This is a genomic window from Streptomyces viridifaciens, from assembly GCF_001888885.2.
GTDB lineage: Bacteria > Actinomycetota > Actinomycetes > Streptomycetales > Streptomycetaceae > Kitasatospora > Kitasatospora aureofaciens.
In genome coordinates, this window is sequence record NZ_CP090841.1 from 1566094 (window position 1) to 1622205 (window position 56112).

Below are 56112 nucleotides of genomic sequence, written 5' to 3' on the forward strand. Positions count from 1 at the left end.
AGCCGCCGCCCCTCCCGGAGCATGGCGTACGTCTTCCCCACCCCCGGCGCCGCCCCCAGGAACACCCGCAGCTTCCCGGTCACCGCCGCCTGGCCACCTCCTCCGCTCCCACGTCCATGCTCCGTCCTTCGGGGTCGACCGGCCCTACCCGACATGGACACGGGGACGTCGGGAGCGGTCCGGCTCCGCTTCCCGCAGCACCTCGCGGGTGACCGGGGCGACCTCGCCCTGTCCGAACAGGAAGAAGCGCAGGAAGTGGCCGACCGGGCCGCCTTCGGTCCACTCGAAGTAGATGTGCGGGATCTGCCCGGTGCGGTCCCGGATCGTCAGCAGCAGGGCCGCCAGGGCGTTCGAGACGCTGGTGCTCTCCAGCGACAGCACCCGGTAGCGGTCGTGGAGCACCTCCCCGCGCACGGTGAGCACCGACTCGAACTCGGACGGGTCCCGGACCGTCACCTCGACGAAGACCAGGTCGAGGTCGGCCGGGATGTCGTGGTGCGCCCGGATCTCCCGCTTCTTCTCCTGGTACTCCGCCAGGTCCCGGCTGTTCGGCTCGTTGGCGATCAGCCGCATCGGCCGGTGGGTGTAGTCGCGGACGAACCGTTCGGCGGCCTCGTCCAGTACCACGGCTGTGACCCGCAGCTCGAAGGCCCGCTTGAGCCGGGACAGGAACGAGACCAGGACGATCCCGCCGATGAAGCAGGCGCCGATCTTCACACCGTCCGGGCGTTCGGCGATGTTCGCGCCCGTCGTGTACAGGAAGACCGCCGCGATCACGGCGAAGCCGATGGTCCAGCCGCGCTGCCGGGCCCTGTGGGCGGCGATGGTGACGGCGATGGCGGCCGAGGAGATCAGCACCAGCACACCGGTCGCGTAAGCGCCGCTCTGGGCATCCACGTTCGCGTCGAACAACCACGTCACCAGGAACCCGATCAGCGTCAGCACGATCACCATCGGCCGCACCGCCCGCGCCCACTGCGGCGCCATGCCGTAGCGCGGCAGGTAGCGGGGCAGCAGGTTGAGCATGCCGGCCATCGCCGAGGCGCCGGCGAACCACAGGATCGCGATCGTCGACAGGTCGTAGACGCTGCCGAAGGCGCCACCCAGGTTCTGGTGGGCGAGGTACGCGAGCGCCCGGCCGTTGGCCTGCCCGCCCGCCTCGAACGCGGCCTTGGGGATCAGCACCGTGGTGATGAAGCTCGTCGTGATCAGGAACGCGCTCATGATCACGGCGGCGGTGGTGAGCAGCTTGCGGGCGCCCCGGATCCGGCCGACCGGCTTCTCCTCGGTGTCCTCCGGGTCGCCCTCGATGTGCGGCATCACGGCGACGCCGGTCTCGAAGCCGGACAGGCCCAGCGCCAGCTTCGGGAAGACGATCAGCGCGACGCCGATCATGGCGAACGCGTTGCCGTGCTCGGTCGTGAGCGCGTCGGACCAGTCCGTCACCACGTGCGGGGCCTTCAGCACGTGCCAGATCCCGTTCACCACCACGACGACGTTGAGCGCCAGGTACACCCCGACCAGGACCACCGCCAGGCCGATCGCCTCGCTGAAGCCCTTCAGGAAGACGGCGCCGAGCAACGCGACCAGCAGCAGGGTGATCAGCATCTGCCTGCCGGACAGCGCACTGTGCAGGCTCGGGTTCTCCACCAGGTGCGCGGTCGCGTCCGCTGCCGACAGGGTGATGGTGATCATGAAGTCCGTCGCCGCGAACCCCAGCAGCGCCAGCACGAACAGCTTCCCCTGCCAGAACGACAGCAGCCGCTCCAGCATCGCGATCGACCCCTCACCGTGCGGACTCTCCTGCGCCACCCGCCGGTACACCGGCAGCGCGCCGAACAGCGTCACGATCACCAGCACGATGGTCGCCACCGGCGACAGCAGCCCGGCCGCGAGCGCCGCGATACCGGGCTGGTAGCCGAGCGTGGAGAAGTAGTCCAGACCGGTCAGGCACATCACCCGCCACCACCGCTGGCCCTTGTGCTCGACCGGCGCCTCCGCATGCGGCCCCGGATACTGCTTGGCCATGTCGGACAGGCCCTCCAGCAGCCACGCCCGGAACCCCGTCCGCCGCGCCGACGCAGCCGCACCCGACGAACTCACCCTGCGCCCCTGTCCTCGTCCCCGAACCCGGCGCCACCGAGGAGGCGGCAGGGCGAAAGGCTAAGCGAACAACCGCTCCACCCCCGGTATCCGCTCGCCCGATATCGCCCCATTGGTCCAACGCAATCCGGGGCCCGGTGCTCGGCCGGCGCGGTGCAAGCTGCTACTACGACCCCGGCTACCGCGAGGGCTTCGCCCTGGAGGGCCGGGCGCGCCGTCCGCTACGTCCGGTGGTCAGCAGGCTGTCCGGCTCCGGGACCAACCCTGCCGGGTGAACCGGTCAGCCCTGGACGCCGTCGAAGGCGACCGCGAGGTGACGAGGCCCGCGCAGCAGTGGGTTCGGCCGGTAGGGCGGGGGGTCTTCGACGAGCCGGGGGTTGGCCAGCCGACGAGCCAGCTCGGTCAGCGCGATCTGGGCCTCCAGCCGGGCGAGGGGGGATCCGAAGCAGTTGTGGATCCCGCCGAGGAAGCTGAGGTGCTGGTTGTCCCTGCGATCGGGGTCGAAGCGGTCGGGGTCGTCGAAGCGGCGCGGGTCCCGGTTGGCCGATGCCAGGCCGAGCCAGACGGTCGAGCCTCTGGGGATGACGGTGCCCTTGACCTCGATGTCGGCCAGGGCGACGCGTGGGAGCGCCAGATGGACGGGGGGCTCGTAGCGCAGCAGTTCCTCGACCATCGGGACCGCGACCTCGGGTTCCTTGACGAGCCGTTCGAGGTGTTCGGGATACCGGAGCAGGGTGAGCATCCCGTTGGTGATGAGGTTGACCGTGGTCTCGTGGCCGGCGATCAGGAGAAGTACGGAGGTGCTCGCGAGTTCGACCATCGACATCTGCCCGTCCGGGCCGTGGTCGGTGGCGAGCGCCGAGAGCAGGTCGTCACCGGGGCTGCGGCGGTGCTCTTCGGCGAGTCCGGCCAGGTACCGGCCGAGCTCGGTCCTGGCCCGCGTCCCGGCGCGCTGCCGCTCCTGGAGGTCCGCGCTCGGGGAGGGGTCCGCGGCGCCGACCATCGCGTCGGCCCAGACGTGGAACCGGGACTCGTCCTCTCGGGGGACGCCGAGCAGTCGGCAGATCACGGTGACCGGGAAGGGGTAGGAGAAGTCGTCCACGATGTCGACGTGGTCCTTGCCCTGGAAGCCGTCGATCAGGCCGGAGACGATCCGGTGCAGTTCGCCCCCCATCTCGTGAACCCGCCTCGGGGTGTGCGGCGGGCCGAACGGACGCATCGCCATGCGTCGCAGCCGGTCGTGCTCGGGCGGGTCGGTTCTGATCATGGAGGGTGGAAGGCCCGCCTCCTCCTCCGCCTGGAGCCCCCCACCGTCCCGCGCGACGAGGTTGCGTTGATCCGAGCTGATCCGCGGGTCGTGCAGCAGGCTGCTGATCTCGTAGTAGCCGCCGACCAGGTACGACCCGTCGTCCTGGCGGGCCACGGGTGTCTTGCGGAGTTCGGCGTAGAGCGGGTACGGGTTGGCGCGGTTGGCGTAGTCGGTGATCTGCTGGAGCAAGGTGCCCGGCGTCATGGAACGGTCTCCTGAGGTGTGGGCGGGCGGTCAGGCGCGTGCGGGGGTGAACTGGACGCGGCGTTCGCTGGGGTCGTGGCCGGTGAGGGTCACGGTCGCGCCGTGGCTGGGCAGGGAGGGGTCCTGGAACCCCGCCGGGACCGGTCGCATCCCGCCCGGCTGCCGGTCGACGGTGGCGTAGTCCGGTGGGAAGGGTGCGCGCACCTCGATCTGCTCCCGGTAGAAGTCCAGCCACTTCGCCTGGTCGAAGGTGACGGCGGCGACGATGCGGCCCTGGAAGCCGTAGACGGCGACGAACCGGCGCTCGGCGAGCGAGCCCTGGGTGATGACGATCTCGTCCCCCATGTTGGGCACCCCGACGGACTTGATGTTGACGCCGAACTGGGAGGACCAGAAGGTCGGCACCCACAGGTGGGCCCGGCGGTCCGGGCCGACGTTGATCATGTTGTGCGCGGCGACCCCGGCCTGCTCGACCGCGTTGCCCCAGTGCTCCAGTGAGAGGAACTGGTACCCGAACAGCGGGTGGGGCGAGCGCGCGACGTCTCCGGCGACGAACACGTCATCGGTGACGATGCCCTGGACATCGAGGGCACGGCAGCCCGCGTCACAGGCGATCCCCCGGGGCCCGGCGGCCAGGCCCGATCCGGCCAGCCACTCGGTGTTCCGGGTGGCACCGAGCGCGATCACCGCGACCTCGACGTCCAGCGAGGTCCCGTCGGACAGGTGGGCGCGCTCGAGCCGGCCGCCGGAGTCGCCCTCCAGTGCCGTCACCATGACGCCCGTGCGCAGGTCCACGCCGTGCTGGCGCTGCAGGTCCGCGGCGACCGCACCGACCACCCCGCCGAGGGCGCCCACCAGCGGCGCCGCCCCGCGTTCGGCAACCGTGACCTCCAGACCCCGCTCGCGACAGGCCGAGGCGATCTCGGAGCCGGTGAACCCGGCACCTACCACCAGCACCCGACTCGGCCTCGCCGACAGCCGCCGCTCCAGCCGGGCCGCGTCCTCGCTGGTGCGCACCGTGAAGACCCCGTCGAGGGCCGCTTCCGCCGCGTTGAACCAGGGCCGGGCCCGCACGCCGGTCGCGATGAGCAGGCGGTCGTAGTCGATCTCCTCGCCGTCCGCCAGGCGTAGCCGCTTCGCCGCCAGGTCCAGCCCGGTGGCGGCCGTACCGAGCCGCCACTGCGCGTTGACGCTGTTGCGCTGCGGCAGGGTGGTGGCGTCGGCGCGCGCCCGGCCGAGCAGGACCTGCTTGGACAGCGGGGGCCGGTCGTACGGGAGGTCGGGCTCGTCCCCGACCAGCGTGAGCGACCCGCTGAACCCGCCCGTGCGCAGCGCCTCGGCAGCCCGCAGTCCGGCCAGCGAGGCGCCGACGACGACGATCCGCCCGTCGCGCCGGAACGCCTGGACGACTTCGCCCACGGAGACCGCCATCTCAGGCCCCCACCGGCGTGACCCGAGCCTCGTCCGCCTCGACCAGGATCGCCTGGACGGGACAAGCGGCCGCGGCCCGTCGCACCTGCTCGCGGTGCGCCTCGGTGAAGGCGGGGTCGTAGAGAAGCGCTTCCTCGCCATGCATCTCGAACACGTCCGGTGCCAGGAACGCGCATTGCGCGTAGCCCTGACACCGGTTGAGATCGACGACAATCCTCATCCGCAGACCCTGCCCTTCCAACCACACCGTGACGACCCGATCGCACATCGCTACCCCCAGTAGTGAGGCATTCCTCCCCTGGGTGCATCGCGAGCCGACCGGACGGAGGACGGCCGTCACTCGCGTCGGCGGCCGAGCGGCCCCGTTCGGGCGGACTCGAAGGACTTCGGCCGTCACTGCCCCCGGCTAACGATGTGCGATCTTGAACTTGGAAGCGCCTTCACAGCTCCGGTAGAAGGCCGCGGGTCCGCTGACGCCGGAGTTGTCGGAATGGCTCTGCTTCCCCGAGCCGTTGAGGAACGTGCCACTGAAGTAGAGCGATTCCAGCGAGGCGCCATCAAACGCGGCGACCACCGCCTGGCCGCCGCGTTTGATGGCGCCTGCGGTGGTGAGGTCGCCCGACCGCAAACACCTGCGCCGCCCACCAAGCCCCGCGCGGACGAGCGGACCTGCTGGACCCCGAAGGAGGCGGCGGTTCCTGCGGCACAACGCGGAACAGTACGCCGACCGGCTGGCCGGCCTCGGCTGAGGAGCCGGCCCCAGCCTGGCACTGCCAGTGGTAGGCAGGCCGGAGGTAGGCACAGCCGGGTTCTGGCTGGTCAGCGCCGGTCGTACCAGGCTGGGACCATGACAACCGATACCGCCGTCGCGACGGCTCCGTCAGCCTCGGTCCGCATGACCGGCCGCCAGCTCACCGTCCTGGTGGTGCTGCTGGCCTCCCAGTTCATGATGGCGGCCGACTTCTCGATCCTGAACGTGACGCTGCCCCGGGTCGGTGTGGACCTCGGCTTCACGGCCGGGAACCTGCAGTGGATCACCACGATGTTCGCGCTCTGCGCGGCCGGCTGCACCCTGGTCTTCGGCCGGGTCGGCGACTACCTCGGTCGGCGCCGGATCTTCGTCGCCGGCATGGTGGTGCTCGCGGTCGCCTCGCTGATCGGCGGCATCGCCACCTCCCCGGCGCTGCTGCTGGTCGCCCGTACGCTCCAGGGCCTGGCCACCGCGGCCATCACCCCGGCCGCGATGGCGCTGCTGACCACCGCCTTCACCGAGCCCGCGATGCGCACCAAGGCGCTCGGGCTGAACGGCGTCATGATGAGCTCCGGCTTCACCGTCGGCTCGATCCTCGGCGGCGTCCTCACCGCACTGCTCTCCTGGCGCTGGGCCTTCTTCATCAACATCCCGGTCGCCGTGGCCGCCGTGATCGTGGTCCCGATCGTCGTCGAGGAGAGCCGCGCCGAGACCCGCGACCGCCTCGACCTGCCGGGCGCCCTGCTGATCACCGCCGGCCTGTTCTCCGGCATCTTCGGCATCACCCGGGCCGCCGAGTCCGGCCTGGACGCCCTCGCGACCGGCACCCTGGTGGCCGGGGCCGTGCTGCTCGCCGTGTTCTGGGTGGTCGAGGGCCGTACCGAGGGCGCCCTGGTACCGGTGCGGATCCTGCGTCTGCCGGACATCGCCCTGAGCAACCTCGGTGCGCTGTTCATCTTCGGCGGCGAGACCGCGATGATCTTCTTCACCGGCCTGTACGTGCAGAACGTGCTTGACTTCTCCTCGCTGGCAGCCGGACTGGTCCTGCTCGGGGTCGGCGCCGGCCAGATCCTCGGCGGCACCATCGGCCCGAAGATCGTCGGCAAGGTCTCTCCGCGCATCCTGCTGGGCACCGCGCTGGCGGGCCAGGGCGCGTTCATGCTGCCGATGGTGTGGATGACGAACGACTCGGTCTGGCTCGTCCCCGTGGTCGTCGCGCAGTTCGTCAACGGCGTCTTCTCGATGCTGGCGATGCTCTCCTTCATGGTGATCGCCACCTCGGCCGTCGACTCCTCGATGCAGGGCATGGCCACCGGCATGGCCACCCAGGCGCAGCAGGTCGGCATCGCCATCGGCATCCCGCTGCTGAGCGCGGTGTTCGCCGCGAGCATCGGCGACGGGGGCGGCGCGGCCGACGAGCTGTCGGGCATCCACCTCGCGCTGACCGTGGACGCCGGGCTGCTCATGGTGGCCGGCCTGCTGCTGTGGGCGGCGCTGGGGGGCCGGCGCAGCGCGCCGACCGCCGACTGATCCAGCCAGGCGAACCCCTGACCCCTGTTCAGCCCCGTGTGACACTAGGAGCGTGGAAAAACCAGTGAACACCGACCTGGGTAGCTACCTCAAGCGGATGCGCGAGCGGGTCCAGCCGGAGGAGATCGGGCTGGCGGTGCGCGGTGCGCGCCGGGTGCCCGGCCTGCGGCGCGAGGAGGTGGCGGCGCTCGCCGGGGTGAGCCCCACGTACTACACGCGGCTGGAGCAGTCCCAGACCGCACACGCCTCGCCGGCCATCCTGGTCGCGATCGCACGCGCCCTGGACCTCAGCCCGGACGAGGAGGAGTACCTGCTGAAGGTGGGCACTCCGGTGACCGAGCGGGAGCTGCCGGCCCGCCGGGTCGACCAGATCAGCCCGTACACCCGGATGCTGGTCGACTCTCTCGGGAACGCGGCGGTGGCGGTGCTCAACTACCGCTGCGACATCCTCGGCTGGAACTCGCTCTACCACCGACTGTTCGCTCCGCACCTCGACTTCGACGCGCCGAAGAACGCGACGGTGCGGCCGAACGTGATCCGCCTGAACTTCCTCGACGACAACGTCCGCGGCCTGTACGTGGACTGGCCGCTGGAGGCCCGGTCGAACGTCTCGTACCTGCGGTTCATCGCCGGGAACCACCGGCACGACCCGCAGTTGGCCGAGCTGATCGGCGAACTGAGCATCAGGAGCGAGGAGTTCTCCAAGCTCTGGATCAGCCACCGAGTCGCGAACTGCACCGTCGGCACGAAGACCTTCGACCACCCGAGCGTCGGTGAGTTCGAGTTGATGTACCAGTCCGCCGACCTGGGCGACGGGAACATCCTGAAGTTCTACCACGCTGAGCCGGACAGTCCGCACGACGCGGCACTACGCCTGCTCGCGGTGGACCTCGACCCGGTCCGCCGGTTCTGACGGGTCGGCACCGGCCGACCGGGGCCGACGAGCAAGCCGCCCGGCAGCGGACTCCCGCTGCCGGGCGGCTTCTTCGTCGGGACCGTCGGACCGAGGTCCGCGGGCCCCGGCGACGGCCTCAGACGACCTGGAGGGCCGTCACTCCCCAGGTGAACCCGGAGCCGGCCGTGGCGAGCAGCACGAGGTCGCCCGACTCCAGCCGGCCGGCCCGTTCCAGGTCCTCCAGGGCGAGCAGCGGATCGGCGCCGCCGAGGTGGCCCTCGACCTCGTAGTTGAAGACGCTGCGCTCGTGCGGCAGCCCGAGCGTGTCCAAGAGCTTGACCTGGGTGTTCCGGTTGCCGTGGGTGACCAACAGGTAGGCCACGTCAGCCAGGCCGCGGCCGACGGCGGTGAGCACCTGCTCGGTCAGGGCGGTGAAGTTGGTGATGAACGCCTCGCCGAGGCCCTCGCCGCCCTCCCGGCGGAACACCTTCACCTCGTTCTCCCGGACCTCGCCGTAGTAGAGGTCGACGAAGGTCGGGTCGGTGCGGTTGGCCGAGGCCAGCACCTCGTAGCGCGGCTTCTCGGCCGAGACGAGAACGGCCGCGGCGCCGTCGGCGAAGTTGAAGAGCTCGACCAGGCCGCCCGGGCGGTCGACCAGTTCGCTGAGCCGGTCGGCCACGACGACCAGCGCGTAGCGGCAGGCCCCGGCCTTGACCTGGTCGTCGGCGATCCGGATCGCGGTGGGCGCGGCGTTGCAGAAGTTGGACACCTCGTAGCAGTGCGCCTGGAGAATGCCGAGCTCTTGGGCGATCTTCGCGGCCGGCGACCAGAACGGGGTCCCCCACTCGCTGGAGCCCGCGTAGATCACCAGGCCGATGTCCTCGGGGGACACCCCGTTACGGGCGAGGACCTTGGCGGCGGCGTCCCGCCCGAGGCTCCACGAGCTCTCGCCCGGTCCGAGCGCCGAGAGCCGGCCCGCGGGCAGGATCTCGTTCACCTTGTCCTGGTCGCAGCCGGACTCACGGGCGAGCTGCTCGGCGGTGACCTTGCCGCTGCCGGTGGCGAGGGCGAAGTCTGTGATCCCCATGGTGGTCTCCGAATCGGTGTCGTGCTGGGCGGGCGGGGCGTGGCGGTGCCCCCGTGCGGCCAGCCACTGTTTCGGGCCGGAGCGCACGGGGGCAGGACAGGTGCCCGGGACCCGGCCGACGGGGGGGAGGCCGGGCCCCGGGGGTCCAGGGGGTGGGGGTTCGGCGGTCAGACGTACTCGACGACCGCGTGGGGGACGTACGGGGCTTCCAGCCGGGCCACTTCGGCGTCGTCGAGCTCGATGTCGAGCGCGGCGGCCGCGTCCGGCAGGTGGTGCGGCGCGGTGGCGCCGATGACCGGGGCGGTGACGGCGGGCTGCCGCAGCAGCCAGGCCAGCGCGATCCGGGCGCGCGGGACTCCGCGTTCGGCGGCGATCTCGGCGACCGCCCGGGCGACGCGCCGGTCGGCCTCCTCGGTCGGCCCGTAGAACCGCTCCTGGATCGGGTCGCCGGCCGTCCGGGCGGACTGGGCGTCCCAGTCCCGGGTCAGCAGGCCCCGGGCCAGCGGCGACCACGGGGTGACGCCGACGCCCTCCGCGAGGCAGTACGGGATCATCTCCCGCTCCTCCTCGCGGTTGAGCAGGTTGTAGTGGTTCTGCATGCTGACGAACCGCGTCCACCCGTGCAGGTCGGCGGTGTACTGGGCCTTGACGAACTGCCAGGTGTGCATGGACGACGCGCCGAGGTAGCGGACCTTGCCCGCGGTGACGGCGTCGTGCAGGGCCGCCATGGTCTCCTCGATCGGGGTCCCGTAGTCCCAGCGGTGGATGATGTACAGGTCGATGTAGTCGGTGCCGAGCCGGCGCAGGCTCGCGTCCAGCTCACGCATGACGGCGCCGCGGGACAGGCCGCCGGAGAGCGGCCCCGGGCCCATCGCCTCGTACACCTTGGTCGCGATGACGACGTCCTCGCGCCGGGTCAGCTTCTTCAGGGCGCGGCCCAGGTACTCCTCGCTGGTACCCAGCGAGTAGATGTTGGCCGTGTCGAAGAAGTTGACGCCGAGGTCGAGGGCCTGGGCGATGAACGGCAGGCTCTCCTCCTCCGGCAGTGACCAGGGGTGGGTGCCCCGGCCGGGCTCGCCGTAGCTCATGCATCCGAGCGCCAGCCGGGACACCTTGAGGCCGGACGAGCCCAGCCGTGCGTACTTCACGTCGCTTCTCCTCGTGCGTGGCGGCCGGTCACTTGACTTCGGTCAGGCGGCCCCAGGAGGCGATGTCCTGGTCGAGAGGGATCTCCAGGCTGGCCAGGAACATCGCGGTCATCGCGCTGTGGCCGGCCAGGTGGGTAACCTCGGCGACCTCGTTCTGCGAGTAGTGCTCGCGCAGGCCCCAGAACGCGTCGTGGCCGGCCTTGTGCTGCAGGATGCAGTCGTCGACGTAGCGGACCAGGGCGGCGCGGGACGGCGGCATCTCCTCGAACCGGCCCTCCTCGATGTCCTCGATCTCGGTGTCGGTCAGTCCGGCCTTGACGGCCAGGGGGTAGTGCAGCAGGCGCTCGAACTCGCTGTCGCGCAGTTTCGCCACCCGCAGCACGATCACCTCGCGGTCCAGCAGGCTCAGCAGGCCGACGGTGAACGAACCGCCCAGGGCGAGGTGCGGACCGGCGGAGCCCTTGGTGAGCAGCAGCGCACGGGTCAGGTTGGACTGGAACTTCTCGTACACCTCGCGCTGCTCGGCGGTCATGTCGGCGACGTTGGTGAGGGTCACGCGGTCGGTCATCTCGGTTCTCTTCTTTCGGTGTTGCGGTGCGGACGGCCGTTCGGGCCGTTCGGGTTTCTCCGGGTCGTTCAGCTGGTCACGAGGGCCCGGGCCGGGCTCGGCAGGAGGCGCTCGTCCAGCGCCCGGTCGACCGCGCGGACGGCGGCCTCGGGCTCGCGGTCGTCGAGCTCGACGACTCTGTCCAGGTGGCCGTCCGGACGGACCACGAGCGCGCACGGTGTCGCGCCCAACTTGGCCAGTACGGGGCCCGGCGGGCGGCCGCCCAGGTCGGTGACCCGGGCGCGGTCGACGGCCTCGCCCAGCCGCTCGACCAGCTGGACCCACCGGTCGTAGCGGTACTCCAGGCCGGGCCAGAGCAGGACGGTGTAGCGGTCGACGGCGAGGACCGGTGCGGCGGCGCAGGCCCGCCAACCGAGCGGCAGCCGCTCGCCGGGGACGAGGCCGCGGCGCTTGGGCCGCGGGCCGTAGTGGGTGTCGACCTGGGCCAGCTTCGGTGCCAGGACGCGCTCCAGGAGCTGGGTGGCCGATCCGAACCGGTAGGCGATGTCCCGGCCGATGACCTGGTACGGCTTGCTGTACAGGCCGATCCGGGCCAGCCGGGTGGACAGCCCGGCCACCGTCTCGACGGCGGGCCGGCGCTCCCGGTCGTAACTGGCCAGCAGACCGGGCCGGTAGTCGCCGCGCAGCACGCCCGCGAGCTTCCACCCGAGGTTCACGGCGTCCTGGATGCCGGTGTTGACGCCCTGGGCGCCGGAGGGGCTCATGGCGTGGGCGGCGTCCCCGACCAGGAACACCCGGCCGCGCTGGTAGGTGCTCGCCGACCGGACGTGCGCGGTGAAGACCCCGCTGAACTTCATCTCTCCGAGCCGCCGCTCCCCGGGAACCCGCTCGGACAGCAGCCGCTCGAAGAACGCCCGGTCCGGCTCGCCCTGGTAGCCGTCCGGCACGCTGGCACCCACCCGGAAGATCCCGCCGCCGAGCGGGGCGAGCACCATGTTGCCGGTGCGGGTGAGGTAGTAGGCCGCCTCGCTGCTGGTGGTCTCGCCGACCAGCTCGGCGTCGGTGATCGCCAGCCGGGTGCGCATCGTACGACCGGCGAACTCGAAGCCGAACGCCGGGCGGACGGTGCTGTTGTAGCCGTCGGCACCGACCACGTAGTCGTACGACCGGGAGGTCGACGCGCCGTCGGGCCCGCGCAGGACGCAGTGGACGGTGTCCTCGGACTGCGTGCCCTCGACGAAGGCGTGGTCGTAGCGGATCGTGCCGCCGAGGGCTTCGAGGTGCTCCTCCAGCACGGCCTCGGTGCGCCACTGTGGGATGGTGATGGCGAACGGGTAGCCGACGCCGCGCAGCCGGTCGAACCGGACCAGGCCGACCATCTTCTTGTTGGAGTAGTAGTTCATCTGGTCGAAGTAGTGGCCTGCCGCCACCAGCTTCTCCCCGACGCCCACCCGGTCGAGCAGCTCCAGGATCCTCGGCCAGAGGATGGTGGCACGCGAATGCGGGCTCTGCCGGCGGGCGTTGGAAATCACATCGGCCTGGACGCCGTGGCGCAGCAGCTCGGAGGCCAGGACCATGCCAACCGGCCCGGCGCCCACCACGAGCACACGCGGCTGTCCGTGCTCCTCGGCCACCGCTCAGCCGCCGATCTCGGCCAGCCGGTGCACCCTGGCCGGGGTGCGGAAGGCACCGTCGACCGCGGCGAGGAACGCTCGGGTGTACTCCTGCTTCATGTGCAGGTCGATGGCCTCCTGGTCGGCCCAGTCCTCGACCAGGACGACCGTGTGCTCCTCGGCCTCCGACCGGAAGACGTCGAAGCGCAGCGCGCCCTCCTCGCGGCGGGTGTGCCGGGCCAGTTCCTGGAACGCGGCCAGGGTCGGCGCGAGCCGCTCGGGGACGAGGTCGAAGGTGACGACGATCTGGATGGTCATGCCGGGGTCCTTTCGTTAGGGGTCGGCGAGGACGCCGCGACGGGCCCGTCCTCGCATTCGTGCGGGGCGACGTCCCAACGCCACCCCTCGATCTGGAGCTCGCCGTCCGGGGAGAGGACGGCGTCGAGGCCGACCGCTCTGCAGTGGAAGCCGATCGCCCCGCCGCACACCCAGCCCGTCCGCCACCAGATCCAGCTCAACGAGTGCGCCGAGGTGAACGGTGCCGCGGCCTGGCAGCAACAGGGCTACGTCAGTTCGTTCCACACCCCTGCCATCCAGGACACCTTCACCTTCACCGACGCTGCCGCCGCCCAGGACTCCTACCACGCGGTGCTCACCGCGATGGACGGCTGCCAGGCCACGTCCGCGGCCCGGCAGACCGCTTCGAAGATCACCCCGGACGCGCAGGTGACCCGGACCGCGACCACCGCGGACGGCATCGCCTACGCCCGCCAGTGGACCGGGGTGGCTCCGATATCCGCCGCCGGCCGCCAGACCAACCACGTCTACGTCGTCCAGCGCGGCACCGTGCTGACGGTCCTCCAGTACGCGGTGCCCGCCAACACGACCGGTGCCACCCCTCAGACGCCCGATGACGACCAGAAGCAACTGACGCTCATCGAAGCTGAGTTGACGACCGCTGCCGGCAGCTGATCAAGCGGTCACACCACCCTCTCCGTACAGGCATGACACCAACTCACACCCCGAGGAAGTGCTTCCCCATGTCCCGCTCCTCCCGCCGCTCGCTCCGCACTGCCGCCGCCCTGGTCGCCGCGGCTGCCGCCGCCTCCCTGTTCACCGCGGCCCCGCAGGCACAGGCCACCTCCAGCATGGGCGGTCAGATCACCCGCAGCGAGGTCCTGGCCCGCGCTCAGTACTGGGTGGACAACCACGTCCCGTACAACCAGGGCGGCTACGCCCCGGACCCGCAGGGCTCCACCTACCGCGAGGACTGTTCCGGGTACGTGTCGATGGCCTGGCACCTGAACTCCAGCCTGGTCACCTCGACCCTGCCGAGCGGCTCCACCCACGAGAACTTCTCCGACCTCAAGTCCGGCGACATCCTCGACTACACCGCCGAGCACACCTTCCTGTTCGCCAACTGGACCAACCAGTCCAACGGTGACTTCACCTACTACGCCGAGAGCAACCCCAACGACCCCACGCACGGCCCGAATTCAGCCAACATCAACAGCTCCAGCCTGGAGGGCTGGCCGACCAGCTACTACGGCGCCTACCGCTACAACAACATCGTCGACGACGCGGCCCCGCGGCCGGCGCGGGTGGCGGCCGGTGACTTCAACGGTGACGGCAAGCTGGACGTGGTCGGCGTCGACGCGAACAGCAACATGCAGTACTACCCCGGCAACGGCGCGGGCTCCGTCAGCGGACCGGGCACCCCGATGCTCGGCACCACCGGCTTGTGGGCCAACTTCAAGGCCGTCGCCGCAGGCGACTTCACCGGCACCGGCCACACCGGCGTCGCCGGCATCGACGCCAACAACAACATGATGTTCTACACGGGCGACGGCGCCGGCCACCTCAGCGGCGGCATCAACATGATGCCCGGCACCAACGGCCTCTGGGCCAACTTCAAGGCCATCACCGCCGGCGACTTCACCGGCACCGGCCACCTCGGCATCGCCGGCATCGACGCCAACAACAACATGATGTTCTACCCCGGCGACGGCGCCGGCCACCTCGGCACCGGCATCCCCATGCTGGGGACGAGCGGACTGTGGGCGGGTTTCAAGGCCATCACCGCAGGCGACTTCACCGGCACCGGCAAGCTCGGCATCGCCGGCATCGACGCCAACAACAACCTCAGGTTCTACCCCGGCGACGGCGCCGGCCACGTCAGCGGCGGCACCCAGATGCTCCCCGGCAACGGCCTCTGGGCCGGCTTCTAATCCGCCGGTCGGCCCCGCGCATCCAGCTCAATGATGCGCGGGGCCTTGTGAACGCTGAAGCAGCCCTGTCCGGGCGCGTACCCGCGACTGGGCGTCGCTACCCCCGACCGAACCATCAGGCCCCTGGCCGGACCGTCTCACCCCTCGCACCGATCCGACGCGCCACGCGAGGCGGCCTGCAGGCGGGCACGATGGAGAGGTGGACAGCTACCCGTCGCCCGTCGCCCGTCCCACCGCCACCGGTGCCGGCGTGCTCGATCTCCCGCCGACGGCCCGCACCGCCGTGGCCTGGCTCCCGCCCGCCGAACTGTGGCCCGCGATCCAGGCGGTCCGCGAGGTCCACGACCGGCAGATCCGCCGCTGGCCGCCGCACGTCAACGTGCTCTTCGGCTTCGTCCCGGAGGACGCGTTCCCGGCCGCCGCACCCCTGCTCGCCGAGGCGGCCGCCGAGATCCGGCCGTTCGCGGCGCGGCTGTCGGGCGTCCACAGCTTCCGCCACCGGCACGACTCCACCGTCTGGCTCGACCCCGCCGCCACCGGTACCGGCCCCTGGGTACGCCTCCACCGCGCCTTCTCCGCCCGCTTCCCGCACTGCCGGACCCACGGCGACCGCTTCACCCCGCACCTCTCGCTCGGCCGCACCCGCGACCCCCGGCACCTCGCCCCCGACCTCGCCGCCCGCCTCGGCAGCACCACCGCCCGCGTCGACGAACTTTCCCTGCTCTCCCGCCGGGCCGGCGGCCCGATGTGCGTCCGCGCCACCGTCGCCCTCGGCACCGGCACCGTCCACTGGCTCCCCCACCCCGACGCCGACCCGCCGTGGCCGTTCGCCTGACCTCACCGATCCAGGTCACCCCCGAGCGGCCCGGCGGGTCCGAGAAGACCGCCTACCAGCTCCGATGCCGACCGCGGCCCAGCGACGACGGGCCCACCTCGATCGGGTGAGGCAGCCGCCCAGGCGGGTCCGCACCGCGAGCCGCAGGTCAGGGCCCCGGAAAGCCATGTCGAACGCACTACCACCCTCGCCAAGCCCACCAACAGCGGTTAACCAACGTCACCGCCAACAGGGGTTGGGCTACGGTGCTGCCGGGTGACTGCGCCGCGATCGTGGCGCTGGTCGAGGGCGACACGGCTGGCGGCGGGGGCGGCGTGCGGGCCGGCAGATGCGCGATCATCTCGGCTGGCCGACCAGTGGTGCGCGGGAGCAGGCCGCTCGGGTCCGCTCCAAGCGGCTGGTGGAGCATGGGTGGTTGAGCGAGGAGCGGCCGGGGCTGTTCAAGCCAAGGCCGGGGCGGGCCAGTCGCCGGGTGGCGGGGGTCGCGGCCCACCAGGCCATCGCCTCGGCTCTATCGATCCGGGTCTCGTAGTCCCGGGCCAGGCGACGGGCCCGGATCAGACGGGAGAAGCTACGTTCGACCACCCAACGGCGCGGTAGAACGCCATCAGGGGTCGTAGAAACACTTGTCGCCACGGCAAGGGCACGCAGCAGGCCAGGACACCATTCCGCCTGCTTGTGGGTACGGAGTGAGCGCGGGGGTTCACCGTCTGCTGACGCCGGTCGGGAGACCATGAGCATGGCTGTTCGCACGACCCGCGTTGGAAGTGATCACCATGCACTCCGCAGCCCACACCGGACACGTCTACCACCGGTGCGGCTGCCGCGACCAGGGTGGCAGGCTGCGGTCCGAGCCGGCGCAGGAGACTCGGCGCGGGTTTCCGAGAGGCGCGCCAGCCGCTGCCTTGACGGCTGAGAGGGTGAGGCGGCTTGGCCGGGTGATCGCTGATCAATGCCAACTCCGCTATGGACCAACGAGTTGGCGGTCCCGCTGTGGGGCTGTTCCGGGTCGTGCCGACCTCGGGCGAGCTCCGCCGACGGACGTACAGTCGGTGTTCGAGTCCGTGTCCCACGGTCCCGCCGCGCGGCAGCCGGCGGCTCGACCGGCCGCCGTTAGTGGGTGGCGACTGCGGGCCCCGCGTCCAGTTGGTGTGCCCACGGTGGGTTGGGACCGGCGGCAGAGCAGGTGAGGGCGGCGACGCGGGCGGCGTAGTGGCAGGCGTCGGAGACCTCGTCGGTGGTCAGGCCGTCCAGCCGTCCGCCCAGCCGGCCGGCGAGGGACAGGCGGTGGAGCAGGCCGGCGGTGAACGAGTCGCCGGCGCCGATGGTGTCCACGACCTCGACCGGCGGTGCGGGAACGTGTACCCGGACGCCGTCCAGGGACGCCACCGCGCCCCGGGCGCCCAGGGTGATCACCACCAGCCGTACCCCGGCCAGGTGCCAGGTGTCGCAGGCGTGCTCGGGTGTCACACCCGGCATGAGCAGTTCCAGGTCGTCCGAGCTGAGGCGCAGGATGTCGGTCAGCGTGCACCAGTGCGCGAGGCGGGTCCGGTAGATGCGTGGATCGACCAGTAGCGGGCGGACGTTGGGGTCGATGCAGATGGTTGCGTCGGCCCGTGCTTGTGCGAGCAGGTGCTCGATCCGCTCGCCGCCGGGCTCTCGGACCAGGGCGAGGGAGCCGGTGTGGAGACAGGCTGCGTCCTCGCTGTGGGCGGCGGCGAGCTCGGCGTCGGTCCACTGCCAGTCGGCGGTGGCCTGGGCGTGGAAGGAGTAGCGGGCCTGGCCCTGCGCGTCGAAGGTCGCGATGGCCATCGTGCTGGGCTCGGGCGCCGCGACGACGCCGGTGAGGTCGACGCCGGAGGAGGCCAGGTGGGTCCGGAAGAGGTCGCCGAAGGGGTCGGCGGAGATCCGGCCGAGGAAGCGGGTGGTGGTACCGAGCCGGGCGAGCGCCACTGCGGTGTTGGCCGGTCCGCCGCCTGGCATCACGCGCAGGGCGAGCTCGCCGGGGCGTGGCCGGCTGGTGTCGGCGAAGGCGTCGGCGACGCACTCGCCGAGGACGGCGATCGGGCGCTGGACCATCGGTCCGCCTTTCGGGATCAGGTAGGGCTGGGGCCCGGGGCCTGAAACGGCCTCAGGTCCGGTCTGTGGACTGCGGAGTGTTTCCGCAGATCAGTACGGGCTATTGCGGTCGCGTTACCCAGTCGTTACGGCTGCGGGGCTTGTGACCCGGGTCTCGCAGACTTCATCATCCTCGTCAAGCGGATGTCAACGCTGACATAAGTCAACGATGACAGTGCTGGTAGCCGCTGACCCCAGCCCTGACCCCGCCTGAGCCGTACCTTCTAGGAGCCACGATGTTCCGCACTCCCCGCCCCACCCTGTTCAGAGCCGCCGCCACCGTCCTCGTCGGCGCCATGGCGCTCACGCTGACCGCCTGCGGCTCGGGCTCGAAGGGCTCCACCGCTGCCGGTTCCTCCGGAGGTACGGTCAAGGTCGGGCTGATCACCAAGACCGACACCAATCCGTTCTTCGTCAAGATGAAGGAAGGCGCGCAGAAGGCCGCGCAGGAGGACGGCGTCACGCTGACCACGGCGGCAGGCAAGTTCGACGGCGACAACGCCGGCCAGATCGCCGCGATCGAGAACATGGTGGCCTCGGGCGTCAAGGGCATCCTGATCACGCCCAGCGACTCCAAGGCGATCCTGCCGGCCATCAAGAAGGCCCGGGACAAGGGTGTGCTGGTGATCGCCCTGGACAGCCCGACCGACCCGCAGGACGGCACGGACGCCCTGTTCGCCACCGACAACAAGAAGGCTGGTGAGCTGATCGGCCAGTACGCCAAGGCCGCGATGGCCGGCAAGCCCGCGAAGATCGCCACCCTCGATCTCGCCCCCGGCGTCGCCGTCGGCCAGCTGCGCCACGACGGCTTCCTGGCGGGCTTCGGCGTCGCCGCCGGCGACCCGTCCATCGTCTGCTCGCAGGACACCGGCGGCGACCAGGCCAAGGGCCAGACCGCGATGGAGAACTGCCTGCAGAAGGCGCCCGACATCAACCTCGTCTACACGATCAACGAGCCCGCCGCGCTCGGTGCGTACACGGCGCTGAAGGCCAAGGGCCGGGAGAAGGACGTGCTGATCGTCTCGGTGGACGGCGGCTGCACCGGCACCCAGGCAGTCAAGGACGGGAAGATCGCGGCGACGTCGCAGCAGTACCCGATGCTGATGGCCGAGAAGGGCGTCAAGGCGGTCGCCGACTTCGCCAAGACCGGTACCAAGGCCTCGGGTTACACCGACACCGGCGTCACCCTGATCTCGGACACGCCGCAGACCGGTGTGGACTCCAAGGACACCGGCTTCGGCCTTACCAACTGCTGGGGCTGACCCTCCCCGCTCCGAAGCAGCGGCCCGGGCTGACCTCCCAGCCCTGACCCGGCCCGGGCCGCTTCCCCAGCGCCGTCGCGACGCCGTCCGCTCGACGCTTCGACCCGCTTCACCGGCAAGGACCTCCTCATGACCACATCCACCGCCCCGTACGCGGATCTCACCGGGCCGACGCTCGCTCGCCGGATCATGACCGCGCCGACCGCGGGCCCGCTCGCCGCGCTCGTTCTGGCGTGCGCCTTCTTCTCCCTGGCGACGGACCAGTTCCTCTCCGGCGGGAACTTCTCGCTGATCATCCAGCAGGTGATGGTGGTCGGCACCCTGGCCATCGGCCAGACGCTGATCATCCTGACCGCAGGCATCGACCTGTCCTGCGGGGCGGTGATGGCCTTCGGATCGATCATGATCGCCAAGATGGCTGCGGAGGGCACGGTGCCGCCGCTGGTCGCCATCGCGCTCGGGCTCGCGGTGTGCGCGGGCTTCGGACTGGTCAACGGTCTGCTGGTGAAGCTGATCCCGCTACCGCCGTTCATCGTCACCCTTGGCATGCTGAACGTCGCCTTCGCGCTCACCCACATCTACTCCAAGGAGCAGACCGTCGCCGACCTGCCGAGCCAGCTGACCTTCCTCGGCAACACCTTCCCGCTCGGCGGCACCGACGTCACCTACGGCTCGCTCGTCGCCCTCGCACTGTTCGCCGTCTTCGCCTACCTGTTGAGCAGCACCTCCTGGGGCCGGCACGTGTACGCACTCGGCAACAGCTCCGAGGCCGCCCGGCTCAACGGCGTCCGCATCGGCCGCCTCACCATCGGCCTGTACGCGCTAGCCGGAGTGGTCTACGGCATCGCCGCGCTGCTCCTGGTCTCCCGCACCGGTGTCGGCGACCCGCAGGCCGGGCAGACGGACAACCTCGACAGCATCACCGCCGTGGTACTCGGCGGCACCAGCCTCTTCGGCGGCCGCGGCAGCGTGCTCGGCTCCCTGATCGGCGCCCTCATCGTCGGTGTGTTCCGCAACGGCCTGCAGCTGATGGGCGTCGCGTCCATCTACCAGACGCTGATCACCGGCGTCCTGGTCATCCTCGCCGTCACCGTCGACCAGATCTCCCGGAAGAGGACCCGCTGATGAGCACCCAGACCCCCACGCCCGTCCTGCAGGCCCGCGGCCTGGTCAAGCGCTACGGCCACGTCACCGCCATCGACGGCGCCGACTTCGACCTCCTGCCCGGAGAAGTCCTCGCCGTCATCGGCGACAACGGCGCCGGCAAGTCCAGCCTCATCAAGGCCCTCACCGGAGCCGTCACCCCCGACGAGGGGGAGATCCGCCTGAACGGCGAGGTCATCCGCTTCAACGGCCCGCAGGACGCCCGATGCCACGGCATCGAGACGGTCTACCAGGACCTCGCGGTCGCCGCCTCGATGGACATCGCCTCCAACATGTTCCTCGGCCGCGAACTGCGTCGGCCCGGCCCGCTCGGCAGCGTGCTGCGCATGCTCGACAAGAAACGGATGCGCGAGGAGGCGGCCGAGCACATGGCCGACCTCAAGATCGGCCTGCGCTCGCTCACCCAGCCGGTGGAGACGCTCTCCGGCGGCCAGCGCCAGGCAGTGGCCGTGGCCCGCGCCGTCGCCTGGGCCCGCAGCGTGGTGGTGATGGACGAGCCCACGGCCGCCCTCGGCGTCAAGGAGTCCGGACAGGTGCTCGACCTGATCCGCCGGGTCCGCGACAAGGGCCTCCCGGTTGTGCTCATCAGCCACAACATGCCCCACGTCTTCGAGATCGCCGACCGGATCCACGTGCACCGGATGGGCCGGCGCGCAGCCCTGATCAAGCCCGGCGACTACTCGATGTCGGAGGTGGTCGCCATCATGACCGGCGCACTCACGGTCGACGAGGACGGTGGCGGTACCGTTGTCGCGGATGCCGAGGCCGCCAAGGCCGCCGGGATCGGCACCAACTGAGAAGACAGTCCTCCGCAGTGGCCCCGCGCGCGAGACCGGGGCCGCCGCCTGGCGAAGGTGGGTACATGGCCGCGCCCCGTCGTACGACGCTGCACGATGTGGCTCAGGAGGTCGGCGTCAGCGCCAAGACCGTCTCCCGAGTACTCAACGGCGACGGCCCGACCTCGGCGCAGACCCGCGAGAAGGTCCTGGCGGCGGTCGAGAGGCTGGGCTTCCAGCCCAACCTGATGGCCCGCAACATACGCACCGGCGGCCCGGACACCACCGTCGGACTGATCATCCCCGATATGGGCAACCCGTTCTTCGGCACCGTCGCCCGGGGAATAGAGGACGCGATCCGCGAACGCGGACTGACCCTGCTGATGGGCTCCAGCGCCGACGACCCCGACCGGGAACGGGCGCTGATCACCACCTTCCTGGCCCGCCGGGTCAGCGCCCTGATGGTGGCACCCACGGCCCGGGCCGACCACGCCCACCTGCGGACGGCCCGTAGTAGCGGGATGCCGGTGGTCTTCCTCGACCGGCCCGGCGCAGGCCTGACCGCCGACTGCGTCGTCAGCTCCAACCGGGCCGGGGGCCGTGAGGGCACCGCCCACCTGATCGCCGGCAGGCACCGGCGGATCGCCTTCATCGGCGACCGGCCGGTGGGCCTGTTCACCCGCCGGGAGCGTCTGGCTGGCTATCGAGAGGCGCTCGAGGCCGCCGGCCTGCCCTACGACCGCTCGCTGGTAGTGGACGGCCACACCCAGGCCGAGGCCGCCGAGGCCACCGTCAGACTGCTGCGCCGGGCGGAACCGCCAACCGCGATCCTCGCCGCCAACAACCTCTCGGCCATGGGCACCGTACTCGGCCTGGCCCGCGCCGGCCGACGCGACATCGCCCTCGTCTCCTTCGACGACCTGCCGTTCGCTGAGGTGCTGGAGCCCGCCATCACCGCCGTCGCCCAGGACCCGGCCGCCATCGGCGCCGCCGCGGCCGAACTCGCCCTCGCCCGCCTCGACGGTGACCGTACCCGGGCCCGGACCGTCACCGTCCCCACCCGCCTCATCGTCCGCGGCTCCGGCGAACTCCCGCCCTGTACCTGACGAGTCGCCCGGGGTCCGGCTGCGGACTCTCGCGGACGTCTGCGCCTACGCCCAGGACGAAGGCGTCGCGCTGCGGCTGGATGCTTCGACGACTCGCGAAAGAGGGGAACCCCACGCGTGACCCAGGCCGCAGCCCGGAATGCCCCGACTTCTCCGCAGGATGGCCTGTGGGAGGCCAAGCTGTCCGAGGCGCGTGACTTCTCGGTTGCCGCCGCCGAACTACCCGCGCTCACTTTGCGGTTCCCTACCCGAGAACGGTTCAGCTGGCTGCTGATGAAGGCCCTGTACTGGTCCGGCCGGCGGGCCGATGCGATCGACGCGTACCACCGAACCCGACGAACCCTGGCGGAGGAGTACGGCGTGGACCCGGGCGCCGAGTTGCAGGAGCTGTTCGGTTCGATCCTGCGCGGCGACCCCATCGCGGGCTGCGCATGAGCACGCCACAGCGATAGGTTCCCGTCAACAGCCCGGTGGCGACGGCAACATGGCCGTCGCCACCGGGCCCGCTTTTCATTTCTGCAATGACATGCGCATGATCACCTCACGGGAATTCATGCTCACGGCAGGGGTTGCGCACGCGCTCCAAGACTCCTCCAAGTCGACTCCAAGTCGCCGCCAAGATCATCCTGGCAGGCTCTCAATCGCCGAGCGGGTAGATCGAGATGAAGCGTCGGCAGCCATCTCACCCGCACGGCGACCGCAGGGATGCGGGGACTCGACGGAAAGGAACGCGCACCGCTGCCGACGAAGCCGCGCCTCCCCGTAGCCGTCCGTTCCGGCGGACCGGCCAGCAGATCAAGACCACGAGGAAAGCCGAGTACACAGTGCCGCAGACGAGTTGTGAGCACGACCCGGTCGCCGTTGTCGGGCTGTCCTGCCCGACGCTCGGAGTCGAAAGCGACCAGCACGGGTCCGACGGCCCTGACGGCGGCCCCGCATCCGTGACGGTCCGCACGATCGGCTCCGCCCAGGGCCTGCGCGACCCGTACGGGGCGTGGGAGCGGCTGCGCGAGGTCGACGCCGACGGCGGCGTCCTGGTCCGCCCGGACGGACACGTGGCCTGGCGCGCCCGGACCGCCGACTCCGCCGACGAGCTGCCCAAGGTGCTGGCCGAGGTCCTGCACGCGCCCGCCGGCCCCGCGGCCTGAGCCTCCGCCGGGCGGCCCCTTCCCGGCAAGGGACCGCCCGGCGCTCAAGCGCCGCAGGCCGATCCGCCGCGACGGCGGAGCGGCCAACAGTCGATGCCCGGCAAGAGCCGATCGCGCCCGAACCGCACGTTCGTCGCCGAGGGGTTCGCGTCGCTGGCCCGCAAGGACCAGCGGCGGCAGGGGGATTGCTATCTGCGCGGGCTGATGCTGGACGGGCGGCGCAAGTCGACCCAGCCGATGGCCGAGCGGCTGCCGGACGGAAACATGCAGGCCCTGCGGCGTCGAGGGTTGACCGACCGTAAGCATGTTGATGCTGATGGTGGCCTTGTAGGTGGCTCGGTCGATGGCGGGTCCGCGTGCGTTGCACTGCCGCCCGCGACCAACTTGTCCTGGCGGCGGGCGGACCCGCAGCGGCTTCACCAACGAGATCCACGCCCGCATCGCACTACGGCAGTTCAACCAAGGCCTCGCCCTGGGCTTCGTCACCGACCTGCGGCAGAAGACCGCCGAGTACCTGCGCCAGTGACTCGACGAGAACCCGCAGGTCAGGGCCCACCTCGTCCACCACGTATGACGCCCAATGACACCTCGTGACGCCCAATCCGTGAGAGGCGCGTGAGAGGCACCTGACGAGTCCGGCTACCAGCCGCCTGTCCCTTCCACCTCCGCTCGAACGCCTCCGGGCCGTCGCGGCCGAGCAGGTATCGGTACCGACCGGTCGGGTACAGGCACGAATCCGTTTCGCAGACGGTGGACAGGCTCGCAACAGTGAACCCCGCTTCGCCCCCGCTCACGGCCCGATCGCGCATCTGGCGTACACCGCCGCCCGAGCCACCCAGCAGGCTCGCCAGCTGCTCCGGCAACTCGGCGACCGCGCTGCCGACTTCACCCGCCTGATCCGGTACCGTGACTCGAAGTTGAATCTCGTATCCTCCGCCACGGCTGATCAGCCATAACGAAGGACCCGACTGCTGAGCGGTCGGGTCCTTCGTCGTGCCCTGGTCTCGTCGGTCCGGCCGGTTCTCGCCGAGCAGCGGGGAGCACCGACGGCTTCACGGAGTCGGTGCGACGGTGAGCAAAGGCCGGTGGCGCGGGCCGCGGTGAGCACGCCGAGGATGCGGCCGTCCTCGTCGACGACGGGCCAGACCGCCAGGTGCTCGATCCGCATCGCGATCGCGGCCAGGGCCAGGCCCATGGTGGGCCAGGCGAACGGGCCGCGCTGGTGCGAGGTGGCGCTGATCGTGGTCAGCTCGGTGTACCAGGAGCGGGCCAGGAACGGGTGGAGTCCGGCGCGGGTGACCAGCCCCTCGCACCGGCCGTCGTGGTCGCGGACGGGCCGGTACTCGATGTCGGCGTCGCGGAAGATGTCGTTGGCCTGGTCGACGGTGCTGTCGTCGGCTGTCTGGTAGTCGCAGGGTTCCATGGCGTCGGCGACCGTGAGGCCGTGGCCGGGCCGTGCCGACTGCGGGGAGTGAGTGGTCACGGTGTCCACCGTTCCCGTCTCCGGCTGCCGGCTCGGGGCTGCCGGGCTGTCCTTCACCCAGAACGAAGCCGGAACGGGTACCGGAATGCGGGATGCCCTTGGATCTCTTCGAGCCTACTCCCGTGGCGGGCGGCCCAGGGGAGACCACAGCGGAGTACTGTTGAGAGACAACCGAGGACATTCCGCACACCGGCATCAGCGCCGACGTCGCCCTGGGTCGTGATTGGTCCCTTTCCGGACCGGACGGGCGGCTTCGCATGATGCCGAATTCTTTCCCCACCCCTTCTTCTTCCCGGCCGTGGCCGGTGCCCGGCACTCCGCTGCTGCCCCGCCTGGAACTGGAGCCGACAATGTCGCGGGACGGGATCTTCGACGGGGCCTGGTGGCCCCGCTCGAACCACGTCCTCGCCGAACTGCCGGACCTGATCACCGCGCTCGGCGCCCACTTCGGACGCATCGTCCGGGTCGGCCTCGACACTACGGCCTGGGACGGTGTACCACGGTCCCTCGCGGCGAACGGCCTGACGATCAGGATCAACTGGTTCGCCGGCAGCGACGCGACGATCAGCGTCACCCGGGGGTTCCAGGACCACTTCCTGTTGCTGGTGGTACCGCCCGGCACCAACCCGGCGACGGCCGCCTCGGCGATGGCCGGCGCCTCGGCGACCGGGAACCACACCCCGGCGGCAGAACTCCTGCTCGGCTGAGCGGTCCGCGCACGCTGGACACGGGGGAGCGGACCCAGCCCAGCACTCAGGACTACCTGGACGCCATCCATTACCTGAATATCACCGAAGGCACTTCGCATGCCGGCACCGGATACCCTGCCGTCGGCCGCCGCTCCCTCCGACGGCGCTTTCGCCCGGAGCGGACCGCCGTCAGTACTCGGAGCCGCTTCGCAGGTAGGTGCCCACGACCTGGAGCCACGCCCCCGGGCTGAAGCACGCCTCGATGCGGTGCGGCGTGTCCCCGAAGACCCGCGGGACGCGCAGCGCGCCGCTCGGGTGCAGGTCGTACTCGAAGGTGACGCCATTGTCCGTGACGTCCTCGTACTGCAGGTCCAGCGGCCCCTTCGACGGCTCCGCCGGCGCCCGGGCGTCGGCCGAGAGCTTCACGTAGACGGACATCTCTGCGTCCCGCCTTTCCTGTCTGCCCGAGGAGCCCGGCCCACGAGGCCGTCCCTCAGGACGCTTCGGCCGGTGGCTCGGGACCGATGCCGGTGGCGGCCGTGCCGAGTCGGTTCCGCCGGCCTCGACCGCGCGGGCCACGCGGCCAGGGCCGCACCCCGGCTCGCCCGCGGGGGGACGACGAGCAGGCTGAAGTGATCGCGGTCGCCCCGCGTGATGATGTCCGCGCGATCCCGCCGGCGGCCACCTGTACGCGCACACACTCCGAGACGTCCGCGTATACCGGCTCCCGTTCGGGCCGAGGTCGGCGGTCAAATGCACGAAGACCGTCTCGGGCGGCGCGTGGGTGCCGGGAGCACCGGGCAGGGCAATCGCGTACCGCGGTGGTCCGGCGGCGGGGGCCGCCGGACTCCCGCAAGCCCTTGACACCGGGCAATTCACGTCTTACGAGTGAGGCAGAGGGGTTGGCTCAAGGAATCCGCTCGTGCGGGAGGAGGCCCCCGCGATGGCTCGCTCCGTCGGCATCGATCTGGGCACCACGAACTCCGTCGTCTGTGTCCTGGAGGGGGGCGAGCCCACCGTCATCCCCAATGCGGAAGGGGCGCGCACCACCCCGTCAGTCGTGGCCTTCGCCAAGGGCGGCGACGTGCTGGTCGGCGAAATCGCCAAGCGCCAGGCCGTCACGAACGTGGACCGCACCGCCCGCTCCGTCAAGCGGCACGTGGGCGACCCGCACTGGCGCTTCCCCGACGCCGGCGACGTCGATGGAAAGCGGTACACGGCGCAGGAGATCTCCGCCCGTGTACTGCAGAAGCTCAAGCGCGACGCCGAGGCCTACCTCGGCGAGGACGTCACCGACGCCGTCGTCACCGTCCCCGCCTACTTCAACGACTCCCAGCGCACCGCCACCAAGGAAGCCGGGGAGATCGCCGGCCTGAAGGTGCTGCGCATCGTCAACGAGCCGACCGCCGCGGCCCTCGCGTACGGGCTGGACAAGGAGAGTGACCAGACGATCCTGGTCTTCGACCTCGGCGGAGGTACCTTCGACGTCTCCCTGCTGGAGATCGGCGAGGGCGTGGTGGAGGTGAAGGCCACCAACGGCGACACCCACCTCGGCGGCGACGACTGGGACCAGAAGATCGTCGACCACCTCGTCCAGCAGTTCAGGAACGGCTACGGCATCGACCTGTCGAAGGACAAGATGGCCGCGCAGCGGCTGCGCGAGGCTGCCGAGAAGGCCAAGATCGAGCTGTCCTCGACGAGCGAGACGACGATCAACCTGCCATACGTCACGGCCTCCGCCGAGGGCGCGCTGCACCTGGACGAGAAGCTCACCCGCGCCCAGTTCGAGCAGCTCACCGCCGACCTGCTGGAACGCTGCAAGACCCCGTTCCACCAGGCGGTGAAGGACGCCGGGATCAAGGTGTCCGACATCGACCACGTCATCCTCGTCGGCGGCTCGACCCGCATGCCGGCCGTCACCGGCCTGGTGAAGGAGCTGACCGGCAAGGAACCGCACAAGGGCGTCAACCCGGACGAGGTCGTCGCCGTCGGTGCCTCCCTGCAGGCCGGTGTCCTCAAGGGCGAGGTCAAGGACGTCCTGCTGCTGGACGTCACCCCGCTGTCTCTCGGCATCGAGACCAAGGGCGGCATCATGACCAAGCTGATCGAGCGCAACACCACGATTCCCACCCGGCGCTCCGAGGTCTTCACCACGGCCGAGGACAACCAGCCGTCCGTGCAGATCCAGGTCTTCCAGGGCGAGCGCGAGATCGCCGCGTACAACAAGAAGCTCGGCATGTTCGAGCTGACCGGTCTGCCGCCGGCGCCGCGCGGCCTGCCGCAGATCGAGGTCACCTTTGACATCGACGCCAACGGCATCATGCACGTCGCAGCCAAGGACCTCGGCACCGGACGGGAACAGAGGATGACCGTCACCGGCGGCTCCTCCCTGCCCAAGCAGGACATCGAGCGCATGATGCGCGAGGCCGAGCAGCACGCCGAGGAGGACCGTCGCCGCAAGGAGGCCGCCGAGACCCGCAACCAGGCCGAACACCTCGTCTACTCCACCGAGAAGCTCCTCCAGGACAACCCGGACAAGATCCCCTCAGACGTCACGTCCGAGGTCAACGGGGCCCTGGCGGATCTCAAGGACAAGCTCAAGAGCGAGGACACCACGGCCATCCGCACCTCGATGGAGCGCGCGGCCACCGTCGCACAGAAGATCGGCACCGCCCTCTACGCCCAGGCCGGCGGCTCGCAAGCCGCGGCCGGCACCGGCCCGACGCAGAGCGGCGATGAGGACGAGGTCGTCGATGCGGAGATCGTCGACGACCAGACCCCGAAAGGAGAAACCGGATGAGCCGGCCCGCGGATCCGGGCCCGGGGCGACCGCCCCGGGGGGGGCATCCGTGACAGCGGCCACCCTCCAGTCACGACAACCCGGCCCCGCCCCGACAGGCCCGCCCACCGGGGCGCCCCGCCGGCTCGTGGTGGCGGGCCGGCGGCCGTGGCTGAACCCTGCGCCCCGCGGCTGCTCACTGGCACGGCACGGGCGCCCCAGCGTGCGACGGGGCGAACGTGCGCCGCACGTTCACCGGCCGGCACCACCACGTCACCCTCGTGTCCCTCGCCCACGCCTTCTGCACCCCGCGCAGACTGGTCGCCGCCCCCAAAGACCCGGGGCCGGCCTGAGCCTCTACCAGGTCGTCCGCGAGCTGCAGATACTTCTCGCGACCTGGGCCGGCGCCTGCCCTACCAGCCACCGCGACCCCTACTGGGAAGCGGGCTCGCCCCAGTTGATGCGTTCCACAGCATGCGGCGGGAACGACACCCGAGATCCGTCCTTCTGAGTGACGTGCACCCATCCGCGCTCGTCGATACGAATGATGCCCGCGACCGACTCGCCGAGCGCAACGCCGGGGCTGACGTATCCCGCCCCATGGGCCAGATGCACTGTTCCGGGGTTCGCCTCAAGGCCTGCCATGACCTGATTGTCCACGTTTGCTCCCGGGTCCACCATCGGAGCCCTGTCATGCCCGCCCAAGGGGTCTGGTGTCCACCTCCGTGCCCTGGTCGGCCCGGGGCCAGCTATCCGTTGCGCCCGCCCTTGCCGAGGGTCGGCTTTTCCAGGGGGACGAGGAACCGTCCCGGTGGCCCGACAGAACGGATGTGCCGCTGTGCGCGGTCGGACACGTCGGGCTGCTCGGTGCCGTCGCTGTCCTACACGTGGAACGGAACGGTCGTGACGACCACCCTCGGCAGGGAGCGCAGCGCTCTCCGTAGCCTCGCCGCGAGCCGGTTGCGCAGCAGGCGGTGGCGCCAGTGCCGTACGACGATCTCCGGGAGGATGACGGTCAGGGTGAGGCCCGGGCGCTGGTGGTCCAGCGATTCGATGTATTTGACCAGCGGTGCGACGATCGCACGGTAGGGGGAGAGGAGGATCTTCAGCGGCAGGTGGTCGCCCCACAGGTTCCAGTACGCGCGGAAGCGTTGGGCCCTGTCCCACCATTGCACCGGCTCTCACCCGGCGACACCTCGGCCAGGATGGCTCCTGTGGCTGTGGGGTGCGGCGCAAGAAATGTCGGGTGGCTATTCTGGTCGAACGTGGCGCGGGGGGAATTTTCACATACTGATTCATGTGTACGGCGGCTCGAATTCTCGCAATGCGGAGTATCCTGGAAGGTGCCGGTAGGAGTTACCGGTAGGACGATCGCGAGGAGGCGAATATGCAGATCACTGAGGCAGGGTCCCTGGCTCTGCGGCCCGTGATCGAAAAAAATGTCCGCCTTTTCGGCGGGAAGATCATAGGGTGAATGGGGGTCGGGGGGGCGTGGATTCAGACTCTGCTGCCCTGGTCGGCGCTACGTCTAGGCAGGCCGGAATGCCGTTCCCCGCAGCGATGCGGGGAACGGCCTTTTTCTGGGGTGGGGGCCGCGTGTCATGGTTCGGCGGAGGACGGGTTGTGCCGGCGTCTGGCGGTGGTGAAGTAGGCGGCGCGGCGGCGCAGGTGGCGGCGACTGCTGTAACGGGGCGCACCCGGTACGGCGGGCGCGGCGCCGTAGAAGATCCGCTTGCCGACCTCTACCAGGGCGAGGTAGCCGACGACCATGCCGACGAGTGCGGCGAAGAACGCGCCCGGCAGGGGATGGAAGCCGAGTGCGGCGGCCACGGGCGTGGCGGGGATGAGCGTGCCGACGGTGACGACACCGAGGGCAGCGAGGGTGAGCGGCAGGCTGGGATGGCTGCGGAAGAACGGGATGCGGCGGGTGCGGATCGCGAAGATGACCAGGGTCTGGGTGGCCAGGGACTCGACGAACCAGCCGGAGCGGAACTGCTCGGGTCCGGAGTGGAAGACCCCGAGCATTACCCCGAAGGTGAGGAAGTCGAAGACCGAGCTGAACGGCCCGAAGTAGAGCATGAAGCGGCGGATGAAGCCGATGTCCCAGTGCGAGGGGCGGCGCAGCTGCTCCTCGTCCACGTTGTCGGTGGGGATGGCCAGCTGGCTGGTGTCGTACAGCAGGTTGTTGAGCAGGATCTGGGACGGAAGCATCGGCAGGAAGGGCAGGAACAGCGAGGCGCCGGCGGCGGAGGCCATGTTGCCGAAGTTGCTGGAGGTGCCCATCAGCACGTATTTGATGGTGTTGGCGAAGATCCTCCGCCCTTCGGCGACGCCGTCGGCGAGTACGTTGAGGTCCTTTGCCAGCAGGATGACGTCGGCGGCGTCCTTGGCGACGTCGGTGGCCGAGTCGACCGAGATTCCCACGTCGGCCGCGTGCAGGGCGAGTGCGTCGTTGACGCCGTCGCCGAGGAAGGCGACCCCGCGGCCGCCGTGCCGTTGGGCGTGCACGATGCGGGCCTTGTCCTCCGGGGTCACCCGGGCGAAGACGGTGGTGTGTGCGATGGCTGCGGCGAGTTGGGGCTCGTCGATTGCGTCGAGGTCGGTGCCGGTCAGCGCGCCGCCCTCGGCCAGCCCCAGGTCGCGGCAGATCTTGGCGGCGACGGTGGGGTTGTCGCCGGTGACGACCTTCACCGCGATGCCGAGGTCGGCCAGCCGGCGCAGAGCTTCGGCGGCGTCGTGTTTGGGTGGGTCCAGGAACACGAGCAGTCCCAGGAGGCGCAGGTCGCGTTCGTCCGCGGGTTGCGGCGGGCCGCTGCTGTCGGCGGGGCGGGTGGCCACGGCGACGACCCGGTTGCCGGCGGTGAACTCGGCCGCCAGGGCGTCGTGGGCTGCGGCCGGCACGTCGGAGCAGCGGGCGAGGACGCTCTCCGGTGCCCCCTTGGTCACCAGGGTCACCTGGCCGGCCGTGTCGCGGACGAGGACGGTGACCATGCGGCGCTCGTGGTCGAAAGGGAGCACCCCCAGCCGGGTGTAGCCCGCCGGTGCGGTCCGCTCACCGACGGCGGCCGGGGACTGCCACAGCGCTTGGTCGAGGGGGTTCCCGCCGACGGGCTGCCCGTCCGGTGTGGTGTTCTCGGTGCACAGCAGCCCCCAGCGCAGCACCGTGTCAGGGGTGTTGTCGCCGGCCGGCACAGCGCGCATGTAGTGGATGCGGCCCTGCGTGAGGGTGCCGGTCTTGTCGGTGAACAGAACGTCGACGTCGCCGAGGTCCTCGATGCACACCAGCCGTTTGACCAGCACCTTGCGGCGGCTCATCCGCCGGGATCCGGCGGCGAGGCTGGTGGAGACGACGGCAGGCAGCAGCTGCGGGGTGATGCCGACCGCGATCGCCAGTGAGAACAGCAGTGCGTCGATGATCGGTTTGTGCAGGACCACGTTGATCACGAAGATCGACGCGGTCAGCGTGCCCGCGACGTACACCAGAAGCATGGAGAAGCGGCGCAGCCCGACCTGGAACTCGGTGTCGAGCAGGTGCGTGCTCAGTCCGGCGGTGATCCTGCCGAACTCGGTGCGGGCGCCGGTGGCCACCACGATCCCGCTTCCGCTTCCGGCTCTTACCACAGTGCCCATCAGTGCGCACCCGGACAGCTCCGCCAGGGGCGTTCCCGCAGGTACGGGGGCGGTGTGCTTGTCGACGGGCAGCGATTCGCCGGTCAGGGCCGACTCGTCGCACTCCAGGCCCGCGACGTCGAACAGTCGTATGTCGGCCGGGACGATGTCCCCCAGGCGCAGCTCGACCACGTCGCCGGGGACCAGCTCGGTGACGTCCACCGAGCCGGGGCGCCCGTCGCGGATGACCACCGTCCGGTGGCGGATCCGGGAGTGCAGGGCCTCGGCGGCCTTCTCCGCCCGGTACTCGTTGACGAAGCCGAGCCCGACCGACACGCTCACGATCAGACCGATGATGACGGCGTCACTGCGTTCGCCGACCAGGTAGGAGGCGACGGCGGCGATCAGCAGCAGAGCGAGCAGCGGAGAGCGCAGCTGGTGCCAGAGCACGGGAAGGAACCGAGCCCGGTGCGAGGCGACCGCATTCGGGCCGAACTGCGCCTGTCGCCGTGCGACCTCCCCGCCGGGCAGGCCCCGGTCGGCGGCCACACCGAACTCCTGCAGCACGTCCGCGACGGGCAGCGCGGCCGCGGACACTGCCCCGGCCACGGAGCTGGTCGAATGCGCGGGCGCGGAGACCGTCATGGGCTTTCCCGGCCGGATCCTGGGGGCCGCCCGGGCCGGTTGCCCCAGTCGCCCTCAGGTCCGACGGCCGAACGGGGCGCAGGCCGGGACTCGGACGTGGCGTACGGGGTGCCGCTCATCGATCACCTTCACCGCCTTGAGTCACGTCCTTGAGCCACGTCGTCCGGCGGGAGCGCAGTCCGGCAGCCCCGGACACACTCCGTGTCACCAGACTGCCACCGATCGATCACGAAGGAAACGCGGGGGATTGCCACGGCCCCTGCCTCGCGCGCCGGAAGCGCCACTCGCGCGGTATCGACGCCGCCGCTGCCACGGGCTGAGCAATGCCCGGACCGAACCCGTGATGAGCGGATACGTCGTGGTCGGCCCACACGTCTTCGCGATGCGTTCTACGCGGGCCTCGCCGTGCTGTGCGCCGTGTCCACCGCCGTCGCGGTGATCGGCCTGATCGTCATCCGGCGCCGGATGGCAGAGCAACGACGGTGGCACCGCTGACGACGCGGCCGAGCGAAGGGCATCCAAGCCATAGCCCCTCCCGATCACCCACCGGGGCCAACCAAGTCCCAGCCCTGTGGGCAACACCGTGGCGGGAGGCCGTCCGAGCGATGCCGCGACAGCTGAGGAACAGCGGCGCCCGCCGCAGTCGCCGTCGGCGACGGGCCCGCCTACGGTTGGAAGCAGGACGCGCCGATGTCCGGCTTCCGGTTGCGCAACGCGTCGAAGGTACGGTCGTCCAGCAGAGGAATCGAAGGTGGGCCGGGTGGATCCGGAGGATGGATCCGGGTGGGCGGATGTTCCCGACCGCAGCCACCGAATCGACGACGAGATGGACGAGATCGTCGGACGTCTGCGGAACCTGGCTCACACCCAGAGCCGTTTCCAGGACCTGCTGGACGCGGTGATTGCGGTGGGCCGGGAGCTGGACCTGCCGGTCGTGCTCCGCCGGGTGATCACCACCGCGATGGGCCTGGTCGACGCCCGCTACGGCGCACTCGGGGTGCTGAGCGAGGACGGCGACCACCTGGAGGAGTTCATCCCCGTAGGGCTGAGCGAGCAGCAGGTCGCAGCGCTGAGCGGGGTCGCCCTTCCGCACGGACGCGGACTCCTGGGACACCTCATCGACCACCCCGAACCGCTGCGTGTCGCGGACATCGGCGCTCACCCGGACGCGGTGGGCTTCCCACCGGGCCACCCGCCGATGCGGACACTGCTCGGGGTGGCACTCACCGGACGTGGACGGGTCTACGGCAACCTCTATCTTTGCGAGCGGCGCGACGGGCAACCCTTCGACGACCACGATCAGGACATCCTCGTGGCGCTCGCCGGTGCGGCCGGCCTCACCATCGAGAACGCCCGCCTCTACCGGCAGGTCCGTGCCAACGCCGAGTACTTCCAGCGTCTCCTGCTTCCCAGCCTGCCCGATGTGGCGCCCTTCTCCGTCGCGGCGATCTACCGGCCCGCCGCCGCCCCGGACCACGTCGGCGGCGACTGGTACGACGCCCTGATGCTCCCCGACGGCGCCTGCGCCCTGGTCATCGGCGACGTCGCCGGACACGACCTGAAGTCCGCCGCCACCATGGCCCAGACCCGCAACATGCTGCGCGCTCTCCTCTACGACCGCCGCACCCCGCCCAGCGCCGTCCTGACGCAGCTCGACCGCACCCTCCAGGCGATCACCGACAACCCGATCACCACCACCTGCCTCGCCCGCATCGAACCCGCCGAGGACGGCTGGACACTCCACTGGAGCAACGCCGGACATCCCCCACCGCTCCTGATCGGCCCCGACGGCACAGCCCGTTACCTTCACACCGACCCCGGCCTGCCCCTCGGCGTCGACCCCGACGTGCCCCGCCCCGACCACAAGCACCCCCTGCCCGGCAACGCCATCCTGGTGCTCTTCACGGACGGCCTGGTCGAGCACCCCCACCGCCCCCTGGACGCCGGCCTCACCGCCCTTGCCCAGGTCGCCGCCGCCCACGCAGATCTGCCCCTCGAAGACCTGTGCCGGACCCTGGCCGACGCCCACCTCGCCGATGGACGTGACGACCTCGCCGTCCTTACCCTGCGCACCCCCACCGCGCCGCCCCCCGGGACACCGGCGACACACTCCCGAGCCCGGGAACAGGGCGTTGCCCTTGCCGATAGCCTCATCCGCCCTGGTAAGAGGCACTGCGCGAGAGTTCACTGGTGTCGACCTCTCCAGTAGAGCCAGCGCTCTGGCAGAGCCGACGACACCCGCGGCATGATGATCGACCGTGCTGCTGCGAGGTCTGCCGACGCAGGTGCTGCGTCGGATGCGGTTGCCGGTGCGGCCGGACACCGTTCCTCGATGGCACTGCGACTTGGCCGCCCGCCGCCACGCCGCCCGGTCCCGGCCCAAGCGCCCAGGCCGACCGCGCACCGTACGCTCCGTCCGCGCCCTGGTCCTGCGCCTGGCCGCCGAGAATCCGGCATGGGGCTACCGGCGCCTGCACGGCGAACTGCTCGTCCTCGGCGTCAAGGTGGCCGCGTCCACGGTCTGGCAGATTCTGAAGGAGGCCGGCATCCCACCAGCGCCCGAGCGGACCTCCAGCACCTGGGCGTCCTTTCTGCGCTCCCAAGCGGACGCACTCCTCGCCTGTGACTTCTTCGAAACGGTCACCCTGTCCGGCGCCCGGCTGCATGTGCTCGCGGTGATCGAGCACGCAACCCGACGGATCCGGATCCTGGGCGCAACCGCTCATCCGACTGCGTCCTGGGTGGCGCAGGCGGCGAAGAACCTCGTCACGGACCTCGAGGACGCCGGGTACCGGGCGCGCTACATGCTCCCGGACCGGGACGGGAAGTTCCCCGAACTGTTCGACGCCGTCCTCGCCGACGCAGGTATCCAGGTCGTGCTCAGCGGAGTCCGCATGCCGAGGATGAACTCCATCCTGGAAAGGTGGGTGCAGACCTGCCGGCGAGAACTGCTGGACCGCACGCTGATCTGGGACCAGCGCCACCTCCTGCACGCGCTACGCGAGTTCGAGAGGTTCTACAACGACCACAGGCCACACCAGGCCATCGCGAACGCCCGGCCCCTCCGCCCCTTCCCGCACCGATCGACACCCCGGAGCAGATCGCCCGCCTCAACATACGCTGAACCGACCGACTCGGCGCCCTCCTCCACGAATACCGACATGCAGCCTGAACAGGGCGGATGAGGTTTTCGGCAAGTACACCCTCCACCACCCTCACCGTGGAGTACACCGAGGACAACCCCGGTGACTGGATCTACCACTGCCACGTCACCGACCACATGATGGGCGGCATGGTCGGCCGCTACAAGGTCATCCGCTGAGCGCGTCCCCGCCCTGCCCGGACAAGGGCGCGGACACACGGACCGCAGCCGCCCGCCCGCGCGGCCGCACTGCGTTCGGGACTGGGCAACCTTCCGGTTCGCCCTGACGAGCCGAAGTCAGTAACGCATGCCGAAGGAGGCGGAGGTGGTGGGTGTTCCGGGACGTCAATCGGCGGTTCCTGCGTCGAGACAAGTGCCGCAGGTACCGGTCAGTTCTACGGTGTGCTGGACGCACCTGAAGCCGGATGTTTCGGCGATCTGGTCGGCCCAGGTCTCGACCACGGTGGAGTCCACCGGGAGGCTGAGGCCGCACTGGCGGCAGATCAGGTAGTGCCGGTGGTCTCCGTCCGCCCGGTACCGGAAGAGGCGTTCGCCGTTGGTGTCGCGCACGACGTCGGCGCGTCCCGCCTCGGCGAGAGCGGTCAGGGTGCGGTAGACAGTGCTCAGGCCGACCCGGGAGCCGGCCAGCACCAGTCGGGTGTGGAGGGCCTGGGCGCTGACGAATTCCTCGCACCCGGCGAGGGTCTCCAGCACCTCGGCGCGCTGCGGGGTCGGCCGGCCGATCAGCTCGACACCGTCCGCCGGTGGCCGGAGCGGCCTGCGGACTGCGCGCCGGATCGCGGCCGTTGCTGCATCGGCCCCGACGCCGGTTACTTGGCTGCCCCGTTCCATGTGCGCGCCGGTCAGGCCGCTGCCGTACGCAGGGCACGGTTCGGGCGGACGAGGAAGGTGGCGGCGTAGACGGCGCTCGCGGTGGCCATGATGGCGAAGCTCGGGGGCAGTTCGGGGGCCTCGGCGCTGAGCAGCAGGCCGCCCCACATCTCCGCGACGGCGAGGGCGGCGGACAGCGCGAGGGCGCGGAACGGCCGGTCGGTGAGCCGGATCGCCGCCCCTGCCGGGGCGGCGAGCAGGCCGAGCAGCAGCAGCGAGCCGACCGCCTGGGTCGCCTCTCCGGCGCAGGCGCCGACCAGGGCCAGGAAGGCGAGGCCGAGCACCCGGGTCGGGACCCCGCGGGCGGCGGCCACGGCCTCGTCCAGGGTGGCGAACAGCAGCGGTCGGGCGATCAGCAGCACCGCGACGCAGATTCCGGCCGCGATCAGCACCGCGAGCGTGGTCTGGCCGCTGCTCAGCCCGAAGATGGAACCGAAGAGCACGCTGGTGCCCGCGCCGCCCCGGGCGGCGCTGCGGGAGGTGGTGTAGATGGTGAGGAAGAACGCGCCGAGCCCGAGGATCCAGGCGAAGACGCTGCCGATGACCACGTCGTCCGGCCGTCCCCGGCGGCCGAGTCCACCGAGCAGCAGGCCGACGCCGACGGTTGCCGCGAACAGGCCGAGCCGCAGGTCGTACCCGCCTGCGAGCGCGGCCATCGCGCCGGTGAACGCGACGTGGCTGAGCGCGTCGCCGGTGAAGATCTGCGCGCGCAGCACCAGGAAGTAGCCCACCAGACCGCAGGCCGGCGCGATGAACGTCCCGGCCAGCAGCGCGTGTTGGAAGAATGTCTGGGTGAGGACGGCGGTCATGCCACACCTCCGGTCGCAATGGGCGTCCGGACTCGGCCGAGCACCTCGCGCCCCAGACGCGGCAGGTGGGCCAGGACGTAGCCGGCGAAGGCGAAGGCCGTCACGAAGAAGCCGAGCGGGTAGGGCTGGTAGTAGGCCGCGATCAGGCCGGCCCAGCAGGCGGCCAGACCGAGCAGGACCGACAGCGTCAGACTCAGGGCGGGCCGGGCGGTGAGCTGTTGAGCAGTAGCGGCCGGTATCACCATCAGCGCGAACACCAGCAGCGTGCCGGTGATCTGGCTCGCCTCGGCGGTCGCCGCCCCCAGCAGCACCAGGAACAGCGTGGACAGCAGCCGCACCGGGACACCGCGCCCGGCCGCCACCTGCGGGTCCACGGAGGCGAACAGCAGGGGGCGCCCGATCACCGCCAGGACGGCGAGCACCGCCGCGCCGACGACCGCCAGGATCACCACCTGGCCGGTGGTGATGCCCAGGAAGTCACCGAACAGCAGCGCTGTCGGCCCCTCCAGCAGGCCCTTGTACAGGCTGATGAACAAGTAGCCGCAGGCCAGCGCGAACGCCTGAACCGTCCCCGTGACGGCCGACTCCTCCGCGCCGTTCTCCCGACCCTTGCGCCCGAGCGCCGCGACGACCAGCGCGGCGGCCACGCAGAAGCCGAAGTACCCCAGTGAGAGGCTGAACCCGGCCAGGGTGGCCAGGGAGGCGCCGGGGAAGGCGGCCACCGACAGGGTGTGCCCGGCGAAGGTCTGCCGGCGCAGCACCATGAACCAGCCCACGACCGCGCAGACCACCGACACGATCGCGCCCGCCCGGAAGGCGTTCACCATGGACAGGTAGGACCACATGTCCTGGAAGTCGTTCAACAGGTTCCAGGAGAAGACCGGCAACGCGGCGTCAGAGGCCAGCTGCATGGCCGCCTCCCGTCCCGTGGCCGGCGTGCCGGTCGCTGTGCAGCGCCGGCGCCTCCGGCTGCCCGACCACGACCAGCCGCCCGCCGCTGGTGCGCAGCACCTCGACGGGCGTGCGGTACAGGCGGGTCAGCGTCTCGGAGGTGATCACCTCGGCCGGTGCCCCGGCGAGGGCACCGCCCTCGGCGATGTAGACCACCCGGTCGAGGTGGTGGAGTATCGGGTTGACGTCGTGGGCGACCATCACCACCGACACTCCCTCCTGGTGGCAGATCCGGCCCAGCAGCGCGGCGATCGCGCTCTGGTTGGGCAGGTCGAGGCTGTCCAGGGGCTCGTCCAGCAACAAGATCTGCGGGCGCCGTATCAGCGCCTGGGCGATCAACAGGCGCTGCTGCTCACCGCCCGAGCACTGGCCGATCGGCCGGTGCGCGTAGCCGGAGGCGCCCACCAACTCGACCACCTCCGCGACCCGTTCACGGGCCGCGCGCCGCTTCGCACGGCCCAGGCCCGGGACGGGGATCCCCCACTGATCCCCGTCCAGGCCCAGCCTCACCACGTCCACGCCGCGGATGCGCACACACGCGTCGAAGCTGCGCCGCTGCGGCAGATACCCCACGGCCCCGTTGTGCGCCCCCGGCGCCCCGCCGAGCACCCGCACCTCACCGGCCGCCGCCGGCAGCAGCCCGAGCAGCACCTTCACCAGGGTCGACTTGCCGACCCCGTTGGGGCCGAGGACGGCGGTGAACTCCCCTGTCCCCACGGTCAGATCGACACCCGACCACAGGGTCCGCCCGCCGACCCGCACGGCCGCGCCGCGCAGCGACAGCACCGGCGCTGCGACCGGTGACGACTCCGAGACCGGGGCCGCGTGGCCTTCGTCCGATCGGACCTTCTCGGTCGGGTGGATGCTCACTTGCCCGTCGCCGCCTTCAGCGCGTCCGCGATGCCCTGCAGCTGCTGGGTCTGCCAGTCCTGGAAGGTGGCGTTCGCGGGGGCGAGGGTCTCGGTCACGGTCGCTACGGGGATGCCCTGTTTCTTGGCCGCGTCGACCTGCGCGGCCACGTCGGGGGTGGAGTTCTGGGAGTTGTAGACGTAGACCTTGATCTGCTTGCCGCTGATCTGCTGGTCGATGGTCGCCTTGTCGGCCGCGGTCGGGTCGGTGCCCTCGCTCATCGCGTCCAGGAAGGTCTCGGGGGTGAGCATCTTCAGGCCCAGGCTCTCGGAGAGCGGCGTGACGATCGACTCCGAGGCGCCGATCGGGGTGCTCACGTACTTGGCCTTGATGTCGGCTTCCAGCTGGTTGTACCGGGCCAGCGTCTTCGTGGTGAACGTCGTCTTCTGCTGGTCGAAGTAGGCCGCGTCGGCCGGGTCTATCTTCTTGTAGTCGGCGGTGATCTGGTCGATCACCTTGGTCACGCTCTCCGCCGAGTACCACTGGTGCGGATTGTCGCCCTCCTTCTTGCCGAGGAGGTCGCCGACCTTGAGCGCGGTGCGACTGCTCGCCGGGTTGGCGGCCAGCAGCTTGTCCGACCAGGCGTCGTAGCCGATCCCGTTGGTGATCGCGAAGTCGGCGCCCGCCACGGTACGGCCGTCGGCGGCGGTGGGCTCGTAGGAGTGCGGGTCGGTGTCCGGGTTGGTGATGATGCTGGTCACCCTGACGTGGTCACCGCCGAGCTGGGTGGCGATGCTGCCCCAGAAGTTCTCCGCCGCCACCACCTGGATGACCTTGCTGCTCCCGCCGCCCGCCGCGGTGTCCGAGCTGCTGGTCTTCGCGGTCGAGGAGGTGGAGCAGGCACTGGTGGCCGCGAGCGCGGCGACGGCGGCCGCGCTCAGGACGAGCCGGACGGAGGGTCTGCGGACGGGGCGGGGCTGGACGGCGCGCATGGCGTGGGTACTCCTCAAGAACCTGCGGACCCGCGAAGGGCCCGGCTCTGCTGGACAGGAGAAACGCTAGTCGGAAATGATTTTCAACATCAAGGCCGATTAGCGTGGAGATGAAAATCATTACCGAACTTTGACTCCGTACGCGGCCAGGCAAAGGGCAAGCCATGCCACCACCGGCCTCCGGAACGCTTCCGCCCCAACCCCGCCGAACAGCAACTGGCCCGGAGCCCGAGAGTCGTGACCGAAGAGACCACCACCGCAGAGCGGCCAGCCGCCGCCTCACCCGGGTACGCCCATGAACCCGAACGGGCAGGCCCGGGCAGGTGGCTGGGCCTGCTGGCAAGCGTCGTGGGTGGCCTGGTCGTGGCCGGCATTTGCCTCCCGGTCATCGGCATGGCGGCACTCGTGGTGATGCCCGACCTCCTCGACCGCCTGGACGCCCCCGCCTTCCAGGCCTGGCGCACCGTGCTGGTCGCCGTGGCGCTCCAGGGGATGCCGTTCCTGCTGCTCGGAACGGTGGTGTCGGCCGCGATCGGCGCCTTCGTCCCGGCCCGGGTCCTCTCCCGACTGCTGCCGGCCAACCCCGCGCTCGCCGTGCCGGTCGCGGGCGCGGCGGGGGCGATCCTGCCGGGGCGCGAGTGCGCCTCCGTACCGGTCGCCGCGAGTCTGATGCGGCGCGGCGTGGCGCCCGCGGCGGCACTGGCATTCCTCCTGTCAGCACCCGCCGTCAACCCGGTCGTGCTGATCGCGACCTCGATCGCCTTCCCGGGCCGGCCGGAGATGGTGCTCGCGCGGCTGCTCGCCTCCCTCGCCACGTCGATGGTGATGGGCTGGCTGTGGATCCGGGCTGGCCGCCCCGAGTGGCTGCGGCTGCCACCCGCCACCGCGGACCACGAAGGAGGTGGCAACCGTGTGGACGCCTTCCGGCGCGGGCTGCAGCACGATTTCCTGCACGCCGGCGGGTTCCTGGTCCTCGGCACGGCGGCCGCGGCGACCTTCAACGTCGCGATGCCGCCCTCGGTCCTCCACGCGTTCGCGGGCTCCCCGTGGCTGCCGGTGGCACTGCTGGGCGCACTGGCGGTGGTCCTCTCGATCTGCTCCGAGGCGGACGCGTTCGTGGCGGCCTCGCTCGCCGGGTTCTCCCCCACCGCCCGGCTCGCCTTCATGGTGGTCGGGCCGATGGCCGACCTCGCTGATCGCCCTGCAGGCCGGCACCTTCGGGCGCTCCTTCGCCGCCCGGTTCTCCGCCGCGACGTTCGCGATCGCGGTCCTGTGCAGCGCGCTGGTGGGTTGGTGGCTGCTCTGAGGCGGTTCCTTCCGGGCGCGCTGCTCGCCCTGACCGGCGGCGCCCGGCTGCGGGTCACCCTGCTGAGCGACCTCTACCTGCGGTACGTCAAGGAAGGGCTCCGCCCGTTCCTCGTCATCTGCGGCGCCGTCCTTGTCCTGCTGGGCGTGGTCGACGCCCTCCTCCGTCTGCGTGCCCCTGCCGCCGATGCCCACACCGGACACCCAGGACACGACAAGGACGACGACCACGGCCACGGCCACCCCCACGACCACGGCCACGGCCACGCGCACGCCGGCTCGGGTCTGAAGACCGCCTGGCTGCTGGCGGTACCCGCAGTGCTGCTCCTCGTCGCGGCCCCTCCGGCGCTCGGCTCCTCCGGCGCTCGGCTCCTACACCGTCGCCCGCGACGGATCCGGCACGATCGCCAGGCGGGCCGACTTCCCCCCGCTCCCCCCGCAGGGCACCCTCGCCCTCTCGCTGACCGACTTCACCAGCCGCGCCGTCTGGGACGACAAGGAGTCCCTCAGGGGCCACTCCGTCCGGCTCGAAGGATTCGTCACGCCCAAGCCCGGCGGAATGTGGCAGCTCAGCCGGGTCATCGTGAGCTGCTGTGCCGCCGACGCCCGGGTGGTGGACGTGGAGATCCACAGCGTCGGCACCCCGCAGGCGAACACCTGGGTCACCGTGACCGGCGTGTGGCGGCCCACCGCCGGAACACGGGTGCCCGCGCTCGACGTCACCGGCCTGACGGTCATCCCCCAGCCGAAGAACCCCTACCGGGACGCCCCGCCGGCTCCGGGCACCCGGCCGAGCGCAGCGGCCACGCCGTAGCCCGCACGCCGACGGCCGGCTGCGGCTGCCCGGACGAGGAGCCGGACCGAGTCGACTGCGCGGCCGGCCCGCCGCGCCTTCCACGGGGGGCCGACAACCGCCCAGCGGGCTTCAGCGTGATCTAGCGAGGAGCCCCGAGCGGTTCACGCCCGAGAGGAATCGCTTCCTGAGTCTCGGCGTCGCGGAGCGACGCCGCATCACTCGGGCCGTTTCTGGTTCTCGATGTATTCCTTGATGATCGACAGAGGCACGCCGCCGCAGGAGGCTGCGAAGTAGGACAGTGACCAGAAGTGCGCGCCCCACAGGTACTTGCGGATGTGGGTGGGGAACTCTTGGCGCAGGCGGCGGGCCGATACGCCCTTGAGAGAGCCGACCAGTCGGGACAGGCGATCTTCGGCGGGTAGTGCACGATGAGGTGGACGTGGTCGCGTTCGCAATCCGAGTCCGCGTGCCGTGCCTGCGGCGTCATGATGCACGCGGATCACAACGCGTCCCGCAATATCGCCCGCAAGGGCGAGACAGCGTGGATCGCGGGGCGTGAGTCACGCGTCCCAGCCATCCCCTAGGTGGCTCAGACGTGGGAGGCCACGCGACAGCCAGCCGCGCCCTACCCACCAGCCCGGTCCATCAGGGCCGGGTCAAGTTGACGACTTGGGTGTCAGCAGTCCGCGCTCGTAGGCGCGGACCAGGTTGCGCGGTACCAGGTGCTCGCGGCCGTCGACGGTGATCGGTACCAGCTGGGGCGTGGTCGCCTTCCACTGGGCTCGGCGGTGGCGGGTGTTGCTGCGGGACATCTTGCGCTTGGGTACGGCCATGAGGGCTTCCTCCTGTGTGGTGGTGGCTAGTTGAGGTGCTGGTGGTCGTGATCGTCCTGGAGGGCGTACTCGTCCCACTCCGGGAACGGGTCCTCGAAGGCCGTCCAGGCATGTGGTCCGGCCGCGTGCTCGGCGTCGTCCAGGAGACAGTCGGTGAGCGCGGCGCGCAGTTCGTCCTGTCGGAGCCCGGTGCCGATGAAGACGAGTTCCTGGCCGCTGTGCGCCTGTTCGTCGTTCAGGTCGGTCAGACCCGTCAGGCCTGTGGCGTCCGTCAGTCCGGTCAACGCGGTGAGGCCGGTCCGGCCGGTCACGGCTGAGCGCATGCCGGAGGGTTCGAAGCGGGCGACGGAGCCTGCCTGGGACCACAGTCCGGTGACGGCCGGCCGGGAGGCGAGCCAGAAGAAGCCCTTGGAGCGCAGTACCGTGCCGAACTCGCCCGTGTCGAGGCGCTCGCCCACCAACTCCCAGAGCCGGCCGGGGTGGAAGGGGCGTTCGGCGCGGAAGACCAGGCTGGTGATGCCGTATTCCTCGGTCTCCGGCACGTGGTCGCCGTTGAGTTCGGCAACCCAGCCCGGGGCCTCCTGGGCCTTCGCAAGATCGAAGAGGCCGGTGCCGAGGAGTTCGGGGGGCGGGACGCGGCCGCCGGTCGCGCGTACGATGCGGGCGGCGGGGTTGAGGCGGCTGAGCGCGGCGGCGAGGCGGTCGGTTTCGTCGGCGGTGACCAGGTCGGTCTTGTTGAGGACGAGGACGTCGGCGAACTCCACCTGGTCCATCAGCAGGTCGCTGACGGTGCGTTCGTCGTCCTCGTACTGGTCGAGCCCGCGCGCGGTCAGTTCGTCGCCGCCGCGCAGTTCGGGCAGGAAGTTGGCAGCATCGACGACGGTGACCATGGTGTCCAGGCGGGCGACGTCGCCGAGGGCGGCGCCGTCGTCACGGGCGAAGGCGAAGGTCACCGCGACCGGCATCGGCTCGGAGATGCCGCTGGACTCGATCAGCAGGTAGTCGAAGCGCCCGGCCCGCGCGAGGCGGTCGACCTCCTCCAGCAGGTCGTCGCGCAGGGTGCAGCAGATGCAGCCGTTGGTCATCTCGACCAGGCGTTCCTCGGTTCGGGAGAGCGCCCCTCCCCCCTCGCGGACCAGCGCGGCGTCGATGTTGATCTCGCTCATGTCGTTGACGATGACCGCGACCCGCAGGCCCTCCCGGTTGTTCAGGAGGTGGTTGAGCAGGGTGGTCTTGCCCGCACCGAGGAACCCGGACAGAACGGTGACGGGGAGCCTGACATCAGCCGCGGCCGGGGCTGACAGTAGCTCGGTCATCGTGCGGCCTGCTGCGAGCCGGAGCCGTACGGGAGCAGCGCCATCTCGCGGGCGTTCTTGATGGCCCTGGCCATCGCATGCTGCTGCTGAACGGTGAGGCGGGTGACGCGGCGGCTGCGGATCTTGCCGCGGTCGGAGATGAACTTCCGCAGCAGATTGGTGTCCTTGTAGTCGATGTAGGTGATGCGGGCCTCGTGCAGCGGGTTGGGGCGGGGCTTGCGGTCCTTGCGGGCGGCAGCGATCTTGGCCATGGTTGGTTCTCTCCTTCAGGTCAGTGCGGGTCGGAAGGTTCAGGCGACGGGGTCGAGCAGGTCCTCGAAGGCATCCGGCATGGCTTTCCAACCGGGCTCTCCGGCCGCGAGTTCGGCATCGGTGAGCAGGCAGGAGTCGAGCAGTTCGGTGATTCCGTCCACGTCCAACCCCTCGGCGGTGAAGCTCAGTTGCTGGATCCGGTCGCCGTGGACGGAGTCCCAGTCGAGGGCGGCGGCGGCGCGGCGCGCGGGCGGGTAGAGCTCCCACACCGCGTCCGGCAGCGAGACCAGCCACGGCCCGCACTCCTCCACGGCGAGGTTGGCCCCGGCCGCGTCCCAGGCGAGCATCAGGTCGGGGCGGTTGGCGAGCCAGAACCGGCCCCGGCTGCGCTGCGCGGCCGGGACGAGCTGCTCCAGCGCCTCGTGCAACCGGGCCGGGTGCAGCGGCCGGCGCCGCTCCCACACCAGCGTGGCCACCCCGGCCTCGTCGGCCTCCTGCGGCAGCAGGGCCAGCGCCGGGTTGACCCGGTCACGCGCGGCGGCCACGTCGAAGCCCGCGAGCGCCGCGCGGAGGAGTGTGCCGGTGCCCAGCCGTACGGCGCGGGCGGTCGGGTGGAGCTGGCGCAGCATCGCGATGCCGGCGTGCAACTCGGGCGTCCCGGCGGCCTGGTCGGCGTGGGAGACGGCCAACACGTCGGCGTACTCGATCTGGTGGGCGAGCGCCTCGGCGACCGTGCGGTCGTCGTCGGCGCAGGTGTGCAGGTGGTGCTCGGAGAGTTCGTCCGAGACCGAGAGTTCCGGGACGACCCTGAGCGGGTCCACGGCGGTGACCACGCCGACGACCTCCACCACCTCGTGCATGCAGCGGTCGCCGACCTCACCGCCCGCGATGACCTCGACCAGCGGGTGCGGGTCGCTGCCGCCCCACAGCTCCACTACCGCGAGGCGGTGGCGTCCGGCTTCGGCGATCTTCAGCAGTTCGGGCAGCAGGTCCTCGCGCAGCGCGCAGCACGGGCAGTCGTTGGTGAGCGGCAAGTTCGCCCCGCCGAGCGGACCGGACGTGTCCCAGACTCCCCGGTCCACGCGGCCCTCGCCCGCACGGGTGAGGTCGTGGTGCAGGACCACGGCGCCTTCATGGTCGGCGAGGAGCTCCAGGACGGCCTGGCGGCGCTCGGTCTCGTGGAGTCCTCCGACCACCACCACGGGCAGCAGGCTGGGTTGGGACACCGGTTCTTCCTTTCTGAGGACCACCGCACCGACGTGAGCCGGTGGAGCGGCTTGGTGGTCGCGCCCCGGGCCACACGGCCCGGGAGAGATCGCGCGGCACAGGACGCGACCGGCTTGTGGGTGGGTGTTACCAGCTGGCCTTGCGGACGCCCGGGAGGAACCCGGCGTGCGCCTGCTCTCGCAGGCCGATGCGGGAGAGGCCGAAGGCGCGGAAGTAGCCGCGGGGGCGGCCGTCGACCGCGTCGCGGTTGCGGACCCGGGTGGCGCTGGCGTCGCGCGGCTGGCGCTGCAGCTCGGCCTGGGCGGCGAGGCGGTCCTCGTGCGAGGTCGCCGGGGCGGAGATCAGGCGCTTGAGCTCGGCGCGGCGCTCGGCGTACCGGGCGACGATCACGCGGCGCTGCTCGTTCTTGGCGATCTTGCTGCGCTTGGCCATCAGGCCTTCTCCCCACGGGCGTGCAGCCGGGCGACGGCCTTCTCGATGCCGAGCTTGTCGACGGTCTTGATGCCCTTGGCGCTGAGCGTCAGCCGGACGAACCGGTTCTCGCTCGGCAGCCAGTAGCGCTTGGTCTGGATGTTGGGGTCGAAGCGGCGCCTGGTGCGGCGGTGCGAGTGGGAGATGGCGTTGCCGAACCCGGGCTTTCGGCCGGTGAGCTGGCAGTGGGCGGACATGGCGACTCCGTGTCGGTCAGGACGGCGGCGGACGGGAATGCCGAGCCGGCCGCGAACGTTGAGCCGACACTAGCAGGTAGATGAAAACGAAAACCATTACGCTATGGTGGGTCAACGCCCCCGACACGCCATGGAGGCACCGATGGCCCGCAACGAACTGCGCCCGATCATCAAGCTCCGCTCCACCGCAGGAACCGGCTACACCTACGTCACCCGCAAGAACCGTCGCAACGATCCCGACCGGCTGGTCCTGCGCAAGTACGACCCCGTCGCCGGCACGCACGTGACGTTCCGCGAAGAACGCTGACCCGCCCCACGACCCCTCTGGAGATCACCATGGAGTCCGGCATCCACCCCGAGTACCGCCCCGTCGTCTTCCGCGACAAGGCCGGCGGCCTCGCCTTCCTCACCCTCCCCCAGCCTTCGGCCGGGGGTGCCCCCATCACCGCTACCAGCATCCACACCGTCGACTGGGAGGACGGCAACACCTACCCCGTCATCGACGTCGAGATCTCCTCCGCCAGCCACCCCTTCTACACCGGCACCGCCCGCGTCCTGAACACCGCCGGCCGCGTCGAGCGCTTCCAGCGCCGCTACGGACTCGTCGGCACCAGGCCCGGCACGGCGAGCTGAGCTCGCATCAACTCAGTCGGCACATCGGGGAGGAGTGGGAGATGACCGCGCAGGGCAGGCCGCGCCGGCTGCCCGTCACCGTGCTCGGCGGCCTCGCCACCGGCGTACGCGACTGCGCCGCCGACCTGGCCCGCATCGAGGTGCCGGGGCTCGCGGTACTCGCCGCACGGGTCAACTCCCAGGGCCGGACGGCCTCCTGGTCCTGGCGGCTGTACGAGCGCTCCGGCCCGGTGGACGGCGGCTCGGTGACGCTCCCCCGCCCGTGCTCCTCCCACCTGCTGCCGTCGGCCCTCCTCCCCGTCCTGCTGCGCGCGGCCCGCACCGGCCGCCACCGGCACCTGCTGCTCACGCTCCCGCCGGGCATGCAGGCGGACCTGGTCGCTCTGGGCCTGCTGGACGGCCGCGCCCGGGGGCAGGCACTCGCCGACGACGTGCGGATCGACGCGGTCGCCGCCGCCGTCGACCTGTCCCGGATCGAGGACGACCTCAGCGGCGGCGACCGGCTGCTGGACCACCAACTCGGCCTCGGCCCGGACGACCGGCGGACCCTCGCCGAGACCGCAGCCCGGCACCTCGAAGCCGCCGACGCCGTGGTGACCGCCAGCATGAACGATCCGGATCCCGCCGCCTCCGCACGCGCCGTCGCGCTGGTGCACCATCTCGCCCCGCGCGCCGCCATGGCCCACGTCTGCCACGATCCGCTGACCGGCGCGCTCCGCCTGCCGGACCTCTCGCCGCTGGTCGGCGGGAACCTCTTCGACGCCGACCGGGTCCGGGACCGGCACGGGCCGCTCCCCATCCCCCGTCAACCCCGTCGACCGGAGTTCGGAGTCCGCACCACACACTGGTCGTCACGACGACCCCTCCACGCACAACGCCTGCACGACGCGCTCGAACAGATCTGCGCAGGCGTCATCCGAGGACGCGGCCACCTATGGCTCGCCAACCGGCCCCAGTCCATCCACCGATGGGAATCCGCCGGCGAACACCTGGCCATCGAAACGGCCGGTACCTGGCTACCGGAACAGGACGACAGCGCCTGGCGCTCCGCCTCCCCGCAACGCCGCACCTTCGCCGCCCTGTTCTGGGACCCGTACTACGGCGAACGCCGCTGCGAACTCACCCTCACCGGCATCGACCTCGACGTCCCCGCACTCCACCGCCTCCTGGACAGCTGCCTGCTCACCGACGCCGAACTCGCCCTGGGCATGCACCGACGGCAACTGTCCGATGACGACCCCTTCGCCGACGCCCTGGGGGCCGACCCGCCGAATTAGCGACACATGCCGGCGGGTGCTCCGGTCAGCGGATGCGGCCGCCGACGGACAGCGACCACAGCAGCCCGGTGAAGGCTCCGGCGCGGCAGCCAAAACGTCATGGTTTCCTGAATTCAGGATTCTATGTATCGTGCTGCCGTGCTGACTCTCGCCTCCGACGTCGCCGCTCGCCTCGCCGGCGCATGTCCCGGCGCATGTGCCCGCTGCCATCCGGTTCGCGGGCCGATCGCCCACGAGAGGCACCGACGGCTCACCACCCCACCAGCCCTTCGGCGCCCGGAAGTTGGTTTGAACACTCCGCTTGCGGGAATCGCCGGGTGGGGAAATACGCCCACGCCGGAGGCGACAAAGGTGGCACAGATACACGGAACCAATACGGGCCCGATCGCGACCTTCTGCGGAAACTGCAACTGCGGCTGCCCGCAGCTGTTCGTGGATCCAGCCGCTCCGGCGGAGAAGCGGGTGCGGATCACGGACGACTTCGGGCAGCAGGTGCAGATGAGCGAGGAGCAGTTCCGCGACCTCGTCGCCCAGGCCAAGAGCGGCGCACTGGACACCCTGGCCGCCCCGGCCGTCTGACGGCCTTTCACTCCACAGCGACCTGAGTCCGGGCGCAGCACAGCCACAGGATCCGGGCCGAGGTTCGTCCGCATCGTCGTGCAGGGTGTCGTGGCGCGGACCCGCCATCGCGCTACTGCGCCACAGCGTCAAGGCAGGTGTGGCGCCGCAGGCCGAACGCGGCCGCGGGCCGTGGGTCGTGCGGACCGGGAATATCGCACGGCCCGACCGGTTGGGCGGCCTTCCGCGCCTCGCTGGAACACGACTTCCTGCACGCCGGCGGTTTCCTGGTGATCGGCGGGATGACCGCGGCCACCCTCAACGTCGCCGTGCCGCGCGACCTGCTCAAAGGCCTCGCCGGGCTGCCGGGCGTCGACGTCCTGGCGCTCGCCGTGCTCGCCGTCCTGCTCGCGGTCTGCTCGGAGGCGGACGCCTTCGTCGCAGCCGGGCTGACCTCCTTCTCCACCACCGCCAAGCTCGCGTTCATGGTCGTCGGCCCGATGGTGGACGCCAAACTGATCGCCCTCCAGGCCGGCACCTTCGGACGGGCCTTCGCCTGGCGCTTCAGCGCCACCACCTTCGTCGTCGCCGTCACCGCGGCGACCCTCACCGGCTGGTGGCTCCTGTGACGCGCGAGGTCCGGGCACTGCTGCACATCCTGCTCGGCGCGGCGGTGCTGCACATTTCGCTCTTCAGCGAGCTGTACCTGCGGTACGTCCGCGAGGGCCTGCGGCCGTACCTGATCGCGAGCGGCGTCCTGCTCGTGGCGGTCGGGCTCGTCGGCGCGGTCAGCGCCGCACGGAAGCTGCTCCGCCCCGGCCACGACGGGCCCGATGCCCACGACGGACCCAAGGGCCACGACGGGCACGGCCACGACCACCACGGCGCGCCCCGTACGGCGTGGCTGCTGCTCCTGCCCGTCCTGGCGATCTACCTGCTCCAGCCCCGGGCGCTCGGCTCCTTCACCGCGCAGCACTCGGACAACACCGCCGTCAGACCCGCTGAGGCGGCGGCCGGCTTCGCACCGCTGCCCACGACCGACCCGGTCGGCATGCGGCTCGCCGACTTCGACTCCCGCGCGCTCTGGGACAGCAGCGGTTCACTCAAAGGCCACCGGATCCGGCTCACCGGCTTCGCCACCCCCGGCTCCGGCGACGGGACTTGGGACCTCGCCCGGCTGACGATCTCCTGCTGCGCCGCCGACGCGTCCAGCAGCAAGGTCGTGATCCGCGGCGCCGACGCACCGCCCGAGGGCGCGTGGGTCGAGGTGACCGGCGAGTGGCAGCCGGACGGGGCGAGCGGCCAGGACGGCGCGGTTCCCACCCTGACCGCGAACCAGATCCGCCGGATCGCCGAACCGGAGAACCCCTATGAGTGAGCGTCCGTCGGCTCCGACCGGCACACCCACGGGCCCCCGTCGCGGCACGGCCACCGTACTCACGCTCGGTGTCGTCGCCGCGCTCGCCTTCATGCCCGCCGTCCCCGACCACCGATACGGCCCGGTCACGCCCGACGCCGCGGCCACGCCCAGCGCCGACGCGACGGACCCGACCGTCACCGTGCTCGGCGACGGGTCGACCTCCGACACCGGCCCGCAGCCGGGCCGGCCGACTCCCGTCCGGCTCAAGCCCGGCGAGCAGCCGCCGCAGTTCGTGGTCTTCTCCTTCGACGCCCCCACCGAGGACGACAACCACCTGTTCTCGCGAGCCCGCACGTCGGCCAAGGCGAGCGGCGCCGACGTGACGTTCTTCCTGCGCGGCATCGACCTGCTCCCCGCCACCAAGCGCTGGCAGTACCAGCCGCCGCAGCACGAGGCCGGCACCGCCGCCGTCCCCTTCCCCACCGACGCCCAGGTCCGCGCGACCCTGCAGCAGCTCGGCCGCGCCTGGCTGGACGGCGACGAGATCGCCGACGGCTTCATCGGCCAGTTCTGCGGCCCCAAAGGCGGCCGGGACTGGTCGACCGCCGACTGGCAGAGCGAAATCGGCCAGGGCTATTCGATGGTCAACTTCTGGAAGACCGGAACGGGCTTCACCGACCTGCCCCCGCTGCCCTTCGACTACCAGACCGAACTGGCCGGCGGCCGCGCCCCGTGTCTGGAGGGCCGGCCCAATCTGCTCCCCGCTGAGAAGGACGCCGGCTGGCGCTACGACGCCAGCTCGCCGGGCGGCACCCAGCGCTGGCCGACGCAGACCGACGGCATCTGGGACTTCCCGCTCCAGCGGATCCCCGACGCCTCCGACGCGCACGAGGTACTGTCCACCGACCGGACCCCGCAGACCTACCAGAACGCCTTCGACCGCGTCTACCACGGCAGCCGTGCACCACTCGTCATCGACACCGACCTCGACCCCCGCCACGCACCCGAGCTCCAGAGCGCCGAGACGACGATGAAGGACCTCTGCCACCGCGACGGCGTCCGCTGCGTCTCCTTCCGCCAACTCGCCGACTGGCTCGACGCCCAGGACCCGACCGTCCTCGACCGCCTCCGAGCTCTCGGACCGACGAGTTCACCCAACTGGGCTGCCGCCGTCGGTCCGTAGCGTTTCGAACCTGTCCCACGGAGTGGACGCCAGTGCCACCGCAGTCCGACTCGTCACCTGCAGACAAGAGGGTCACCACCGTGCCGCCGGCGCCGGTGGGGCCGTGCTCAGGCCGCGATCGGACCTCCTCCGCCTCGTCACCCCCGGCTGCCGTCGCCGTCGGCCGACCACCCAAAGGGTGGGCCCGGCGGCAAGGAGCCGCCGGGCCGAACGTTCGGACGGGCCAGGGGTCAGCTGGTCTGGATCGCGGTGTCGTCGATCACGAAGCTGGTCTGGAGGGAGGAGTCCTCCACGCCGTTGAACTTGAGGGTGACGCTCTGCCCGGCGTAGGCCGACAGGTCGATCGTCTTCTGGGCGTAGCCGGTGTTGTGGTCGAGGTTGGAGTACGTGGCCACTGTGGTGCCGTTGACGGTCACGGTGAGCTTGTCGTACTGGGCGGTGGTGGTGGTTTCGGCCGTGTCGATGTGCAGCCAGTAGCTGAGGCTGGCCTTGCAGCCCGACGGGATGGTGACGGTCTGGGACAGGCTGTCGGTGTGCGAGGTGCCGTAGCCGTCCAGCCAGGCCTTCCAGGAGCCGCTGTGGGCAGGCTCGGACGTCGAGTTGTCGATGACGCCGCTGGTAGTGGTCCACGGCGCGGCGGAGCCGGTCTCGAAGCCGGGATTGCCGAGCAGCTGGGCCGGGGTGCAGGAGCCGCCGGTGCCGGTGACCGTCCAGCCGAAGCTGGTGGAGCCACTGGCTCCGGTGGTGTCCTTGGCGGTGGCGGTGACGTTGTAGCTGCCGGTGGTGGTGGCGGTGCCGGTGATCAGGCCGGTCGTGGAGTTGATGGACAGGCCGGTCGGCAGGCCGGTGGCCGAGTAGGTGAAGCTCTGGCCGGAGGCCGAGTCACCGGCCTGGATCTGCAGGCTGACCGAACTGCCCTGCGCGGTGGTCTGGTTGCCGGGGTTGGTGACGGTCACCGTGTTGCCCGTCGAGCCGCCGCCCACGATCGGGTGGGAGATGGCGCAGGAGTTGGTGTCGTTGGACCAGCTGGCCTGCTCGGCCCAGGTGCCGAAGCTGCCGAAGGTGATGTTGGCCGCGCCGCCCGTGGTGCCCGGGGACAGCCAGGCGCACTCGTCGGAGTTCTCCTGGCCGTTGTAGGAGCTGCCGCTCACGTGGTTGGTCCAGCCGCCGGCCGGGTTCTGGTCCGACATCATCTCGTGCCATTCGTGGCCGAGGGTCATCGTGAAGCCGTCCAGCGTGCCGGGCGAGTTGACGAAGCCGACGCCGCAGCCGGCGCCCGAGTCGATGTTGTAGGGCTGGTTGCTGAACGCGACGTCGCCGTACGGGGAGGTCACCGCGCCGCCGGTGAGCGTGGTGTCACCGTTGTAGTCGTGCCACGCGCAGTACTGGTTCTGGTAGTTGTCGGGGTTGGTGCCGTGCGGCGACAGGATCACGTAGTAGGCGTCGCGGTTGGCCGCCGCCGTGGTGTTGCCGAAGTGCGCCGCGGCGTTGACGGCTTCCTGGCCGAGCTGGTGGCCGGTGGCCGCGCTCGGCGACGCCGCCGCGTTGTCGTACCACACGCCGGCGAGGACGCCGCCGGCCTGGTACGGGATGAAGTTCGCGTTCGAGGGGCAACTGGTGGCGCCCGCAGCCACGTTCGGTCCGTCGCACCACTGCGTCAGGTCCGCGGACCACAGCTCGCTGCCGGTGCCGATGCCCTTGAACATCTGCTGGGCGGCGCCCGCCGCACCGGCCGAGTCGCCGGAGAACTTCGCGTTCCCGTTGGCGTCCGTGCTCTGGGTCCCCCACTGGTTTCCGTAGAAGACCAGGTAGACCTTGGAGTGGCCGCTCTGGACACCGATGCCGTCGATCCCTCCGCCGTAGGAGAGGGTCTGCGGGCCGGTGGCCGCATCGGTGCTGTTCTCCTGGTGGGTGGCGGCCCACTGCTTGATCTTCTCGTTCTGCGCGATGGTGGGTACCGCGCCGTGGCGGTAGGGGTGCTGGTACGCGGGGCTGTACGGGTTGGTCACGGTGCCGCTCTGCGACGACACCGGCTGGTCCGCCGCCTGGGCGGCGCCGCCGGTTGTCAGCGCGGCTGTGACGAGGGACAGCGAGGCGACGGCGGCCAGGGCCAGCCTTCTGCTCGCACGGCTACGGGGAACGCCCATGTGTGGGGGATCCTCTCTCCCGCCGTCTCCGGCGCCGGTCGGCCCGGATGACGGCTCTTGGCATGACGGGGTACGGCGATCACACGGGCGAGAGGCGCATAGAATCGAGGGCGGCCCGTGCTAGCCGGTAGTGCCGTGGGGGGCTGACGCGCAATGACCGACGCCGCGTCAGCGAACTGAGCACCAAGCGATGGTGGAACAGCGGAACCAGCGCCGGCCGCCGGCCCGAGGGCTTCGGCAGGGGGCGTGAACCGAAGAAAAGCAGCGGTGACAGGCCTCAGTCAACGGATAACGCAAAATAAGGATGTACGCGCCGCCGAAACCATTGACAATGGAAGAATCCAACGAGAGTTCAGCAAAGAGATTCTCTGATGGATCGCCAGGACCTGGTCGTGGTGCTCGGGCGTGACGGCGGTCGTGCTCACGACCGGGCGTCGTTCATACGGCGGCCTCGACGCCGAGGTCGGCGAGCAGTCCGCGGATGCGCCACTCGATCCGGTCGCGGATCGGGCGGACGGTGTCGACGCCCTGGCCGGCCGGGTCGTCGAGCTTCCAGTCGAGGTGGCACTTGCCGGGAAAGGACGGGCAGGCGTCGCCGCAGTCCATGGTGATCACGATGTCGGAGGCCTGGACAGCTTCGGCGGTGAGGATCTTCGCAGTCTCGGCGGAGATGTCGGTGCCGACCTCGGCCAGGGGCTAAAGATTGACGCGGACCTGCCCGTCAGCCCCCATGGTCGTCACCGGGGCGAGGGAACCGGTCTTCACCGGGTCGAGGAGGTCGCGGAACTGCTCGGCGCTCAGCTGGATCTGCTGGCCGAAGTCGGCAGTGATCCGGATACGGCGCTCTTCCGCGCGTCGGGGTCGACGAACACCTGCGGGCAGCCGCAGTTGCCGTTTCCGCAGAACCTCGCCACCGGCTCGTGCATGGACTCGGGCACGGGAACCTCCGCTTGTCGATGGCGGGTGCCGGTCACGGCGCCGCGGGGTGTGCCCGTTCGCTCGGCCGTGCTCACCCGATGCGTCGCTCCGGTGGCCGCGCGTGTCAGGTGGGAAACGATAGGGGGGAGCCCGCCCGGGGTGGTGGACGCGGATGCCATGATGTCCCGGCCATGTCTGCCCCGAGAACCGAGCCCGTACCCGCGCTGGTACGTGTCGCCGCGCTCGACCTTCGCGTACTGCGGGCCCTGCCCTTCGCGACGGTCTGCGTCGTGCTGGCCGCAGCCGGGCACGCACTGGAGTCCGGCAGCCCGGTGCCTCTGGGCGCACTGCTGCTCGGGTGGGTTCTCACCACTGTCGCCGCGGTGACGGGGGCACGGCGGGAGCGTTCGATGGGCGCGATCGTCGGCGGTCTGGCCGCTGGCCAAGCGGGCCTGCACGTCCTCTTCCATGCCGCGCAGTCCCTGCGGCCGCCTCCGAGGCCCGCGGGCGCGGACGGTTCGGGCCATGCGCCCGATATGGGTGATATGCCTGGAATGGCCCACATGCCCGGCATGTTGGCGACGGGCGGTGGGCACTCCGGAGCGGCGGTTCCGCATGTGGCGGCGGGAAGCACGGGGGCTCCGCATGCCGTCGCGGCGGCCACGCACGCCGCCTTCTGGTGCCACGCGCTGCACCTGGGACTGAGTCCCGCGATGCTGGTCGCGCACCTCGCGGCGACCGTCGCGGCGGGCTGGTGGCTGCAGCGGGGCGAGGCGGCCGTCTGGCGGCTCGTCCGGCTCACCGCCGGAGCCGTCACCGCGACGGCTCACGCCTGTGCGGCGCCGCTGCACGGATTGCTGGCCCTGTTCGCGGTGCTGCGCTGCGGGGTGGACGGGCGGTCGCGGGCAAGGGCGGTGCGCTTCGCGTCCGCCGACGGCCAACGGCGGGTCCCGCAGTCGGCGCTGCTGCGGCATGCGGTGATCAGGCGAGGTCCGCCACCGGTCCCGGCCGCCTGACCGGAGCGCAACGCTCCGTGATCGTGGCCGTCCGTCTTCCCCCTGATCACTCACGCGTGCTCCGCTTCCACGGGCAACGGCGCCGGTTCACCCGCGCGCCCGCCGCCCGTGCGTACCGGTGTGCTCGTGCCTCCGACCCGGAGACCACACAGCCATGAACCTGTCCCCCAAGAAGCGTCTTGCCGCCGCCTTCGCGCTGGGCGCCGCGACCGTGCTGGCCGCGGCCGTACCGGCGTCCGCGCACGTCATCGTGCAGCCGAACAGCGTGCCCAAGAACGCGACCGACCAGACCTTCGCGTTCCGCGTGCCCGACGAGGACGACAAGAACAGCACGGTGAAGGTCGAGATCGACTTCCCCACCGACCACCCGATCCCGTCCGTCAAGGTCGCGCCGGTGCCGGGGTGGACCGACGCGATCCAGACCACCAAGCTCGCCACCCCGATCCACACCGACGACGGCGACATCACCGACGCCGTCTCCCAGGTCGTGTGGACCGGCGGCCAGATC

Annotated in this window: 53 protein-coding genes and 7 pseudogenes (2 of these 60 cut by a window edge); 29 read left to right on the forward strand and 31 right to left on the reverse strand. The window is 70.8% G+C overall.

The window, feature by feature from the left end; all coding sequences use genetic code 11:
* From BOQ63_RS14470 to BOQ63_RS14495, 6 genes are all read right to left on the reverse strand, one after another.
* A protein-coding gene (locus BOQ63_RS14470) for a sensor histidine kinase (RefSeq protein ID WP_030557268.1) crosses the window boundary here: on the reverse strand, positions 1–83 show its 5' portion. Its footprint begins 2299 nt before the window's first position; 83 of the gene's 2382 nt are visible here — the first part of the coding sequence; the start codon lies at positions 81–83; the stop codon falls past the left edge of the window.
* Positions 84–144: 61 nt separating this feature from the next.
* Complete coding sequence (locus tag BOQ63_RS14475) at positions 145–2028, reverse strand: APC family permease (RefSeq protein ID WP_223885933.1); 1884 nt, start codon at positions 2026–2028, stop codon at positions 145–147.
* A 355-nt stretch (positions 2029–2383) separates the two neighbouring features.
* Complete coding sequence (locus BOQ63_RS14480; RefSeq protein ID WP_030557270.1) at positions 2384–3616, reverse strand: cytochrome P450; 1233 nt, start codon at positions 3614–3616, stop codon at positions 2384–2386.
* Between the two features lie 30 nt (positions 3617–3646).
* Positions 3647–5047 carry an NAD(P)/FAD-dependent oxidoreductase gene (locus BOQ63_RS14485; protein ID WP_072654395.1) on the reverse strand — a complete coding sequence of 467 codons (1401 nt, stop codon included), beginning with the start codon at positions 5045–5047 and terminating at the stop codon, positions 3647–3649.
* A 1-nt stretch (position 5048) separates the two neighbouring features.
* Positions 5049–5267, reverse strand: coding sequence for a ferredoxin (locus BOQ63_RS14490; RefSeq protein ID WP_030290600.1), 219 nt, complete (start codon positions 5265–5267; stop codon positions 5049–5051).
* 186 nt (positions 5268–5453) lie between these two features.
* Complete coding sequence (locus tag BOQ63_RS14495) at positions 5454–5675, reverse strand: hypothetical protein (protein ID WP_030557273.1); 222 nt, start codon at positions 5673–5675, stop codon at positions 5454–5456.
* A 219-nt stretch (positions 5676–5894) separates the two neighbouring features.
* On the opposite strand from BOQ63_RS14495, the gene BOQ63_RS14500 reads away from it, so the two are divergent.
* On the forward strand, positions 5895–7328 hold the full coding sequence (locus BOQ63_RS14500) for an MFS transporter (protein ID WP_030557275.1): 1434 nt from the start codon (positions 5895–5897) through the stop codon (positions 7326–7328).
* Positions 7329–7392: 64 nt separating this feature from the next.
* Positions 7393–8241, forward strand: coding sequence for a helix-turn-helix domain-containing protein (locus BOQ63_RS14505; RefSeq protein WP_030290597.1), 849 nt, complete (start codon positions 7393–7395; stop codon positions 8239–8241).
* 118 nt (positions 8242–8359) lie between these two features.
* On the opposite strand, the gene BOQ63_RS14510 is transcribed toward BOQ63_RS14505, so the two are convergent.
* The 5 genes from BOQ63_RS14510 to BOQ63_RS14530 all read right to left on the reverse strand — a co-directional run bounded on the left by BOQ63_RS14510 (position 8360) and on the right by BOQ63_RS14530 (position 12957).
* Positions 8360–9310 carry a 3-oxoacyl-ACP synthase III family protein gene (locus BOQ63_RS14510; RefSeq protein ID WP_072654396.1) on the reverse strand — a complete coding sequence of 317 codons (951 nt, stop codon included), beginning with the start codon at positions 9308–9310 and terminating at the stop codon, positions 8360–8362.
* A gap of 167 nt (positions 9311–9477) precedes the next feature.
* Positions 9478–10458, reverse strand: coding sequence for an aldo/keto reductase (locus tag BOQ63_RS14515; RefSeq protein WP_030557277.1), 981 nt, complete (start codon positions 10456–10458; stop codon positions 9478–9480).
* A gap of 28 nt (positions 10459–10486) precedes the next feature.
* Positions 10487–11026, reverse strand: a complete 540-nt coding sequence (locus tag BOQ63_RS14520; protein ID WP_030557279.1) for a carboxymuconolactone decarboxylase family protein — start codon at positions 11024–11026, stop codon at positions 10487–10489.
* Positions 11027–11094: 68 nt separating this feature from the next.
* On the reverse strand, positions 11095–12633 hold the full coding sequence (locus BOQ63_RS14525; protein WP_079183604.1) for an FAD-dependent monooxygenase: 1539 nt from the start codon (positions 12631–12633) through the stop codon (positions 11095–11097).
* Between the two features lie 30 nt (positions 12634–12663).
* On the reverse strand, positions 12664–12957 hold the full coding sequence (locus BOQ63_RS14530; RefSeq protein ID WP_072654397.1) for a putative quinol monooxygenase: 294 nt from the start codon (positions 12955–12957) through the stop codon (positions 12664–12666).
* A 213-nt stretch (positions 12958–13170) separates the two neighbouring features.
* Here BOQ63_RS14530 and BOQ63_RS14535 point away from each other — a divergent pair, with 213 nt between their 5' ends.
* From BOQ63_RS14535 to BOQ63_RS14545, 3 genes are all read left to right on the forward strand, one after another.
* A complete protein-coding gene (locus BOQ63_RS14535; RefSeq protein WP_072654398.1) occupies positions 13171–13611 on the forward strand; it encodes a hypothetical protein in 441 nt (146 codons plus the stop codon).
* A gap of 68 nt (positions 13612–13679) precedes the next feature.
* Positions 13680–14867 carry an FG-GAP repeat domain-containing protein gene (locus BOQ63_RS14540; RefSeq protein ID WP_191093563.1) on the forward strand — a complete coding sequence of 396 codons (1188 nt, stop codon included), beginning with the start codon at positions 13680–13682 and terminating at the stop codon, positions 14865–14867.
* A 199-nt stretch (positions 14868–15066) separates the two neighbouring features.
* A complete protein-coding gene (locus tag BOQ63_RS14545; RefSeq protein WP_078938755.1) occupies positions 15067–15702 on the forward strand; it encodes a 2'-5' RNA ligase family protein in 636 nt (211 codons plus the stop codon).
* Between the two features lie 1113 nt (positions 15703–16815).
* Here BOQ63_RS14545 and BOQ63_RS14550 read toward each other — a convergent pair.
* Positions 16816–17781 (reverse strand): carbohydrate kinase family protein, encoded by a 966-nt coding sequence (locus tag BOQ63_RS14550; protein ID WP_030556709.1) that lies wholly within the window; start codon positions 17779–17781, stop codon positions 16816–16818.
* Between the two features lie 275 nt (positions 17782–18056).
* Between BOQ63_RS14550 and BOQ63_RS14555 the strand changes: the two genes are divergently transcribed.
* The 8 genes and pseudogenes from BOQ63_RS14555 (at position 18057) to BOQ63_RS14590 (ending at position 23802) form a co-directional block, all read left to right on the forward strand.
* Complete coding sequence (locus BOQ63_RS14555; protein WP_030291127.1) at positions 18057–19082, forward strand: sugar ABC transporter substrate-binding protein; 1026 nt, start codon at positions 18057–18059, stop codon at positions 19080–19082.
* Between the two features lie 129 nt (positions 19083–19211).
* Entirely contained in the window at positions 19212–20207 is a 996-nt protein-coding gene (locus BOQ63_RS14560) for an ABC transporter permease (protein ID WP_030291125.1), read from the forward strand.
* Complete coding sequence (locus BOQ63_RS14565) at positions 20207–21043, forward strand: ATP-binding cassette domain-containing protein (protein WP_030291123.1); 837 nt, start codon at positions 20207–20209, stop codon at positions 21041–21043. The genes BOQ63_RS14560 and BOQ63_RS14565 overlap by 1 nt, the downstream gene beginning before the upstream one ends.
* A 65-nt stretch (positions 21044–21108) precedes the next feature.
* Positions 21109–22128, forward strand: coding sequence for a LacI family DNA-binding transcriptional regulator (locus BOQ63_RS14570; protein ID WP_072654401.1), 1020 nt, complete (start codon positions 21109–21111; stop codon positions 22126–22128).
* A gap of 117 nt (positions 22129–22245) precedes the next feature.
* Entirely contained in the window at positions 22246–22563 is a 318-nt protein-coding gene (locus BOQ63_RS14575) for an AfsR/SARP family transcriptional regulator (protein ID WP_030556712.1), read from the forward strand.
* 506 nt (positions 22564–23069) lie between these two features.
* On the forward strand, positions 23070–23276 hold the full coding sequence (locus BOQ63_RS14580) for an aromatic-ring hydroxylase C-terminal domain-containing protein (protein WP_141763699.1): 207 nt from the start codon (positions 23070–23072) through the stop codon (positions 23274–23276).
* Positions 23277–23369: 93 nt separating this feature from the next.
* Positions 23370–23558, forward strand: a pseudogene (locus BOQ63_RS14585) (transposase); the annotation flags it as partial.
* Between the two features lie 61 nt (positions 23559–23619).
* On the forward strand, positions 23620–23802 hold the full coding sequence (locus BOQ63_RS14590; protein ID WP_167395703.1) for a hypothetical protein: 183 nt from the start codon (positions 23620–23622) through the stop codon (positions 23800–23802).
* Positions 23803–24222: 420 nt separating this feature from the next.
* On the opposite strand, the gene BOQ63_RS14595 is transcribed toward BOQ63_RS14590, so the two are convergent.
* Positions 24223–24759: a CBS domain-containing protein gene (locus BOQ63_RS14595; RefSeq protein WP_143174725.1), complete on the reverse strand. Its 537-nt coding sequence runs from the start codon at positions 24757–24759 to the stop codon at positions 24223–24225.
* A gap of 257 nt (positions 24760–25016) precedes the next feature.
* Here BOQ63_RS14595 and BOQ63_RS14600 point away from each other — a divergent pair, with 257 nt between their 5' ends.
* On the forward strand, positions 25017–25466 hold the full coding sequence (locus tag BOQ63_RS14600; protein ID WP_318277877.1) for a DUF5994 family protein: 450 nt from the start codon (positions 25017–25019) through the stop codon (positions 25464–25466).
* A gap of 171 nt (positions 25467–25637) precedes the next feature.
* Here the strand turns inward: BOQ63_RS14600 and BOQ63_RS14605 are convergent, their stop codons facing one another.
* On the reverse strand, positions 25638–25886 hold the full coding sequence (locus tag BOQ63_RS14605; RefSeq protein WP_030556718.1) for a hypothetical protein: 249 nt from the start codon (positions 25884–25886) through the stop codon (positions 25638–25640).
* A gap of 505 nt (positions 25887–26391) precedes the next feature.
* Here BOQ63_RS14605 and dnaK point away from each other — a divergent pair.
* Positions 26392–28248 (forward strand): molecular chaperone DnaK, encoded by a 1857-nt coding sequence (gene dnaK, locus BOQ63_RS14610; RefSeq protein ID WP_072656258.1) that lies wholly within the window; start codon positions 26392–26394, stop codon positions 28246–28248.
* Positions 28249–28659: 411 nt separating this feature from the next.
* Here dnaK and BOQ63_RS14615 read toward each other — a convergent pair whose 3' ends face one another.
* The 3 genes and pseudogenes from BOQ63_RS14615 to mgtA form a co-directional block, all read right to left on the reverse strand.
* The gene (locus tag BOQ63_RS14615; protein ID WP_141763697.1) at positions 28660–28887 is read right to left on the reverse strand and encodes a hypothetical protein; all 228 of its coding nucleotides are present in this window, start codon (positions 28885–28887) and stop codon (positions 28660–28662) included.
* Between the two features lie 221 nt (positions 28888–29108).
* A pseudogene (locus BOQ63_RS14620) lies at positions 29109–29390 on the reverse strand (amino acid permease); the annotation flags it as partial.
* Positions 29391–29826: 436 nt separating this feature from the next.
* Complete coding sequence (gene mgtA / locus BOQ63_RS14625; RefSeq protein ID WP_030556722.1) at positions 29827–32481, reverse strand: magnesium-translocating P-type ATPase; 2655 nt, start codon at positions 32479–32481, stop codon at positions 29827–29829.
* 826 nt (positions 32482–33307) lie between these two features.
* Here mgtA and BOQ63_RS14630 point away from each other — a divergent pair.
* The 3 genes and pseudogenes from BOQ63_RS14630 (at position 33308) to BOQ63_RS14640 (ending at position 35803) form a co-directional block, all read left to right on the forward strand.
* Positions 33308–34690 carry a PP2C family protein-serine/threonine phosphatase gene (locus tag BOQ63_RS14630; protein ID WP_079184058.1) on the forward strand — a complete coding sequence of 461 codons (1383 nt, stop codon included), beginning with the start codon at positions 33308–33310 and terminating at the stop codon, positions 34688–34690.
* Positions 34691–34778: 88 nt separating this feature from the next.
* Positions 34779–35605: pseudogene (locus BOQ63_RS14635) on the forward strand (integrase core domain-containing protein).
* Positions 35606–35662: 57 nt separating this feature from the next.
* Entirely contained in the window at positions 35663–35803 is a 141-nt protein-coding gene (locus tag BOQ63_RS14640) for a multicopper oxidase domain-containing protein (protein ID WP_078938639.1), read from the forward strand.
* A 165-nt stretch (positions 35804–35968) separates the two neighbouring features.
* Here the strand turns inward: BOQ63_RS14640 and BOQ63_RS14645 are convergent, their stop codons facing one another.
* From BOQ63_RS14645 to BOQ63_RS14665, 5 genes are read right to left on the reverse strand one after another with little or no spacing between them, the layout of a single operon-like run.
* Complete coding sequence (locus tag BOQ63_RS14645; RefSeq protein WP_078867602.1) at positions 35969–36475, reverse strand: Fur family transcriptional regulator; 507 nt, start codon at positions 36473–36475, stop codon at positions 35969–35971.
* Positions 36476–36486: 11 nt separating this feature from the next.
* Positions 36487–37323 (reverse strand): metal ABC transporter permease, encoded by an 837-nt coding sequence (locus BOQ63_RS14650; protein ID WP_072654404.1) that lies wholly within the window; start codon positions 37321–37323, stop codon positions 36487–36489.
* The gene (locus BOQ63_RS14655) at positions 37320–38234 is read right to left on the reverse strand and encodes a metal ABC transporter permease (RefSeq protein ID WP_072654405.1); all 915 of its coding nucleotides are present in this window, start codon (positions 38232–38234) and stop codon (positions 37320–37322) included. The genes BOQ63_RS14650 and BOQ63_RS14655 overlap by 4 nt, the downstream gene beginning before the upstream one ends.
* Complete coding sequence (locus BOQ63_RS14660) at positions 38218–39144, reverse strand: metal ABC transporter ATP-binding protein (protein WP_223885935.1); 927 nt, start codon at positions 39142–39144, stop codon at positions 38218–38220. The genes BOQ63_RS14655 and BOQ63_RS14660 overlap by 17 nt, the downstream gene beginning before the upstream one ends.
* A complete protein-coding gene (locus BOQ63_RS14665; protein WP_072654406.1) occupies positions 39141–40115 on the reverse strand; it encodes a metal ABC transporter solute-binding protein, Zn/Mn family in 975 nt (324 codons plus the stop codon). The genes BOQ63_RS14660 and BOQ63_RS14665 overlap by 4 nt, the downstream gene beginning before the upstream one ends.
* Before the next feature lie 237 nt (positions 40116–40352).
* On the opposite strand from BOQ63_RS14665, the pseudogene BOQ63_RS14670 reads away from it, so the two are divergent.
* Positions 40353–41421 (forward strand): annotated as a pseudogene (locus BOQ63_RS14670) (permease).
* Positions 41422–41823: 402 nt separating this feature from the next.
* Entirely contained in the window at positions 41824–42234 is a 411-nt protein-coding gene (locus BOQ63_RS14675) for a TIGR03943 family putative permease subunit (protein WP_223886236.1), read from the forward strand.
* Between the two features lie 197 nt (positions 42235–42431).
* On the opposite strand, the pseudogene tnpA reads toward BOQ63_RS14675, so the two are convergent.
* The 7 genes and pseudogenes from tnpA to rpmB form a co-directional block, all read right to left on the reverse strand.
* A pseudogene (gene tnpA / locus BOQ63_RS14680) lies at positions 42432–42667 on the reverse strand (IS200/IS605 family transposase); the annotation flags it as partial.
* 205 nt (positions 42668–42872) lie between these two features.
* Positions 42873–43049, reverse strand: coding sequence for a 50S ribosomal protein L32 (rpmF, locus tag BOQ63_RS14685; RefSeq protein ID WP_030289203.1), 177 nt, complete (start codon positions 43047–43049; stop codon positions 42873–42875).
* Positions 43050–43075: 26 nt separating this feature from the next.
* The gene (locus tag BOQ63_RS14690; RefSeq protein ID WP_072654407.1) at positions 43076–44365 is read right to left on the reverse strand and encodes a GTP-binding protein; all 1290 of its coding nucleotides are present in this window, start codon (positions 44363–44365) and stop codon (positions 43076–43078) included.
* Complete coding sequence (gene rpsR, locus BOQ63_RS14695; RefSeq protein ID WP_030289199.1) at positions 44362–44616, reverse strand: 30S ribosomal protein S18; 255 nt, start codon at positions 44614–44616, stop codon at positions 44362–44364. Before rpsR ends, BOQ63_RS14690 begins: the two co-directional genes overlap by 4 nt.
* A 39-nt stretch (positions 44617–44655) precedes the next feature.
* Positions 44656–45843: a CobW family GTP-binding protein gene (locus BOQ63_RS14700; protein WP_072654408.1), complete on the reverse strand. Its 1188-nt coding sequence runs from the start codon at positions 45841–45843 to the stop codon at positions 44656–44658.
* Positions 45844–45970: 127 nt separating this feature from the next.
* A complete protein-coding gene (gene rpsN / locus BOQ63_RS14705; protein WP_030289195.1) occupies positions 45971–46276 on the reverse strand; it encodes a 30S ribosomal protein S14 in 306 nt (101 codons plus the stop codon).
* Positions 46276–46512 (reverse strand): 50S ribosomal protein L28, encoded by a 237-nt coding sequence (gene rpmB / locus BOQ63_RS14710; RefSeq protein WP_072654409.1) that lies wholly within the window; start codon positions 46510–46512, stop codon positions 46276–46278. Before rpmB ends, rpsN begins: the two co-directional genes overlap by 1 nt.
* 142 nt (positions 46513–46654) lie before the next feature.
* On the opposite strand from rpmB, the gene rpmG reads away from it, so the two are divergent.
* From rpmG to BOQ63_RS14745, 7 genes and pseudogenes are all read left to right on the forward strand, one after another.
* Positions 46655–46819: a 50S ribosomal protein L33 gene (gene rpmG / locus BOQ63_RS14715; RefSeq protein ID WP_030289191.1), complete on the forward strand. Its 165-nt coding sequence runs from the start codon at positions 46655–46657 to the stop codon at positions 46817–46819.
* A 29-nt stretch (positions 46820–46848) separates the two neighbouring features.
* Positions 46849–47145, forward strand: a complete 297-nt coding sequence (locus BOQ63_RS14720; RefSeq protein WP_072654410.1) for a type B 50S ribosomal protein L31 — start codon at positions 46849–46851, stop codon at positions 47143–47145.
* A 41-nt stretch (positions 47146–47186) separates the two neighbouring features.
* Positions 47187–48422, forward strand: a complete 1236-nt coding sequence (locus tag BOQ63_RS14725) for a CobW family GTP-binding protein (protein ID WP_072654411.1) — start codon at positions 47187–47189, stop codon at positions 48420–48422.
* A gap of 351 nt (positions 48423–48773) precedes the next feature.
* Positions 48774–49001, forward strand: a complete 228-nt coding sequence (locus BOQ63_RS14730; RefSeq protein WP_072654412.1) for a hypothetical protein — start codon at positions 48774–48776, stop codon at positions 48999–49001.
* Positions 49002–49120: 119 nt separating this feature from the next.
* Positions 49121–49609, forward strand: a pseudogene (locus BOQ63_RS14735) (permease); the annotation flags it as partial.
* Positions 49597–50358: a TIGR03943 family putative permease subunit gene (locus BOQ63_RS14740; protein ID WP_318277874.1), complete on the forward strand. Its 762-nt coding sequence runs from the start codon at positions 49597–49599 to the stop codon at positions 50356–50358. The pseudogene BOQ63_RS14735 and the gene BOQ63_RS14740, both read left to right, overlap by 13 nt.
* On the forward strand, positions 50351–51523 hold the full coding sequence (locus tag BOQ63_RS14745; protein WP_051747197.1) for a polysaccharide deacetylase family protein: 1173 nt from the start codon (positions 50351–50353) through the stop codon (positions 51521–51523). Before BOQ63_RS14740 ends, BOQ63_RS14745 begins: the two co-directional genes overlap by 8 nt.
* A gap of 230 nt (positions 51524–51753) precedes the next feature.
* On the opposite strand, the gene BOQ63_RS14750 is transcribed toward BOQ63_RS14745, so the two are convergent.
* Both BOQ63_RS14750 and BOQ63_RS14755 read right to left on the reverse strand, forming a co-directional pair.
* Positions 51754–53670: a putative Ig domain-containing protein gene (locus BOQ63_RS14750; protein WP_079183606.1), complete on the reverse strand. Its 1917-nt coding sequence runs from the start codon at positions 53668–53670 to the stop codon at positions 51754–51756.
* Positions 53671–54108: 438 nt separating this feature from the next.
* A pseudogene (locus BOQ63_RS14755) lies at positions 54109–54363 on the reverse strand (low molecular weight phosphatase family protein); the annotation flags it as partial.
* Positions 54364–54878: 515 nt separating this feature from the next.
* On the opposite strand from BOQ63_RS14755, the gene BOQ63_RS14760 reads away from it, so the two are divergent.
* Complete coding sequence (locus BOQ63_RS14760) at positions 54879–55604, forward strand: hypothetical protein (RefSeq protein ID WP_141763696.1); 726 nt, start codon at positions 54879–54881, stop codon at positions 55602–55604.
* Between the two features lie 154 nt (positions 55605–55758).
* On the forward strand, positions 55759–56112 hold the beginning of the coding sequence (locus BOQ63_RS14765) for a YcnI family copper-binding membrane protein (RefSeq protein ID WP_150475909.1). 408 nt of this gene lie beyond the right edge of the window; 354 of the gene's 762 nt are visible here — the first part of the coding sequence; it begins with the start codon at positions 55759–55761; its stop codon lies beyond the right edge, outside the window.

Coding starts and splice junctions, on each gene's coding strand:
- BOQ63_RS14475 (WP_223885933.1), bottom strand. CDS start 2,028: ATGGCCAAGCAGTATCCGGGGCCGCATGCGGAGGCGCCGGTCGAGCAC.
- BOQ63_RS14480 (WP_030557270.1), bottom strand. CDS start 3,616: ATGACGCCGGGCACCTTGCTCCAGCAGATCACCGACTACGCCAACCGC.
- BOQ63_RS14485 (WP_072654395.1), bottom strand. CDS start 5,047: ATGGCGGTCTCCGTGGGCGAAGTCGTCCAGGCGTTCCGGCGCGACGGG.
- BOQ63_RS14490 (WP_030290600.1), bottom strand. CDS start 5,267: ATGAGGATTGTCGTCGATCTCAACCGGTGTCAGGGCTACGCGCAATGC.
- BOQ63_RS14500 (WP_030557275.1), top strand. CDS start 5,895: ATGACAACCGATACCGCCGTCGCGACGGCTCCGTCAGCCTCGGTCCGC.
- BOQ63_RS14510 (WP_072654396.1), bottom strand. CDS start 9,310: ATGGGGATCACAGACTTCGCCCTCGCCACCGGCAGCGGCAAGGTCACC.
- BOQ63_RS14520 (WP_030557279.1), bottom strand. CDS start 11,026: ATGACCGACCGCGTGACCCTCACCAACGTCGCCGACATGACCGCCGAG.
- BOQ63_RS14530 (WP_072654397.1), bottom strand. CDS start 12,957: ATGACCATCCAGATCGTCGTCACCTTCGACCTCGTCCCCGAGCGGCTC.
- BOQ63_RS14540 (WP_191093563.1), top strand. CDS start 13,680: ATGTCCCGCTCCTCCCGCCGCTCGCTCCGCACTGCCGCCGCCCTGGTC.
- BOQ63_RS14550 (WP_030556709.1), bottom strand. CDS start 17,781: ATGGTCCAGCGCCCGATCGCCGTCCTCGGCGAGTGCGTCGCCGACGCC.
- BOQ63_RS14555 (WP_030291127.1), top strand. CDS start 18,057: ATGTTCCGCACTCCCCGCCCCACCCTGTTCAGAGCCGCCGCCACCGTC.
- BOQ63_RS14560 (WP_030291125.1), top strand. CDS start 19,212: ATGACCACATCCACCGCCCCGTACGCGGATCTCACCGGGCCGACGCTC.
- BOQ63_RS14565 (WP_030291123.1), top strand. CDS start 20,207: ATGAGCACCCAGACCCCCACGCCCGTCCTGCAGGCCCGCGGCCTGGTC.
- BOQ63_RS14570 (WP_072654401.1), top strand. CDS start 21,109: ATGGCCGCGCCCCGTCGTACGACGCTGCACGATGTGGCTCAGGAGGTC.
- BOQ63_RS14590 (WP_167395703.1), top strand. CDS start 23,620: ATGGCGGGTCCGCGTGCGTTGCACTGCCGCCCGCGACCAACTTGTCCT.
- BOQ63_RS14600 (WP_318277877.1), top strand. CDS start 25,017: ATGATGCCGAATTCTTTCCCCACCCCTTCTTCTTCCCGGCCGTGGCCG.
- BOQ63_RS14605 (WP_030556718.1), bottom strand. CDS start 25,886: ATGTCCGTCTACGTGAAGCTCTCGGCCGACGCCCGGGCGCCGGCGGAG.
- dnaK (WP_072656258.1), top strand. CDS start 26,392: ATGGCTCGCTCCGTCGGCATCGATCTGGGCACCACGAACTCCGTCGTC.
- mgtA (WP_030556722.1), bottom strand. CDS start 32,481: ATGACGGTCTCCGCGCCCGCGCATTCGACCAGCTCCGTGGCCGGGGCA.
- BOQ63_RS14630 (WP_079184058.1), top strand. CDS start 33,308: ATGGACGAGATCGTCGGACGTCTGCGGAACCTGGCTCACACCCAGAGC.
- BOQ63_RS14640 (WP_078938639.1), top strand. CDS start 35,663: ATGAGGTTTTCGGCAAGTACACCCTCCACCACCCTCACCGTGGAGTAC.
- BOQ63_RS14645 (WP_078867602.1), bottom strand. CDS start 36,475: ATGGAACGGGGCAGCCAAGTAACCGGCGTCGGGGCCGATGCAGCAACG.
- BOQ63_RS14650 (WP_072654404.1), bottom strand. CDS start 37,323: ATGACCGCCGTCCTCACCCAGACATTCTTCCAACACGCGCTGCTGGCC.
- BOQ63_RS14655 (WP_072654405.1), bottom strand. CDS start 38,234: ATGCAGCTGGCCTCTGACGCCGCGTTGCCGGTCTTCTCCTGGAACCTG.
- BOQ63_RS14665 (WP_072654406.1), bottom strand. CDS start 40,115: ATGCGCGCCGTCCAGCCCCGCCCCGTCCGCAGACCCTCCGTCCGGCTC.
- rpmF (WP_030289203.1), bottom strand. CDS start 43,049: ATGGCCGTACCCAAGCGCAAGATGTCCCGCAGCAACACCCGCCACCGC.
- BOQ63_RS14690 (WP_072654407.1), bottom strand. CDS start 44,365: ATGACCGAGCTACTGTCAGCCCCGGCCGCGGCTGATGTCAGGCTCCCC.
- rpsR (WP_030289199.1), bottom strand. CDS start 44,616: ATGGCCAAGATCGCTGCCGCCCGCAAGGACCGCAAGCCCCGCCCCAAC.
- rpsN (WP_030289195.1), bottom strand. CDS start 46,276: ATGGCCAAGCGCAGCAAGATCGCCAAGAACGAGCAGCGCCGCGTGATC.
- rpmB (WP_072654409.1), bottom strand. CDS start 46,512: ATGTCCGCCCACTGCCAGCTCACCGGCCGAAAGCCCGGGTTCGGCAAC.
- rpmG (WP_030289191.1), top strand. CDS start 46,655: ATGGCCCGCAACGAACTGCGCCCGATCATCAAGCTCCGCTCCACCGCA.
- BOQ63_RS14720 (WP_072654410.1), top strand. CDS start 46,849: ATGGAGTCCGGCATCCACCCCGAGTACCGCCCCGTCGTCTTCCGCGAC.
- BOQ63_RS14725 (WP_072654411.1), top strand. CDS start 47,187: ATGACCGCGCAGGGCAGGCCGCGCCGGCTGCCCGTCACCGTGCTCGGC.
- BOQ63_RS14745 (WP_051747197.1), top strand. CDS start 50,351: ATGAGTGAGCGTCCGTCGGCTCCGACCGGCACACCCACGGGCCCCCGT.
- BOQ63_RS14750 (WP_079183606.1), bottom strand. CDS start 53,670: ATGGGCGTTCCCCGTAGCCGTGCGAGCAGAAGGCTGGCCCTGGCCGCC.